General features: G+C 63.5%; 57 protein-coding genes (2 of these 57 only partly in view). 27 read left to right on the forward strand and 30 right to left on the reverse strand.

Annotated features, from left to right (window positions below; all coding sequences use genetic code 11):
• The 10 genes from G3T37_RS05680 to G3T37_RS05725 all read left to right on the forward strand — a co-directional run.
• On the forward strand, positions 1-500 hold the 3' portion of the coding sequence (locus G3T37_RS05680) for a YajG family lipoprotein (protein ID WP_163472445.1). Its footprint begins 73 nt before the window's first position; 500 of the gene's 573 nt are visible here — the last part of the coding sequence; its start codon lies beyond the left edge, outside the window; it ends in the stop codon at positions 498-500.
• A gap of 347 nt (positions 501-847) precedes the next feature.
• Complete coding sequence (locus G3T37_RS05685) at positions 848-1312, forward strand: hypothetical protein (protein WP_163472446.1); 465 nt, start codon at positions 848-850, stop codon at positions 1310-1312.
• On the forward strand, positions 1306-1923 hold the full coding sequence (locus tag G3T37_RS05690) for a hypothetical protein (RefSeq protein ID WP_163472447.1): 618 nt from the start codon (positions 1306-1308) through the stop codon (positions 1921-1923). The genes G3T37_RS05685 and G3T37_RS05690 overlap by 7 nt, the downstream gene beginning before the upstream one ends.
• Positions 1924-2346: 423 nt before the next feature.
• Positions 2347-2934 (forward strand): hypothetical protein, encoded by a 588-nt coding sequence (locus G3T37_RS05695; RefSeq protein ID WP_163472448.1) that lies wholly within the window; start codon positions 2347-2349, stop codon positions 2932-2934.
• Positions 2935-3128: 194 nt separating this feature from the next.
• Positions 3129-3737 (forward strand): PKD domain-containing protein, encoded by a 609-nt coding sequence (locus G3T37_RS05700; RefSeq protein ID WP_163472449.1) that lies wholly within the window; start codon positions 3129-3131, stop codon positions 3735-3737.
• Positions 3731-4354 carry a hypothetical protein gene (locus tag G3T37_RS05705; RefSeq protein ID WP_163472450.1) on the forward strand — a complete coding sequence of 208 codons (624 nt, stop codon included), beginning with the start codon at positions 3731-3733 and terminating at the stop codon, positions 4352-4354. Before G3T37_RS05700 ends, G3T37_RS05705 begins: the two co-directional genes overlap by 7 nt.
• A gap of 260 nt (positions 4355-4614) precedes the next feature.
• Positions 4615-5169 carry a hypothetical protein gene (locus tag G3T37_RS05710; protein WP_163472451.1) on the forward strand — a complete coding sequence of 185 codons (555 nt, stop codon included), beginning with the start codon at positions 4615-4617 and terminating at the stop codon, positions 5167-5169.
• Positions 5170-5345: 176 nt separating this feature from the next.
• On the forward strand, positions 5346-5786 hold the full coding sequence (locus tag G3T37_RS05715; protein ID WP_163472452.1) for a hypothetical protein: 441 nt from the start codon (positions 5346-5348) through the stop codon (positions 5784-5786).
• Between the two features lie 170 nt (positions 5787-5956).
• Complete coding sequence (locus G3T37_RS05720) at positions 5957-6592, forward strand: hypothetical protein (RefSeq protein WP_163472453.1); 636 nt, start codon at positions 5957-5959, stop codon at positions 6590-6592.
• A gap of 871 nt (positions 6593-7463) precedes the next feature.
• A complete protein-coding gene (locus G3T37_RS05725; protein WP_163472454.1) occupies positions 7464-8003 on the forward strand; it encodes a hypothetical protein in 540 nt (179 codons plus the stop codon).
• Here the strand turns inward: G3T37_RS05725 and G3T37_RS15435 are convergent.
• Positions 8000-8116, reverse strand: a complete 117-nt coding sequence (locus tag G3T37_RS15435; protein ID WP_479682637.1) for an SHOCT domain-containing protein — start codon at positions 8114-8116, stop codon at positions 8000-8002. The genes G3T37_RS05725 and G3T37_RS15435 overlap by 4 nt on opposite strands.
• A gap of 333 nt (positions 8117-8449) precedes the next feature.
• Between G3T37_RS15435 and G3T37_RS05735 the strand changes: the two genes are divergently transcribed.
• A complete protein-coding gene (locus G3T37_RS05735) occupies positions 8450-8656 on the forward strand; it encodes a hypothetical protein (RefSeq protein WP_163472456.1) in 207 nt (68 codons plus the stop codon).
• Between the two features lie 307 nt (positions 8657-8963).
• Here the strand turns inward: G3T37_RS05735 and G3T37_RS05740 are convergent, their stop codons facing one another.
• Both G3T37_RS05740 and G3T37_RS05745 read right to left on the reverse strand, forming a co-directional pair.
• Complete coding sequence (locus G3T37_RS05740) at positions 8964-9758, reverse strand: hypothetical protein (RefSeq protein ID WP_163472457.1); 795 nt, start codon at positions 9756-9758, stop codon at positions 8964-8966.
• Positions 9755-10267: a sigma-70 family RNA polymerase sigma factor gene (locus G3T37_RS05745; protein ID WP_163472458.1), complete on the reverse strand. Its 513-nt coding sequence runs from the start codon at positions 10265-10267 to the stop codon at positions 9755-9757. The genes G3T37_RS05740 and G3T37_RS05745 overlap by 4 nt, the downstream gene beginning before the upstream one ends.
• Positions 10268-10519: 252 nt before the next feature.
• On the opposite strand from G3T37_RS05745, the gene G3T37_RS05750 reads away from it, so the two are divergent.
• Genes G3T37_RS05750 through G3T37_RS05760 form a run of 3 tightly spaced genes read left to right on the forward strand, consistent with a single transcriptional unit; the run spans position 10520 to position 12893 of the window.
• Positions 10520-10906 (forward strand): prepilin-type N-terminal cleavage/methylation domain-containing protein, encoded by a 387-nt coding sequence (locus tag G3T37_RS05750; RefSeq protein ID WP_163472459.1) that lies wholly within the window; start codon positions 10520-10522, stop codon positions 10904-10906.
• Between the two features lie 2 nt (positions 10907-10908).
• Positions 10909-11484 (forward strand): type II secretion system protein, encoded by a 576-nt coding sequence (locus G3T37_RS05755; protein WP_163472460.1) that lies wholly within the window; start codon positions 10909-10911, stop codon positions 11482-11484.
• The gene (locus G3T37_RS05760) at positions 11475-12893 is read left to right on the forward strand and encodes a hypothetical protein (protein WP_163472461.1); all 1419 of its coding nucleotides are present in this window, start codon (positions 11475-11477) and stop codon (positions 12891-12893) included. Before G3T37_RS05755 ends, G3T37_RS05760 begins: the two co-directional genes overlap by 10 nt.
• A 111-nt stretch (positions 12894-13004) precedes the next feature.
• Here the strand turns inward: G3T37_RS05760 and G3T37_RS05765 are convergent, their stop codons facing one another.
• From G3T37_RS05765 to G3T37_RS05805, 9 genes are all read right to left on the reverse strand, one after another.
• Positions 13005-15056, reverse strand: a complete 2052-nt coding sequence (locus G3T37_RS05765) for a UvrD-helicase domain-containing protein (RefSeq protein WP_163472462.1) — start codon at positions 15054-15056, stop codon at positions 13005-13007.
• A gap of 197 nt (positions 15057-15253) precedes the next feature.
• Entirely contained in the window at positions 15254-15445 is a 192-nt protein-coding gene (locus G3T37_RS05770) for a DUF1918 domain-containing protein (protein ID WP_163472463.1), read from the reverse strand.
• Between the two features lie 89 nt (positions 15446-15534).
• Positions 15535-15711 (reverse strand): hypothetical protein, encoded by a 177-nt coding sequence (locus tag G3T37_RS05775; protein WP_163472464.1) that lies wholly within the window; start codon positions 15709-15711, stop codon positions 15535-15537.
• On the reverse strand, positions 15699-16256 hold the full coding sequence (locus G3T37_RS15090; RefSeq protein ID WP_163472465.1) for an isoprenylcysteine carboxylmethyltransferase family protein: 558 nt from the start codon (positions 16254-16256) through the stop codon (positions 15699-15701). The genes G3T37_RS05775 and G3T37_RS15090 overlap by 13 nt, the downstream gene beginning before the upstream one ends.
• Positions 16246-16563: a transcriptional regulator gene (locus G3T37_RS05785; protein ID WP_163472466.1), complete on the reverse strand. Its 318-nt coding sequence runs from the start codon at positions 16561-16563 to the stop codon at positions 16246-16248. Before G3T37_RS05785 ends, G3T37_RS15090 begins: the two co-directional genes overlap by 11 nt.
• Positions 16560-18035 (reverse strand): hypothetical protein, encoded by a 1476-nt coding sequence (locus G3T37_RS05790; protein ID WP_163472467.1) that lies wholly within the window; start codon positions 18033-18035, stop codon positions 16560-16562. The genes G3T37_RS05785 and G3T37_RS05790 overlap by 4 nt, the downstream gene beginning before the upstream one ends.
• The gene (locus G3T37_RS05795; RefSeq protein ID WP_163472468.1) at positions 18032-18766 is read right to left on the reverse strand and encodes an ATP-binding cassette domain-containing protein; all 735 of its coding nucleotides are present in this window, start codon (positions 18764-18766) and stop codon (positions 18032-18034) included. The genes G3T37_RS05790 and G3T37_RS05795 overlap by 4 nt, the downstream gene beginning before the upstream one ends.
• On the reverse strand, positions 18750-19709 hold the full coding sequence (locus G3T37_RS05800; RefSeq protein ID WP_163472469.1) for an MDR/zinc-dependent alcohol dehydrogenase-like family protein: 960 nt from the start codon (positions 19707-19709) through the stop codon (positions 18750-18752). The genes G3T37_RS05795 and G3T37_RS05800 overlap by 17 nt, the downstream gene beginning before the upstream one ends.
• Positions 19706-19951, reverse strand: a complete 246-nt coding sequence (locus tag G3T37_RS05805) for a hypothetical protein (protein WP_163472470.1) — start codon at positions 19949-19951, stop codon at positions 19706-19708. Before G3T37_RS05805 ends, G3T37_RS05800 begins: the two co-directional genes overlap by 4 nt.
• 263 nt (positions 19952-20214) lie before the next feature.
• On the opposite strand from G3T37_RS05805, the gene G3T37_RS05810 reads away from it, so the two are divergent.
• Together G3T37_RS05810 and G3T37_RS05815 are read left to right on the forward strand one after the other, a co-directional pair.
• Positions 20215-20691, forward strand: coding sequence for an SRPBCC family protein (locus G3T37_RS05810; protein WP_163472471.1), 477 nt, complete (start codon positions 20215-20217; stop codon positions 20689-20691).
• The gene (locus G3T37_RS05815) at positions 20688-21005 is read left to right on the forward strand and encodes a metalloregulator ArsR/SmtB family transcription factor (RefSeq protein WP_163472472.1); all 318 of its coding nucleotides are present in this window, start codon (positions 20688-20690) and stop codon (positions 21003-21005) included. The genes G3T37_RS05810 and G3T37_RS05815 overlap by 4 nt, the downstream gene beginning before the upstream one ends.
• A gap of 11 nt (positions 21006-21016) precedes the next feature.
• Here G3T37_RS05815 and G3T37_RS05820 read toward each other — a convergent pair whose 3' ends face one another.
• On the reverse strand, positions 21017-21211 hold the full coding sequence (locus G3T37_RS05820) for a hypothetical protein (protein ID WP_163472473.1): 195 nt from the start codon (positions 21209-21211) through the stop codon (positions 21017-21019).
• Positions 21212-21441: 230 nt separating this feature from the next.
• Between G3T37_RS05820 and G3T37_RS05825 the strand changes: the two genes are divergently transcribed.
• Positions 21442-21897: a GyrI-like domain-containing protein gene (locus tag G3T37_RS05825; RefSeq protein WP_163472474.1), complete on the forward strand. Its 456-nt coding sequence runs from the start codon at positions 21442-21444 to the stop codon at positions 21895-21897.
• Between the two features lie 21 nt (positions 21898-21918).
• Here the strand turns inward: G3T37_RS05825 and G3T37_RS05830 are convergent, their stop codons facing one another.
• The 6 genes from G3T37_RS05830 to G3T37_RS05855 form a co-directional block, all read right to left on the reverse strand.
• On the reverse strand, positions 21919-22848 hold the full coding sequence (locus G3T37_RS05830) for an ROK family protein (protein ID WP_163472475.1): 930 nt from the start codon (positions 22846-22848) through the stop codon (positions 21919-21921).
• Positions 22845-23882 (reverse strand): SIS domain-containing protein, encoded by a 1038-nt coding sequence (locus G3T37_RS05835; protein WP_163472476.1) that lies wholly within the window; start codon positions 23880-23882, stop codon positions 22845-22847. The genes G3T37_RS05830 and G3T37_RS05835 overlap by 4 nt, the downstream gene beginning before the upstream one ends.
• A gap of 17 nt (positions 23883-23899) precedes the next feature.
• Complete coding sequence (locus tag G3T37_RS05840) at positions 23900-25441, reverse strand: GMC family oxidoreductase (RefSeq protein ID WP_163472477.1); 1542 nt, start codon at positions 25439-25441, stop codon at positions 23900-23902.
• 22 nt (positions 25442-25463) lie between these two features.
• On the reverse strand, positions 25464-26222 hold the full coding sequence (locus G3T37_RS05845) for a DeoR/GlpR family DNA-binding transcription regulator (RefSeq protein WP_163472478.1): 759 nt from the start codon (positions 26220-26222) through the stop codon (positions 25464-25466).
• A gap of 51 nt (positions 26223-26273) precedes the next feature.
• Positions 26274-27716 (reverse strand): amino acid permease, encoded by a 1443-nt coding sequence (locus tag G3T37_RS05850; RefSeq protein ID WP_163472479.1) that lies wholly within the window; start codon positions 27714-27716, stop codon positions 26274-26276.
• Between the two features lie 248 nt (positions 27717-27964).
• The gene (locus G3T37_RS05855) at positions 27965-29236 is read right to left on the reverse strand and encodes a hypothetical protein (protein ID WP_163472480.1); all 1272 of its coding nucleotides are present in this window, start codon (positions 29234-29236) and stop codon (positions 27965-27967) included.
• A 343-nt stretch (positions 29237-29579) separates the two neighbouring features.
• Here G3T37_RS05855 and G3T37_RS05860 point away from each other — a divergent pair, with 343 nt between their 5' ends.
• The 4 genes from G3T37_RS05860 to G3T37_RS05875 all read left to right on the forward strand — a co-directional run bounded on the left by G3T37_RS05860 (position 29580) and on the right by G3T37_RS05875 (position 34823).
• The gene (locus G3T37_RS05860; protein WP_163472481.1) at positions 29580-30467 is read left to right on the forward strand and encodes a hypothetical protein; all 888 of its coding nucleotides are present in this window, start codon (positions 29580-29582) and stop codon (positions 30465-30467) included.
• A gap of 253 nt (positions 30468-30720) precedes the next feature.
• Complete coding sequence (locus G3T37_RS05865; RefSeq protein ID WP_163472482.1) at positions 30721-31419, forward strand: hypothetical protein; 699 nt, start codon at positions 30721-30723, stop codon at positions 31417-31419.
• A 108-nt stretch (positions 31420-31527) separates the two neighbouring features.
• Positions 31528-31926: a (deoxy)nucleoside triphosphate pyrophosphohydrolase gene (locus tag G3T37_RS05870; protein WP_338401194.1), complete on the forward strand. Its 399-nt coding sequence runs from the start codon at positions 31528-31530 to the stop codon at positions 31924-31926.
• Positions 31923-34823, forward strand: coding sequence for a DUF3427 domain-containing protein (locus tag G3T37_RS05875; protein WP_163472483.1), 2901 nt, complete (start codon positions 31923-31925; stop codon positions 34821-34823). Before G3T37_RS05870 ends, G3T37_RS05875 begins: the two co-directional genes overlap by 4 nt.
• A 164-nt stretch (positions 34824-34987) precedes the next feature.
• Here G3T37_RS05875 and G3T37_RS05880 read toward each other — a convergent pair whose 3' ends face one another.
• A complete protein-coding gene (locus G3T37_RS05880) occupies positions 34988-35617 on the reverse strand; it encodes a uracil-DNA glycosylase (protein WP_206673788.1) in 630 nt (209 codons plus the stop codon).
• A gap of 755 nt (positions 35618-36372) precedes the next feature.
• On the opposite strand from G3T37_RS05880, the gene G3T37_RS05885 reads away from it, so the two are divergent.
• Positions 36373-36534, forward strand: coding sequence for a hypothetical protein (locus tag G3T37_RS05885; protein ID WP_163472484.1), 162 nt, complete (start codon positions 36373-36375; stop codon positions 36532-36534).
• On the opposite strand, the gene istB is transcribed toward G3T37_RS05885, so the two are convergent.
• From istB to G3T37_RS05905, 4 genes are read right to left on the reverse strand one after another with little or no spacing between them, the layout of a single operon-like run.
• The gene (gene istB, locus G3T37_RS05890) at positions 36509-37300 is read right to left on the reverse strand and encodes an IS21-like element helper ATPase IstB (RefSeq protein WP_163472485.1); all 792 of its coding nucleotides are present in this window, start codon (positions 37298-37300) and stop codon (positions 36509-36511) included. The two genes, G3T37_RS05885 and istB, sit on opposite strands and share 26 nt — an antisense overlap.
• Entirely contained in the window at positions 37300-38505 is a 1206-nt protein-coding gene (gene istA / locus G3T37_RS05895) for an IS21 family transposase (protein WP_163472486.1), read from the reverse strand. Before istA ends, istB begins: the two co-directional genes overlap by 1 nt.
• Positions 38506-38559: 54 nt before the next feature.
• On the reverse strand, positions 38560-38877 hold the full coding sequence (locus G3T37_RS05900) for a hypothetical protein (RefSeq protein ID WP_163472487.1): 318 nt from the start codon (positions 38875-38877) through the stop codon (positions 38560-38562).
• 47 nt (positions 38878-38924) lie between these two features.
• On the reverse strand, positions 38925-41039 hold the full coding sequence (locus tag G3T37_RS05905) for a KAP family P-loop NTPase fold protein (RefSeq protein WP_163472488.1): 2115 nt from the start codon (positions 41037-41039) through the stop codon (positions 38925-38927).
• A 555-nt stretch (positions 41040-41594) separates the two neighbouring features.
• On the opposite strand from G3T37_RS05905, the gene G3T37_RS15375 reads away from it, so the two are divergent.
• Positions 41595-41723 (forward strand): hypothetical protein, encoded by a 129-nt coding sequence (locus tag G3T37_RS15375; RefSeq protein ID WP_163472489.1) that lies wholly within the window; start codon positions 41595-41597, stop codon positions 41721-41723.
• Here G3T37_RS15375 and G3T37_RS05915 read toward each other — a convergent pair.
• The 3 genes from G3T37_RS05915 to G3T37_RS05925 form a co-directional block, all read right to left on the reverse strand.
• Positions 41676-42440: a hypothetical protein gene (locus G3T37_RS05915; protein WP_163472490.1), complete on the reverse strand. Its 765-nt coding sequence runs from the start codon at positions 42438-42440 to the stop codon at positions 41676-41678. The genes G3T37_RS15375 and G3T37_RS05915 overlap by 48 nt on opposite strands.
• Positions 42441-42722: 282 nt before the next feature.
• Positions 42723-43175, reverse strand: coding sequence for a hypothetical protein (locus G3T37_RS05920; protein ID WP_163472491.1), 453 nt, complete (start codon positions 43173-43175; stop codon positions 42723-42725).
• Between the two features lie 91 nt (positions 43176-43266).
• The gene (locus G3T37_RS05925) at positions 43267-50133 is read right to left on the reverse strand and encodes an RHS repeat-associated core domain-containing protein (protein WP_163472492.1); all 6867 of its coding nucleotides are present in this window, start codon (positions 50131-50133) and stop codon (positions 43267-43269) included.
• A gap of 534 nt (positions 50134-50667) precedes the next feature.
• Here G3T37_RS05925 and G3T37_RS05930 point away from each other — a divergent pair.
• The 4 genes from G3T37_RS05930 (at position 50668) to G3T37_RS05945 (ending at position 55603) form a co-directional block, all read left to right on the forward strand.
• Complete coding sequence (locus G3T37_RS05930; protein WP_163472493.1) at positions 50668-51129, forward strand: hypothetical protein; 462 nt, start codon at positions 50668-50670, stop codon at positions 51127-51129.
• A gap of 615 nt (positions 51130-51744) precedes the next feature.
• Complete coding sequence (locus tag G3T37_RS05935) at positions 51745-52050, forward strand: PadR family transcriptional regulator (protein WP_163472494.1); 306 nt, start codon at positions 51745-51747, stop codon at positions 52048-52050.
• Between the two features lie 1327 nt (positions 52051-53377).
• Positions 53378-53665, forward strand: a complete 288-nt coding sequence (locus G3T37_RS05940; RefSeq protein WP_163472495.1) for a hypothetical protein — start codon at positions 53378-53380, stop codon at positions 53663-53665.
• Positions 53666-54523: 858 nt separating this feature from the next.
• Positions 54524-55603 carry a hypothetical protein gene (locus tag G3T37_RS05945; protein WP_163472496.1) on the forward strand — a complete coding sequence of 360 codons (1080 nt, stop codon included), beginning with the start codon at positions 54524-54526 and terminating at the stop codon, positions 55601-55603.
• An 8-nt stretch (positions 55604-55611) separates the two neighbouring features.
• On the opposite strand, the gene G3T37_RS14805 is transcribed toward G3T37_RS05945, so the two are convergent.
• The 3 genes in view from G3T37_RS14805 to G3T37_RS05960 are tightly spaced (at most 13 nt apart) and all read right to left on the reverse strand, a layout consistent with a single transcriptional unit that may run on beyond the window.
• Positions 55612-56604 (reverse strand): sigma-70 family RNA polymerase sigma factor, encoded by a 993-nt coding sequence (locus G3T37_RS14805; protein ID WP_163472497.1) that lies wholly within the window; start codon positions 56602-56604, stop codon positions 55612-55614.
• Between the two features lie 13 nt (positions 56605-56617).
• Positions 56618-57001 (reverse strand): hypothetical protein, encoded by a 384-nt coding sequence (locus G3T37_RS05955; RefSeq protein ID WP_163472498.1) that lies wholly within the window; start codon positions 56999-57001, stop codon positions 56618-56620.
• A 2-nt stretch (positions 57002-57003) separates the two neighbouring features.
• Positions 57004-57671, reverse strand: the 3' portion of a protein-coding gene (locus G3T37_RS05960) for an AAA family ATPase (protein ID WP_163472499.1). It continues 1297 nt past the right edge of the window; the window shows 668 of its 1965 coding nt (coding positions 1298-1965); its start codon lies beyond the right edge, outside the window — the gene reads right to left on this strand; its stop codon occupies positions 57004-57006.

The following is a 57671-nucleotide window of genomic DNA, read 5'->3' on the forward strand; positions in this document are numbered from 1 at the left end:
CCGCGCCAACCCACACTGCCGAGCAGCAAGTCCCGCCAGCGCCGCGCGAAATATCGCTCAGGAGCACGGACTCCGAAGTGCTCGCTTCAGCAACGGCGGCATTCTCGGGATACGTTGCGGCGAGCGATCAGCTTTCAGCGAATCCCCACTTGGGCCTGCGCACATTGGCGCCTTGGGTTACCCACGACATGTACCTCGCAGAGAGCGCCGACTTCGACCGGTCGGTTAAATCCGGAGAGCGACTCGTCGGCGCGACAAGACTCAGCCAGTTCGTTGTGCAGGGAAAGCCCCGCCAGATGGGAACAGAGCTACTCGTAAACCTCTTTGTTTGCATGGATATCTCTGACGTGGCCCATGTCGGGGCATCGGGAGAGAAACTCCCGCGGACGGGCCCGCTCGTGACATTTGTGGTGCGCGTCGTACTCGCTCAGAGCCCTGCGACGGCGCATCGTCTCGCGGTCAAGGAGGTGGACGGATGGGCACGGGCCGATCATTGTTAGTCGCAGTACTCCTAGCAATATCGACTCACTTTATTAGCGCGCCGTCGCGCGCGGACGCGAGTAGCGCAATCAGCCCCTGCAACAGGACCGAATGGCAGTCTGGATCCTGTTCCGTCAAGGGAACGCTGACGGGCGACCATGTCGCGCTCGACGCAGCGATGCATTCGAATGCAACGTCTTACGGTCCGCGAGCGCAGCCAGCGCACCCAGCCCCGAGCGCCCCACTCGCCGATGAAATGGTGCCCTATAAATGGGGGCTCTGTCTGCCCAAGCAATACTCGGGACACGCGATTCCAGTGAAGTGCCCGGCCAAAAAACCGAAGGCCCGCACCGTCACACTGCACGACTTGGCGACCTTCAAACCCGAGGCGGGCATCGCGATGTCCGAACCCGGGTGGTCGGCAGCGCTCAACCTGCCCGCCAACTTTTACGCCCTCACCCCCTCCGAGATCGAGAAGGGCACGCTTCTCAGGAAAACCGCCGAGGTCCACTTCTACCCGGTCGCCTGGCATTGGAACTACGGCGACGGCACCACCACGACGTATTCCAGTCCCGGCGCGAGCTGGGCCGCCCAGGGTCTCCCCGATCTGACTACCACCCCCACCAGCCACCGCTATCAACACCGGGGAAGCGTCACCGCCACGCTCACCGTCGACATGGCCGCCGAATACCGATTCGACAACGGCGAGTGGATCCGTGTCTCAGGAACAATCGCAGTGCATCCCGCGCCGATTCACCTTCGGATCTACAGCGTGCACACCGTGCTCGTGAACCCCGACTGCCCACCCGACCCGCGAGGAACCGGATGCTGAGCCGATCCAACGCGACCGCGGCCGCCTTGCTACTCACGCTCGCCCTGCTATTGCAGGGATGCACCGACGCACCACCTCGCCCTCTGCATTTGACACCCGCGGCGACGCACACCATTGCATCCGCGACGACCGCGGCTGAGCCGCCTTTGCCTCGCCAGCTCCCGGTGTCGGTGGCGAGTACCGATGCCGAGGTGCTCGCGGCGGCGACGAATGCGTACACGGGGTATGTGCTGGCCGCGGAGAGACTGATGCACGGTAGCGACACAGACCTGCAGATTCTGCGCGACTGGACCACAACGAAGTTCGGCGACTCCGAGATCGAGGGAACGCGGGCGTGGCTCGCGAAGGGGAAGCGGCTTGTCGGCGCCTCCGTCGTGTCCGACTTCCACTTGCTGGATCGGCAAAGCAAGGGAGGTGTCGTCATTGCCGTCGTCTTCAGTTGCGTCGACCTCAGCCACACTCGCGTCGTCACTAAGACTGTCCAGCCAACGGCGAGACCCAGCGACACAACCAAGTTGACAATGCAGGTCAGCGTCCGCCAGTCGCAGCCGGGCGTTGCGCGACTTGCGGTCGATGGCGTCGTCGCTCTGGCAAAGGTAGACCGGTGCTAGGCCTCGCAATCGGTGTCGCTCTGCTTCTCGGCCATCAATCGATCAGTGCTGGCGCGCAACCCGACCGAGGTTCATCCTGCGGCGTTCGTGCGTCCATAGAACGGGAATGCAAGGTAACGGCGCGAAAGCAATCCGCAGCGGTCAGTCTGAGCCTGACGGTCCTCGAGCGGCGACGAGCGCATCCAACACCCCTGCCAGTCCCGGCGCGAGCTGGGCCGCCCAGGGTCTCCCCGAAGTGACCACTACGCCCACCAGCCACCGCTATCGACACCGCGGAGCCGTCAGCGGAACGCTCACAGTGCATCCACCATCCGTCCGCCTCCGGATCTACAGCGTGCACACCGTTCTCGTAAACCGTGACTGCCCACCCGACCCGAGAGGACCCAGATGCTGAACCCTCACCGCAAACACATTCGCGCCATCGTGTGCGGCATCCTCGCGAGCATCCTCATCGCCGGCTGCTCCGACGCACCTCCCCGGCCCCTGCACCTGTCTCCCCCGCCGACGCACAGCAGCGCGCCCACGACAACTGCGGCTGAGCCGCCACTTCCCCGTCAGATCCCGGTCTCGGTGGCGAGTACTGATGCCGAGGTGCTGGCCGCGGCGACGAATGCGTACACGGGGTATGTCATGCTCGTCGATCGCCTCATGCACCGCACGGAGACGAACCTGGCGCTGGTGCTCGACAGAACGACGCCGGCATTTGGGGCGAGCGACGTGCGAGATGGGAGGGCATGGCTCGCCAAGCCTCAACGACTCATCGGCAACACACTCGTGTCGCACTTCTACCTCATCGACCGGGCCAACAGTCACGGGAGAGTCACTGCCACGCTCATCGCGTGCGTCGACACTACGCAGTCCAAAGTCGTTGACCGCAAAGGCATCACGATCGTCGGAGAATCCGTACAAGACCGGAAGACCTTCCTCATCGAACTGCGTGAGAGAACGACAGGAGTGTCGGAACTCCTCATCGACTCGAACACCGCTGATGCCGTGGTGGATCGTTGCTAGTCGCCGCGCTCGCGCTCGCAGCGGCACTCGGAGCGCACACAATAGTTCCCGTCGCGGTAGACAGAGGAGCCCCGTGCGAGGCATGGGCCTTCCGAACTACATCATGCGACTCAACTGCGCGCGCGACAAAAACTGATGTCCGCATCGAGGTCACCGTTCACAAGTATCGGAAGACCCCGCGTAAAGGGGCACCGGTGCATGTCGCTGTCGTTGAGGATGCACCCCTCGCGTCGTGGCGAACCACTGAGTTCAGCGACAAGCCGCGATGCCTTCCCACCAAGGGCAGCACAAGTCGTAAGCCGCTGAAGTGCCCCTACCCCACCTTGACCCTCAAGGATCTCGCCATATTCAAACCTGAAGCCGGAATCGCAATGTCCGAACCCGGCTGGTGGGCGGCCCTCAACTTACCCGCGAACTTCTACGCCCTCACACCTTCCGAAATCCAGAAGGGAGTGCTGAAGAAATTCGACGTCGAAGTCCACTTCTATCCGGTCGCCTGGCATTGGGATTATGGCGACGGCACCACCACGACCTCTTCCAGTCCCGGCGCGAGCTGGGCCACCCAAGGTCTCCCGGAGCTGACCACCACACCCACCAGCCACCGCTACCGACACCGGGGAGCCGTCACCGCCACGCTCACCGTCGACATGGCCGCCGAATACCGGTTCGACAACGGCGATTGGATACCCGTCAGCGGAACGATCGCGGTGCACCCACCACCCATCCACCTTCGGATCTACAGCGTGCACACCGTGCTTGTAAACCCCGACTTCCCACCCGACGCGAGAGGAACCGGATGCTGAACACTCACCGCAAACACATTCCCGCCATCGTGTGCGGCATCCTCGCGAGCATCCTCATCGCCGGCTGCTCCGACGCACCACCCCGGCCCCTGCACCTGTCGCCCCCGCCGACGCACAGCATCACACCCACGACGAACCCCGCTGAGCCGCCACTCCCCCGCCAGATCCCGGTGTCGGTGGCGAGCACCGACGCAGACGTTTTCGCGGCCGCCGCCGCGGCGTACACCGGGTATGTCAAGGTGGATGAAGAGCTGCTGAAAGACAGCAAACTGCCAGCATCAGCCATGCTCGGGTGGACCACTCCGCAATTTGGCGCGAGCGAGATTCGCGAGGTGTCGAAGAGTCGAGATGCAGGTCGACGCTTGGTCGGCAACTTGTCCGTGTCGGAGTTTCACCTCCTTTCCCGGAAGAACGTGGACGGGAGAGTTCGTGCTGTTCTTTTCGCGTGCGCGGATGCCTCGCATTCGAAGTACCTGGAATCGAATGGGCGAAACGCGAGACCAGCAGATGCGGCCCTCCGAATCGCGGTCAAAGTGGATCTGAGGCAACTCAACGCGGGCTCGGCGAATCTACTCGTGAACGATGTCATTGGCGTGGCGCGGGTGGGCAAGTGTTGACGACCTGGCACGCTTTGGCGGTCGCTGTGATGACAATCCTGCCGACCGCGACGCCCGGACACGAAATGAGCTCGCATTGCGGCTCGTCATGGGTTTATGGGCAGACGTGCGAGATGTCCGCCGTCACGAGAGACAGTGACGTAGCGCTCGATGCAACCGTTCGGAGCGACGAAGCGAAACGACGGTCAACTCGATCCCCTGTGTCCACGTTTGTGAGTGCCACGCCGAAGGCGAAGTCTCCATACGGCGGGAATCGCTGCATGCCCGTCTACCTCCACGGATACACCGGGCCACTGAAGTGCCCTACCCCGACGAAGACGCCGAAGGCTCGCACCGTCACCCTGCACGACTTGGCGACCTTCAAACCCGAGGCGGGCATCGCGATCAGCGAACCCGGGTGGTGGGCAGCGCTCAACCTACCCGCCAACTTCTACGCCCTCACCCCCTCCGAGATCGAGAAGGGCACACTCCTCAAGAAAACCGCCGAGGTTCACTTCTACCCCGTCGCCTGGCATTGGAACTACGGCGACGGCACCACCGCGACCTCTTCCAGTCCTGGCGCGAGCTGGGCCACCCAAGGTCTCCCCGAGCTGACCACCACACCCACCAGTCACCGCTACCGAGAACGCGGCACGGTGACTGCGACGCTCACCGTCGACATGGCCGCCGAATACCGATTCGACAACGGCGACTGGATACCCGTCTCAGGCACCATCGCCGTGCACCCGCCACCCATCCACCTTCGGATCTACCGCGTGCACACCGTGCTCGTGAACCCCGACTGCCCACCCGACCCGAGCGGAACCGGATGCTGAACCCTCACCCCAAACACACTCGCGCCATCCTGTGCGGCATCCTCGCGAGCATCCTCCTCGCCGGCTGCTCCGACGCACCACCCCGGCCCCTACACCTCTCACCCCCGCCGACGCACAGCATCACACGCACGACGAACACCGGTCAGCCGCCACTTCCCCGTCAGATCCGCGTCTCGGTGGCGAGCACTGATGCGGAGGTGCTCGCGGCAGCGACGAATGCGTACACGGGATTCGTCATGATTGAAGACAGATTGCTGCAGAACAGTCGTGAGCCCGCCGGCTCCCTGATGGCGTGGGCCACCCCACAATTCGGCGCGAGTGAACAGCGCGAGTTGCAGAAGGCGCGAAACGCAGGCGAACACCTCGTGGGCAGACTGTATGTCTCAGGGTTCGACCTACTTTCTCGCAAGAATGTGGCGGGAGCGGTTCGAGCAAAGCTGTTCGCTTGCGCGGATGCGACGCACTCGCAGTATCTCGACTCAAACGGTCGAAACGCGCGCAACCCGAAGTCCGCGCTGCGGGTCGCCGTCGAAGTGGACCTTCGACAACTTGTCGTGGGCGCCTCACCCCTTCTCGTGAACGGAGTCGACGGCGTCGCACGGGTGGGCAGATGTTGATGAGATGGCATGCGGTCGTGCTCGCCGCGTTAACACTGGCCCCGATCGCCCTACACACGATCGAGACGAGCCGAACGCGCGCATTCCAGATGACCCGCGGGACCGACTGCCGACCTCACGCCGTGGTCCGAGACCGAGACGTCGCATTGGAGATCTCTGCTCACCGCAAGGTGGGCAAGCAGAACATCCCACGATCATCTGCCCCCAGCATCGTCTCGCCAACACCGATGGCGATCTCGCCCCACCAAAGCACGCTCTGCTTGCCCAAGCACATTGACGTGCCAGCCGATTGCGCGAATAACCCGAAGAAGCCGCAGGCCCGCACTGTCACCCTGCACGACTTGGCGACCTTCAAACCCGAGGCGGGCATCGCGGTCAGCGAACCCGGGTGGTGGGCAGCGCTTAACCTGCCCGCCAACTTTTACGCCCTCACCCCCTCCGAGATCGAGAAGGGCACGCTCCTCAAGAAGCCGGCCGAGGTCCACTTCTATCCGGTCGCTTGGCATTGGAACTACGGCGACGGAACGACCACGACAACCTCGGAACCCGGCGCGAGCTGGGCCGCCCAAGGTCTCCCCGATCTGACCACCACACCCACCAGTCACCGCTACCGAGCACGCGGCACGATCACCGCCACGCTCACAGTCGATATGGCCGCCGAATACCGATTCGACAACGGCGACTGGATACCCGTCTCAGGCACCATCGCCGTGCACCCACCACCCATCCGCCTTCGGATCTACAGCGTGCACACCGTGCTCGTAAACCCCGACTGCCCACCCGACCCGCGAGGACCCGGATGCTGAACCGATCCAACACGACTGCGGCCGCCTTGCTGTTCGCGGTCGCACTGCTTTTGCAAGGATGCACCGACGCACCACCCCGACCCCTGCACCTGACACCCGCGCCAACGCACAGCAACCCACCCGCGACGAACACGGCCGAGCCGCCTCTGCCCCGCCAGATCCCCGTCTCGATTGTGAGCACCGATGCTGAAGTGTTTGCGGCTGCTACTGCTGCTTACTCGGGATATATCAGGCTGGACGAGGAACTCCTGAAAGACCGCAATCTACCCCCGGAAGCAATGCTGCGGTGGACGACTCCCGATTTTGGTGCAAGTGAAATGCGAGAGCTCAGGAGAAGTCGAGCTGCCGGCGGACACTTGGTCGGCAAACTGTTCGTGTCGGGGTTCTACCTGCTCTCTCGACAAAACGCGGGCGGGAAGGTTCGAGCCTTACTGTTCGCGTGCGCGGACGCCTCCCAGTCGCGGTTTCTTGACTCGAATGGACGAAATGCACGCGATCCCAAATCCGCCCTCCGAGTTGCTGTCGAGGTGGACCTTCGACAAATGGCCGCGGGCACCTCGCCCCTCGTGGTGAACGGCGTGGACGGTGTGGCCCGGGTGGGGAAGTGTTGAAAAGGTGGCGCTCAGCCGCGCTGGCGGTGATCACGGTCTTGCCCATCGCAGCTCATCCAGTAGTTGCGGGCGAAGGCTGTGGAACGAATTGGTCTGACGGGGCAGAGTGCGCACCGAAGGCCGTGGCCCGAGACCGAGACGTCGCGCTGGAGATCTCTGTTCATCGCAAGGTGGGCAAACAGACCATCCCACGATCCATTGCCCCCAGCATCGTGAGTGCCACGCCGAAGGCGAAGTCTACATACGGTGGAAATCGGTGCATGCCCGTCTACCTCCACGGATACACCGGTCCACTGAAGTGCCCCGCCCCCACGAAGACGCCGCAGGCCCACACGGTCACCCTGCACGACTTGGCGACCTTCAAACCCGAGGCCGGCATCGCGATGTCCGAACCCGGGTGGTGGGCTGCCCTCAACCTGCCCGCCAACTTTTACGCCCTCACCCCCTCCGAAATCGAGAAGGGCACGCTTCTCAAGAAACCCGCCGAGGTCCACTTTTATCCGGTCGCCTGGCATTGGGACTACGGCGACGGCACAATCACTACCACCTCCGCCCCCGGCGCGAGCTGGGCCGCCCAAGGTCTCCCCGATCTGACCACCACACCCACCAGCCACCGCTACCAACACCGCGGAACCGTCACCGCCACGCTGACCGTCGACATGGCCGCCGAATACCGATTCGACAACGGCGACTGGATACCCGTCTCAGGCACCATCGCCGTGCATCCCTCGCCGATTCACCTCCGGATCTACAGCGTGCACACCGTGCTCGTGAACCCCGATGGCGGGAGCTCCGGCTAGCGGGATCCCGAGCGGTCGAGGGCATCGACGCGCTCGCGGTACTCCTCAGTGGAGAGCTCGCCCGCGGCGTAGCGGCGGTCAAGGACTCCCCGCGGGGAGTCAGGGGCCGGCACCGCGGGAGGCGGGGGAACAGGGCGGACCGGTGAACCCAGACCGAATCCGCGCGCGAGAACGACCACCAGCGCCACCGCCCCGAAAACGAGCAGCGCCAATGCGCTGAGTGCCCAACCGGCACCCCAGCCCATACCGTAGTTGCCCCACATCATGGCGCGTCCTCAACAATCCGGGCGCCACCCGCGGCGCCTCGACAATCGAGAATACGAACGCGAGAAAGACCCGATAAGGGCCTTAAGACCCGCGAGCCTGGTCATCCGGGCCCCCCGAAAACGGGATTCCCGCGCAGCGGCCCCGCGCGTAACGTGGGAGCCGGATGGGGGTCCAGGGGGATGTTCGAAACACTCATGGTGATCGCAGCAGTGGTCATGTTCTTCGCGGTCTGCGCGTTCGGCAACTGGTACACGGCCCGAGAGGATGCCCGGCGCCAGTTCATCAGCGACGACGGCCTGCAGATCGGCTGGATCCCGTCGAAACGCGACCGCGCAATCCTGCGCCGCACCGAGCGCGAGATGCGCGCCGCCGTCCCCAGCAAATAGCCGCACCCACGGGCGACAGCCACTCGGGCACGCTCCCCTCGCGCCGCGTGCGCATCGCGCGCGGTTCACAATGCAGGATGTCGACGCGCTCGTCGCGCGGCGGCCGCCTCGCAGCCGCGAAATAGCTGCGCGCGGCGCGAGCTAGAGCGCGAGATCAAGCCCGAGTAGTCGGGAGCTCCTGCAATGTGAACCGGGAGTGGAACCGGGAGGCGCGGGTTGGGATACGTGAACCGGGAGTGGACCCGAGAGACGCGGGCTGGAATACGTGAACCGGGAGTGGACCCGGGAGAGCGGAGCCGCGCGGGTGCTAGTCAGACCCGGTGGAGGTGGCCGTCGCGGTCGGGGTCGCCGACGGCGTGACGGCGGTGGTCGACGCGCCCGACGAGGTCGACTTGCCCGACTTGCCGGGCGACGCGGGCTTGCCCGTGGTCGTCGGCTTCCCCGTGGTGGTCGGCTTCCCCGTGGTGGTCGGCTTCCCCGTCGTCGCGGGCTTACCGGTCGTCGCCGGCTTGCCCGTCGTGGCGGGCTTGCCCGTCGTCGCCGGCTTGCCCGTGGCTCCGCGCCCGGAGTCCTTGCCCGGCGCACCCGTGCTCGCGCCGGTGGGTGTGTCCGTGGGTGTGTCAGTGGCCGTGTCAGTGGGCGTGCCCGTCGCGGCGCCCCCGATGCCGGACGCACCCGCACCCGTGCCGTCGCCCGCGGCACCCGTCGGTGACGAACTCGGCGTCGTGCCGGCCGTGCCGGTGCCGTTCAGGTGAATCGTCGAGTGGGCCGGCGATCCCGGCCCGGTCGCGACGGCGGGGGCGAACCCCGGAAGCACCGCGGCGATCGCCTGCTGGGCCGCGTGACGAAACTCGGGGCTGGCCGCGGCGGCCGCCGTCGCGCCGAAGCCGACCGTCGCACCCACGATGAGCACCACGACGCCGAACTGACGACCGCTTCGGCGGCGGCGCTCCGGGCGCAGGAGGAGGCGCGCGACATCGAGCGATGGCGTCGGCACCTCGCGCGGCGTCATCGACGAGAGATCGGTGAGGAAGTGCCGCAACTCCTCATCGTGTGACAGCTCGGACTCGCGAAGGATCCGGTCCACGGGCGACATCGTCATAGCTCTCCTCCTCCGCTCGCCGCGACTGAGACGCGCAGCGCGTCGAGCGCGCGACGTTGAAGTTGCTTGATGGCGCCGTGCGACTTGCCGAGCATCCGTGCCGTCTCGTCGATGCTGAGCTCGCCGAAGATGCGGAGCGAGAGCACGTCGCGGTAGTCGGGCGGCAGGGCCAGCAGCCGCGCGCGCACGTCGGAGAGGCGCGTCGACACGATGTCTTCGGGTGAGGGTGCGGTGCGGTCATCCAATTCCGGGTCGAACTCGGAGAGCCGCGGGTTGGTCGAACGTCGGCGATGGTGGTCGACCGCGCGGGCGTGGGCGATGCTGAAAATGAGCGAGCGGATGCCCGCGGAGCCGCCGTCGGACCCCTCGAGGGAGCGGTAGAGGGCCAGGAAGACGTCCTGTGTGACGGCCTCGGGGTCGTCCACCCCCTGCGAACGGAGGTAACCGAGCACCGAGCGGGAGTGCTCCTGATAGGCAGACGTGAAGATGCTGGCTGTCGCTATCGCCACCGCATCCCCCGATCCGTCGCCCGCTGGTCATCGGGCGAAAATCCGAACGGATGCGCCCCACAACCACCTCCTCTATGCTCTCGCACAAGGCACCACGACGACTTGCCCCCGAACTGGGGCCGCGAATCCGGCCGATTGCGCGTAACCCCGTAACCCCGACTGCGATTACGGGGGTGTACATGTATGTCTGTTAGCACCCAAATCCCGTGGGGGTGAATCACAATGTGGCTGCCTCGTCGACTGCGCACCGCATTGACGCGCGCCCTCGATGACCGCGGCTTCACGCTCGTCGAGTCCATCGTCGCGATGTTCCTCCTCCTTCTCCTGGCCGTCTCGCTGCTGCCGGTGCTGATCCAGGGCTTGCGACAGTCGTCGTCCAACGCGGCGCTCGTGAGCGCCACATCGCTCGCCTCGCAGTCGATCGAGGATGCCCGCGCCCAGAAGAGCTGCGCCGCACTCCCGGCCACCAACACCACCACCACGGCGGGTACGGGCACCCAGCTCCAGACGGTGCGCACCGTCGGCTCCTGCCCCGCGAGCTACCCGGGAACGATCGCCGTCACCGTGACCGTCACCCGACTCGACACCAACGTGACCGAGGTGTCCGCGAACACGCTCGTCTACCTGACGGGACCCTGAGCATGAACATCTTCCGACGCCAGCCCGGCGGCGACCGCGGCTTCACCCTGATCGAGCTGCTCGTCGCGACGGCACTGATGCTGATCATCCTGCCCCTCATCGGCGGCCTCGTCGTGACGCTCACCCGCACCTCGAGCACGGTCACCGCGCTGCAGTCCACCACCGGCGCGGCCCAGCTGGTGCTCAAGTCGGTGCAGACGGGCATTCGCAACTCCTCCGACTTCCGGCTGACCAACCCCACCGGCAACGACCAGCTTCTCGTGGGCCGCACCGCGCAGAACGGGCCCACGATCACCTGGGTGTGCACGGCGTGGTACTACTCGGCAACCGACAACTCCTTGCGATACACGGTCTCGCCGACCGCGATCTCGGTGGCCCCTACGGCGACCGAGCTGCAGGGGTGGACTCTCCTCGACTCCGTCGTGAGCCCGGCGAGCGGCACCGGCATCTTCTCCATCACCGGCGGGAAGCTCAACCTCGCCTTCACCAGTTCGCCGGGCGGCAGCCACCCGCCGCAGATGATCAACACCTCGGTCTACAACCGAGCCGGAAGCACCGGGAGCCCGCAGTGTTATTGAGAATCAGGCGTCACCTCGACCGCAGCGATGATCGTGGCGCGGCGCTCGTCGGCGTGATCGCCGTCATGGCCGTCGGCCTCATCGTCTGCGCCCTCGTGCTCTCGTCGGTGGTCGCGGGCTTCTCGTTCAGCCGCACGACGCGCGCGAGCATCCAGTCGCAGGCCGCCGCCGATGCCGGCGTGGCCGCCGCTCGCGTGGGCCTCTTCACCTTCGGCAACTGTGTGCTGCAGCCGACCCCCGGTGTGTACGCCTCGAGCGGGACGCCCAATTATTCGGCGGTCATCCAGGTGCTCTCCGGCGGGGCCTGGGTGAACGGATGCCCGGCGGTGGCCAACATGACGCCTCAGGTGCGCATCCTCTCCACCGGCACCGCACCCGGCCCGAGCGGCAACGGGACGACCGCGAAGGTCGAGGCGATCTACAACTACCTCTGGCCGGGCGTCACGCCCAGCGGTGTCGCGGTCTACCTCTATGCGGGCGGTATCGTGCAGGCCAACTCCTCGATGGACATGTCGGAGAGCCCCGGCGCCGGACTCGTCGTGAAGAAGGGCAACCTGGTCTGCGGCAAGAACAACACCGTGATCAACGGCGACATCGTCGTCGACGGCAACCTCGACCTCGGCAGCAACAGCTGTGCCATCAACGGCAACGCGTGGGTCTCCGGTGCGGTGACCCTCGGGTCGAAGGGCAACGTGAGCGAGAACCTCTCCTCGTCGAGCGTCACGCCGAACCCTCCGGGCAAGCAGGTCGGTGGCACCTACACGCAGAGCGGCGTGCTGCCGAGCACGCCGAACTGGGTCGACATTCCCTACACGCCCTCCGACTGGGTGGACTCGCTGGGGACGCCGTACGAGGTCAAGACGCTCAGCGGGTCGAGCTGCACGCAGTACGGCGGGTCGACCGGAGGCACGATCCCCGGCAACCCCATCATCATCAACGCTCTCGCGTGCACCAACGGAATCCAGGTCACCAACAACACCACCTTCAAGCTCACCAGCGACGTCGTGTTCTTCGCCCCCATGTTCAGCTGGGGCTCCATCAACCAGCTCAACTTCGCCTCCGCCGACGGCGCCGGTCACCACGTCTGGTTCGTCACCCCCGACAACACGGCCGACGGCAAGCCGACCTGCGCATCCGGCGAGGGCGACTTCGCGGTCAACAACAGCTTCCAGATCCAGGCGCCCATCGACGCCATGCTCTACACGCCGTGCTCCTTCAGCGGCAAGAACGGGTACACCTGGCGCGGCCAGCTGTACGCCGGCGGCTACAGCGACCTGGAGAACAACCCCACCTACAGCTTCACCTCGGTGGGCATCGCGGGATACGACCTGACGGCCGGGCAGAAGAGCACCACGATTCTGACGCCCCAGATCGGCACGGTGATCTCCAACCGCAACGTCGCCGGGTAGCGGGCGCTCCAGCGGGCGCGGGCACCGGCGCGGGCGGGCGGGCGCGCGCGGTGGCTCACGCGGGCCGAGGGGCGCGCGCGGTGGTCGGTGTGCCGCGCGGGCGCAGGAGCGCTAGGGGCAGACGCCGACCCAGAGCGTGTCACGGGCGCGGGTCATCCCCACATAGAGCTCGCGACGACGGATGGCCAGCGCCTCGTCATCGCCCGGCTCGGTGCCGACCAGTCGCGGGTCGACCCGCGCGACGAGCACATGGCGGAACTCGAGGCCCTTCGCCCGCTTGATCGTGCCCACTTTGACCACATTGGTGGGGAGGCCGGCGTACTCGGCGAGGTCCATCACGGCGATCCCGGAGCTGATGAGCGCCGCCTTCACGTCGCGCACCTGCCAGTTGGTCGCGCAGAGCACACCGATGTCTCCCCAGCGTCCGTCGAGGCCGCGCACCACACTCCCGAGCGCGGCGTCGTGGGCCCGCGGTGAGCTGAACCGGGCGGTGCGCGGCCCGGGACCGGTGCGCGGAACCTCCTGGATGCCGTCGATCGTCTGGATCGCGCCCTCGATGTCGGTGAACTGGTCGCCCTCGATCACGTGCGCCGCGAACTCGACAATCTCGCGCGTGTTGCGGTAGTTGGTCGACATGACCACGCCGCGCCCCGCGATGTTGATCCCCGCCTCCGCGAGCGTGAACCCGCCCGGGTAGATGGACTGCTGACCGTCGCCGATGAGGGTGAGGCCGTCGGGCGCATCGCCCACCAGGAGGTGGAGCATCCGCACCATCGCACACGACAGGTCTTGAGCCTCGTCGATGATCACGGCCGAGTAGTCGGTGCAGGGGGTGGCCCGCAGGGAGGCCTCGGCGAGCAGGATCTGGTCGTCGAAGTCGTGGATGCCCCGCGCCCGCAACCCCTTCTCGTACGCGGTGAACATGCGCCAGACCGCGCGCCGCTGGTCGATTCCGAGCGCACGGCGCCGGCCGGTGCGGGCCAGGTTCGCGTACTGCTCGAAGGTGCTGAGGCCGCGCCCCTTGATGACCTTGCTGAGCTCGTCGCGCCAGTAGTCGGGGTCGGGGTCGGTCTGCTCGAGCGTTCCGCCGATGCCGAACTCGCGCCAGACCGCCTTGAACAGCAGGTCGGCCTCATTCGGCTTCAGGTTGACGGCGATTCCGCGGGTCTTCAGCAGCCGGTTGGCGAAGGCGTGCACCCCCGCGAACTCCACGCGTCGCCCCACCTCGGGCGCCATCCGGGCCATGAGCGCCGAGAGCACGGTCGGGAGGGTCTTCACATAGCTCGTGACGAGCACGCGCCCGGGCCGCGCGCGGGCGAGGTAGGCGGCGCGATGCAGCCCCACCACGGTCTTGCCGGTGCCCGCGGCCCCGCGGATGCGCGACGGCCCGTTGAACTCTCGCCGCACGAGACGGGCCTGACTCGGGTGCAGAAACGCCATCCACGCCTCGATGGGCTCCGCGCGCAACCCCGCCAGCAGAATCTCGGTGATGTCCTCGACCTCGAAGAGCGGCTCCGGCTCGGCGGCCGCGAGCACCGGCTCCCGCACGCTCGCGTCGACCGACTGCGAACACTCCGCCACCACGGGAAAGTGGTCCATCGTCGCGCGCACCACGGTGTCGATCTGCGCCTCGGTCAATCGGAACCCGTGCGCGTGGATGAACGCCGCAGCGTTCCTCTCCCCCACCACGGTGACCGTTCCGATCGGCGTCGGCCGCAAGTCCCGCCCCGCGAGCACGATCACGACGTGCACCTCGCCGGGGGCGAGCCCCAGCTCAGCGAGGACCGCCTCGGTGCCGTAGGCCACGTCGGCGAGACCGTCGAAGTCGTCGGTCACGTCGAGCTGGCCGCGAAAGACGCGGCCGCCCGCGATCGTGACCTCGGCCCAGGCCTTCGTGTCGAGGATGAAGACGCCGCCGGGACCGATGAGGACGTGGTCGATCTGGGCGCGCGAGCGGGACCCGGGCCAGGCGCGGTCGTGCAGGAACGTGTAGCCGGCGGCAGCGAGCGGAGCGAGGCTGCCCGCCACGTGGCGCTCGGTGCGGGAGGCGATCATCCACCGCTCTGCGGCGGTGCGGGCCTCGGCGGCCAGTCGGTCGTGCTCGCGCGAGAGGGCGATGAGTCGGCGCCCCTCAGTGCTCGCCGATTGCCCTGCAGACCCCACGGTTCGTCCCCCAACGAGCCGACGCGCCAGGGCCGGCCACCCCGGCTTCCAGTCTGCGCGTGCGCGCGGCGCGTGAGAAGCCGAGGAATGCACCCAATTGTGGGGGCGCAGGTGGGGGCTGGCGGGCGTGGGTGGTGGCGCTGGCGGCGGCGCAGGCGGGCGCGCGGATGGGGGCAGCCGGGCGCTGGGCTCAGCGGCTACGCGCTCGCGCGGTGCTCCACGACGACGTCGGGGCCGGGGAACACGAGGGTCTCGTGCCCGTCGTCGAACCGCACGAGGTAGGGTGGCGCGCCGTCCGCTCCGCGCACCTCCACGATCTGCCCGTGCCGGTCTGACGACTCGACCGTCTTCCCGTGGATCACGATCCGTTCACCAACCGAAGCCTGCATGGCCCATCATCTCCTTCGACGATGGATCTAGGCTACGCCCGCGCGGGGTCGGGTGGGCGGGTGGATTCGGGCCGGTCGGGCGGGCGGGCTCACGTCAGCGATCGCAGAAGCACCGAGACGAGCAGCGTCGCGATGATCAGGCAGGGCGCGAGCGCGGCGACGGCGAGGCGTCGCCCAAGGATGCGTCGGGCATCCCGGTGGGCAATCACCTCGGCGAGCTCCTCCTCGGGATCCCGCTCGCTGGTCGGTTCGGCTAGTAGATCCACGGCACCAGCTTCCATCTGACCGACTGCCGGTACGTCTCGTGCGTAGGGCCGAACTCACGAGTCAGGAGCTGTTCCTCCGCGCGGATGCGGATGACGGTCCCCGCGATGGTCGGCGCGCAGAACAGCAGTGCCAGGGGGTCGGAGAGGATGAGGGCGAGGCCCGCGAACTGGGCGAGCAGCGCGACGTACCCCGGGTGCCTCACGACGCCGTACGGCCCCCGCACAATCAGCGTCGGCACATCGGGCTGCTCGACGGGCGTGAGCTGAAACCTCTGGCCGAGTACAACCATCGCCCACGCACGAAGTGCACTACCCGCCAGCACAAGGAAGGACCCCGACACGAGACAGCCGACGGTCGCCTGCCTGGGCACGATGATCGCCAGCAGGAGGGGGCCCGCCAATGCCACGGCGAGGGTGAGCTGGAGCACGGCGTCGGTGAGAAAAGCCGGCGTTGGGGTACCTCGGCGCTGCACTGGGCGCGCCATCCGTTCAACCACGATGGTGGCGGTGGCGCCCAGGAACCAGATGAGCAGACTAGGGAGCACTGCGCCTCATTCCGCGAAGCGCCAGAGCCGCGACAGCCAAGGCGACGATGAGTGGCACGACCAGGAACACCAGCACGCCCCAGTGCAGGTGAACGCCGAAGTGAGCCCCTATTCGGAACCCTTCGAGGATGGGCAGGCCGAGGGCCATCCGGGGGAACGTGGCATCCGACGTTGCGCTTCGCGCGTCCTGGGTCGCACCGACGAACTGTGTTCCCAGAATGACGATGGCGATGCACCACAAACCGATCGCCGTGATGGTTGGAGCAGCGACGAGAAGGCGGAGGCGGCGTGCCGGTGTCACAGTCATAATTCACTCTTTCTCTGGTGTGCGTGCGTCGGCGGAGGAGCGACCCTGTCACCCCAGCGCCGAGCTTCCGTTCGGTGTATGAGTGCCCCGCTGAGCAGCAGTGCGGCGAGGCCGATGAGCGCCTGCAGCGGTGCACCCGCGTGACTCGATCGGAGCATCCCCAGTAGCAGCGCGGTGACGCTGGACGTGAGCACGGTCGCGATCACCTGACCCAGCGCGTTGTCGAGTTGGACCGGGGCGACCCACCCGGCGACGAGCGCGCAGGCCGTGCTGAGCGAGATCGCACTCACGAAGGTGAGGATGCTCTCCGGGCGGTTCGGCTGAGGGAGGACGATGGCGGCGATTGCCGGCACTGCGGCTAGCGCGACCAGGAGGAGCGCGGCGCTCCACTGCGTGCGAGTCCACGAGCGAGCGGACATCCCGATCAGTTGTTGGGGCGGGTGCCTGCGCGGAAACACACCCCGGAGCACCCGCACCGGGGCCGCCGCAAACAATGCGATTCCGTAGAGCGCAGGCACGAGGAGTTGTGTGGCGAGTCTCGGCGGCAGGAGCCACATGACGACGGCGACGCTCACCCCCACGAGGAAGGCGGAAATGACATTCGCCGCGGTCGTCGGCTCGCGGAGGTAGTACAGGGTCTCGGCGACAACGCGCGACAGCTGGTCGCCCGCCCTCCACCGGAGGCGGACGCGTCCCGCTCGTCCAGACGCACCCGCCCCACTGAGCGACGTCGCGAGTAGTGCGAGCGCGCCGAGCGCGAGAACCACACAGAGCATTGTGAGAGGGATGCTGAACGACGTTCCGCGGGCGAGCTCCGTGATGAGCAGGGGCATGACGAGCAGGCCAACGCCTGATGGGTCCGAATCCGCCAGCGCGCCCAGGGAGTATCCGATGTCGACCACACCGAGCACGATCCACAGCATCATGGCGACCGGATACCGCACACCGTTCCACCGGCCGCTCCGCAGCAGAAAATGCGAGACGGCGAGACTCACTCCCCCGAGGAAGATCCCAAATGAAAGGCTCGCCACCACACCACGAATAGCGCTGCCGAGCGGCTGCCCCAGCGCGACGAGCGCCGAGATGGCGGGAGGGATCATGAGCATCCCCACGCCTGCCAGAAGAGTCACGACGGGCGCCCACACCACAATCGCGATGTGCCGGCGACCCAGCGGAAGTGCGCTGAGGGCGCCTTCGAGCCTGCCGGACTTGTCGCGGACGGCCTCAGCGAGAATGACCAGTAGCCCTGCAGCGAGAGCCAGCACGATCGCCATCGCCGGCGGCAGCAGGTAGGAATCGACTCCCCGATGACCTCCGTAGTGCTGGGTCGCTGCCACGCTGCTCCCGAGCGAAATCCCCGATCCGCACAGAACGGCGACAACCAGGATCGAGTAGCGACGAGTGCGGCGGAGCGGCGAGCCGGTCACTCTGCGCAGCAGCAGGTCTGCCGCACCGGCGAGGAGTCGGATCACCGCAATGCCCTCGCCTGATCGAGACTGCGCCGGACAGCGCCCTCCAGCTTCCCACTGCCACCGAGGTCGCTGACGGACGAATTCAGCGCGACACGTCCGTCGTGCAAGACCAGAACCTGGTCGGCGACTCGACCCGCGAGATCCAGGTCGTGGCTGGACGCGATGATCGTTCGACCCTCAGCGCGGAGCGTCACGAGCAGTTCTTCGACCGCGCGGGCGGCGATGAAGTCCAGTCCGATGAAGGATTCGTCGAGGAAGAGCAGGTCAGGATCCCCGATCAGCGCGCCGATCAGCTGCGCCTTGCGCGAATTGCCGAGGCTGAGTGCCGAGAGCGGCCGGTCATCGTAGATCGGGAGGCCGATCAACGACGCGTATCTCTCGGCGTGAGTCAGGGCATCCGGAAGGCGATCGCCCCTCGCTCGTTCACTGGCGAGTCGGCAGTAGTTCCAGAACTCGCGCGCCGTGAACTCCGCAAGCAGATCCTTGTTGGAATCGGTCATGTAGCCGATCGTCGAGAGCACCTCGGGGCGCCGTTCGGGAACCGAGTGACCATGCCAGGTCGCGGTGCCGCCCGACCGGGGCAGCAAGCCGAGTACGGATCGGATGAGGGTGCTCTTTCCCGATCCGTTCGTGCCGATCAGCGACAGTACAGCGCCGTGCTCGACATCGACATCGACCGGGCCGAGCTCGAAAGCGCCGAGTCGCACGTGCAGGTCACGGATCTGAAGCATCGTTGGCCACCCCTCCTCTACTCGTGCGGCGTACGGCGCCGACGGCTCCACGCAGGATGTGGCGACCGTCGCGCGAAATCGGAGTCAGGAGCAGAAGCTGACCAAGCGCGAATGCCAGAGTGGTGCCCGCGAGTGCCACCCGACTGCCATCCGTTCGGATCATGACCCAGTTGCTGTTCGGCACCAGGACGACGACTGCGCACGCCAGAACCATGCTCGCCGCCCCGCACAGCGGGCCGGCTGCCGAGATCGCCACTGCGGCGAGTCGACGCGACGTCTCGAAGCTGAGGCCCATGGAGCCGGCGCAGGAGTAGACGTGATGGACGCGCACGTGAAGGATGCGGACCGCGACCAGATGCCCCAGTTCGTGCGAAATCACCGCAGTCATGAGCGCCACGATGACGCCGCTCCCGATGAACGCAATGGGGAGCAGGCCGCCCACGCCGAGCGACGGCAGCGCCCGCGACGCGATCAACCCGACAGTGAGCGCGACAGCGAGGGCAAGGCATCCGCCCCACCACGTTGTTCTGTACGCGAGAACGACTGCTTCGAGGAGCCCACCGACATGTGGCGAGTGGAGCCGTCGGAGCTGCTGTCGCGGGGAGGGCAGGCGGCGGGTGATCAACGCCTCGAGCACGAATCGCGGCGCGGCTCGCACACTCTCGGCCACCTCGTCCCACCCGGATCGGTCGACGGAGACGAGGCCCCATCGTGCGAGCTCGAGGACGAAGTCTCGCCCCGCAGCTCCGAGGTCTTTCCCCAGAGTGCGCACTTCCACGGGTTCGCTCAGGTGCGCGACCAGCTCGCGCCCGTCCTCATTGAGCTCGCAGATGACCCCGTCCGCGTCTCTCAGCGAGTGCCCCACGAGCCGCACCCCCGGAGCCATCGATACGACGGCACCGGCGAGTGCGGTCTCGGCGGCGAGGCGACCCTCCGAGCTCAACAGCCTCCGATCCAGAAGCGCTGCACGGCACGAAGGCACGCGCTGAACGAGCGGGCGTTGCACACCGAGCAGATGTAGATGACGACCGCCAGGGCGAGGCCGGCGACCGCAGCGACGAGCGCGAAGACGGCGACATTCGCCTCCTGCCGCTGACGTGCTACCCCGCCCGTGATGGCCGGCGCGAAGCCGGACGGGTGACGTGATTCGCTGGTTCGGTGATCGACCGCGAGGGCAAGGGACATGACGTGCTCCGTTCCGGGGAGGGTAATCGAATTCTTCTCAACTCGAGAATTCCCATTAAGGTATGGGATTTATCGTCTCTAGTCAAACACTCTTCGCAATTCGATTCAGGAACTATCCACAGGGCACATGACGCAGGAACTTCGCTGCATCCCGCCCGCGCAGCTCGAGGGCGTGCCGATCCAAAACTGCAACTATGCGGTTGCATTCGCTCGGCTTTAATGCAACTCTATGGTTGCAATATCCGAGCGAAAGGATCACACTCATGACCATGACCGAGAACCAGCCCTCCGTCGTCGACGCCGACGACTTCACCGTGCGCCGCACCGTCACGATCGCCGCCCCGGCGAGCAAAGTCTGGGCGGCCGTTACCGAGCCCGAGCACATCGTCAAGTGGTTCGGGCAGGGCGCGCAGCTCGACGGTCTCTCCGTGGGCTCGCGCGGCTCGCTCCGCTTCGACGGCTACGGCGAGTTCCCGATGCGCATCGAGGCCATCGACCCCGAACGGATGATCGCCTACCGCTGGGGCAACGACAACGCCTCCCCGGTCGACCCGCTCGACGACGCCCACTCGACCGTGTTCCGCTTCACCCTCGAACCCGTCGATGGCGGTACCCGACTCACGGTCGTGGAGACCGGCTTCGGCACCCTCAGCGACCCGGCGGCCAGCATGGAGAGCAACCGGGGCGGCTGGGACTGGGAGCTCGACGAACTCGTCGCCTACCTCGAGGGCAGCGCGTGAGCATCGCCGCCCTCGTGCCGGTGTTCGCCGCGCTGGGCGATGAGACGCGGTGGAGCATCCTGACCGCGCTGGGCGAGGGCGAGGCCTCAGCGTCGGCCCTCGCCGAGCGGCTGCCCGTCACCCGCCAGGCGATCGCCAAGCACCTCGCCGTGCTTCAGCAGGCCGGGCTCGTCGAGCCGGTGCGCGCCGGTCGTGAGCTGCGCTTCCGCGTGCTCGGTGCCCAGCTGAGCGACACCGCACGCCGCCTCGACCGCATCGGCGCGGAGTGGGATCGTCGGCTTGCCGCGATCAAGGAGATCGCGGAGTCGCTGTAGGGGTACCGCGGCTACGCGCCGAGCAGCGCCAGGCCGTGGTAGACGGCGTAGACCGGCCAGACGATCGCCTGAAGCAGCCCCAGCACCACCCCGAGGAAGGAGTGGTCGGAGCGCGAGATGAAGTAGATCGCCGCCCCGATGTAGGCGAGGAGGAAGACGAACCCCCAGGGTCCGGCACGTTCCACGACACGAGCACGTTGGGTCATCAGGGCCTCCAGCATCGACGGCGATCACGGCGGCGCACGCCGCGCCGCGCACGCGACCATGCTGCCGCGCGGCCCGGGGCCCGAGACAGGGCCATTGGTCCCGGCGGGTGAGTTCGGGCGCGCCGCACCGCCTCGCCCGCGCATCCGCCGCACCCGGCGGGACCTTCGCCCCTCCTCCCCGCCAGCCCCGCGGCCTACGCTGCGAGTGCCTGGCACTAAGGAGGCACCCGATGACCATCCACCGCACCACCCTCGAACCCCGCCGCATCCTCGCCGTGCGGGAACGCGTGGCGATGACCGCCCTGACCGACTTCTTCGCCCGGGCGTTCGGCGCCTCGGCCGCCGCCCTCGAATCCTCGGGCCTCCACCCCGCCGGCCCGCCCGTCGCCGTCTACGTCGGCACCCCCGGCACGACCGTGGACGTTGCGGCGGGCTTCCCCTTCACCGGCCCGCTGACGGCACCCGAGGGCACGGTCATCGTGGACCTGCCCTCGGGTGACGCCGTCGAGGCCATCCACGTCGGCCCCTACGACGAGCTCTCCGTCACCTACGAGGCGGTGGGCCGCGAGCTCGTCGACGCGGGCCTCACCCACACCGACACCATGTTCGAGGAGTACCTCACCGACCCCGACACGAGCCCCGACCCCGGCACCTGGCGCACCCGCATCGTCTTCCCGTTGCAGTAGGGGGCGGATGCCCGGCCGGGGCTACGCCGAGCGGGCGATCGCCAGCACCGCCGCGCCGATCGCCCCGCCATATTCCCCGAACTCCGCCACCGCGATGCGCGGGGTCGGATAGGCGCCCGTCACCTCGGCGAGCGCGTCATGAAGCGCCCGCTCGAAGTGCGGGAAGTAGGTCGATCCGCTGCCCCCGAGGATGAGGATCTGCGGTCGAAACACCGTCAATAGCGTGGCGGCGCCTGCCGCCAGCCGCCGTCCGTAGTCGTCGAAGACGGCCCGTGCGACGGGGTCACCGCTGGTCGCGCGATCGGCGACCAGGTCGATGTCGGCGGAGCTGTTCCTCGGGTCTTCAACGAGTACCGTGCAGCTCCTCTGGAGCGCTTGGCGGGAGGCCAGTTGCTCCCAGCAACAGCGTCTGCCGCAGTAGCACGGGGCGGGCGGGCCGTCGACGCCCAGGTGGCCCGCCTCCGGATGCTGTCCGTCCGCCCCTCGCACGGGCTCGCCGACGTTCAGCATGCTGACGCCGACGCCCGTGCCGAGCGTGACCATCAGCACGTGGTCGTATCCCCTGCCCGCGCCGACGGTCGCCTCGCCGAGTGCGGCCGTGACGGCATCGTTGTCGATGTACGCGGGAACCCCGACGCTGTGGCGAAGGAGCGCCGGGACATTCACCCCGGTGAGCGCCGGCAGGGTGTCCGGATTCTGGATGATCCCCTCAGCTGAGATCGGCCCGCTCACCCCCACGCCGATCGCCGCGATCTCAGATCCGACCACCAGCTCAGCGACGGATTCGGCGAAGAAGGTCTCCAACTCGGCGGGTGTCGCGCGTGCCGGCGTCGAGGCGATGGCTGACTGCAGCACAGTCAATTCCTCATCCACCGCCACGAACCGTGTTGCCGTGCCGCCCACGTCGATGCCGACGAACGTTCGTGCCGGAGCGACGCCCGACCACGTCATAGCGCGGTGGTGACTTTGCTGCCGAATGCGAAGGCGCCGGGGGTCACACCGTTGGCCTTGGCCAACTCGATCGCGATGAGCTCCGCGATGACGGCTCCCCCGACGAGCCCCTCCAGCGGTGACGCGTGCGAGTGCGTGAGGGTCGTCGCGCCGTCGACGCGCAGGTCGCCGATGAGCACGACGGAGGAATCCACCGCGACGAGGTCCTCGGCGAGCCGCCGCACCGAGGGGTCGGCGTCGTCCTCGTAAGCGCCATAGAGGAACACCGTGAGCCCCGGGCCGGCGAGTTCGAAGGGGCCATGCCGAAACTGCCCGCCGACGTGTCCCTCAATCGGAACCTTCGCGGCCTCCTTGGTGATGAGACCAGCGAAGAGGGCGGTGGCGGCGTCATCCCGTCGACCGACGGAGGCGAGCCGGGAATCCAGGTGACCCAGGGCGCGCTTCGCGACCCCGGCGACCATCGTCACATCGAGCAGCTCGGTCACCCGATCGGCGGCCGCGGCGATCTCCGCGCGCGCCCGCGTGGGATCCTCTCCCCTGAACGCGCCGACGATGCGCCGATGGGCCGCGAGCGTGTTGAGGTAGCTCTTGGTGCTGACGGTGGCCTCGTCGCCGCTGAGCAGCGGGAGGTAGAGTTCGGCCGCCGTGGCCAGCGGGCTCTCGGGGTCGGCGGTGATGCCGACGAGCTGGCCACCGGCAATGCGTCCGTCACCGAAACGATCGACGAGTTCGACGATCTCGCCACTCGCGCCCGACTGCGAGGTGGCGAACACGAGCGTGTCGGCCGTGATGAGGCCGGGTGTGTCGAGCAACTGCCCGGTGTCCACCGACCAGGTCGGGCGACCCGCTGCCGTGAGGGAGCGCCAGGTGGGCAGACCCGCGAAGTGCGAGCTTCCCATCCCCGTGAACAGGATGCGCTCCCAGTCACGCGAGGCCAGCTCGAGCAGCCCCGGCTCCAGCCCCGCGTCGGCGGCCGTCCGGAGTGCGGCGGGCTGGCCGAGCACGTCGAGTTCGAAGGGGGTGAGGTCGGTCATGGTCGTGGTTCCTTGCATCAGGCGATCTGAGTGGAGCGGGTGGATGCGATGTCGAGGGGGCTGAGATCGAGCAGCCCCGCGGCGATTCGCGCGCCGATCATCGCGGTCGGGAGGTTGATGTTGCCGCGGGTGATGGCGGGCATGATGGAGGCATCCGCCACGTAGAGCCCGGCGACGCCGTGCACGCTGCCGGTGTTGTCGACGACGGCGAGCGGGTCGGTGGCCGGCCCCATCTTGCAGCTCCCCGCCGGGTGGCAGTAGTTGACGATGTTGGCGAGCGGGTCGGCGGTGCCGGGCACACGCTCCCCGAGAACCTGGGCCAGCTCGGGCTGGGCGACCATGCGCTCGAGCAACTCGAGCGACTCGGCGAGCACCTGCCGGTCGTACCCTTCCGGATCGGTGCCGTAGCGATGGTCGATCACCGGGTTGACCACGTCGAGGTCGGCGGCGAGCGTGACCGACCCCTCCGACCGCGCCCGCATGGCACCTCCGTAGAGCGTGATCGGCGGAAGGCCGGGGTGGCCGCTGTTCGCGCCCGCGACCATGAAGACGTGGATGTCGTACGGCCCGTCATCGCAGAGTGACGACTTCGCCCGCCCGACCGTCTGCTCGTCGGGATTCCACGAAAGCGCCGCGAGCTCCTCCACGAGCCCCGGCCGGCCGGCGAAATCGAGTTGAACGCAGGCGTGATCCACCAGGTGCTTGCCCACGCCGGGCAGATCGACCTCGACCGGGATGCCCAGCGCCTCGAGTTCGTCTGCGGGGCCGACGCCCGAACGCAGCAGCAGCGCGGGCGAGTGATACGCACCGGCCGACACGACAACCCGGCTCGCGGCGATGAAATTCACCCCGCCGGGATGCTGCACGAAGACGCCCGTCGCGACCCCGTCCTCGATGTGGATGCGCGTCACCGTCGAGTCAGCGAGGATGCTGAAGTTCGGGCGCTCCCGCACCGCGTCGATGAAGGCGAACGCGCTGTTGAAGCGCACCCCATCCGCGGTGACGTTCACCGGCATCGGGCCGATCCCCTCGGCAGCGGCAAGGTCGTCGAGGTCGTCGGCGAAGGGCAGCCCGGCGAGGATGCCCGCCTCGACGAATGCGCGCTGGGGTGGCGTGAGGTCATCCATCGTGTAGCGACGCACCTGGAACCGGTCGCGCACCCATTCGAGGAGCGGTTCGACCTCGTCGGCGGTCCAGCCCGGGTTGCCCTGCGTCGCCCACTCGTCGTAGTCGAAGCGGGCACCCAGTGAGGCGGTGCAGCCATTGTGGGCCGAGCAGCCTCCGAGGATCCGCGCCCGCGGGAGGTCGAGTCGGGAGTCGCCGACCGTGCTCGCGGTGTGCAGCTCGTAGTCGTGAGACAGCGGAATCGATCGTGCGTCGAGCATGTCGGCGGGCCAGTTGCCGTCGATGCGAGCTCCGTAGTCCGGTCCCGCTTCGATGAGGAGAACGGTTCCGTCGCTGTGGGCGGCGAACGTCGCTGCGAAGGCCGCGCCGCCGGTTCCGCCGCCGATCACGACGGTGTCGACGGAATCGGGGAGGTGGTGCTCTGGAGTGGTCATGTCGTCCTGGTGTTTCTGCTGGTCATGCGATGAGGAGTTCGAGTCCGCCGAGAGACAACTCGCGACGGTGGTCGACGCCCAGGGCGTCGTCGGTGAGGATCGCGTCGACGTCGTCCACGCCGCAGATCCTCGCGAAGGCCTCGCGGCCGAACTTCGAGGCGTCGCAGGCAACGAGCGTGCGGCGGGCGGCGTTGAGGGCCGCGCGCTTCACGGCCGCGTCGTCGACGTTCCATTCGGTGAAGCCGGTGCTGGTCGAGACGGCCGACGCGGTCATGAGGTAGACGTCGAATCGGTAGCGCGCGAGTGCGGCGTCGACCTCCGGCCCGATGATGCTGGACTCGCCCGTGCGGATGATTCCCCCCGGCACCATCACCTTCGTCGCCTGGTCGGTCGACAGGATCTCGGCGATCCGGAGGTTGAGAGCGCACACCGTGATGTTGCGGCCGACGAGCTCTTCAGCGATCGCCACCCCGGTGCTGCCACCGTCGAGGATGATCGTCTGTCCGTCGATCACCTGGCGGCTGGCCAGCGCAGCGATCTTCCGCTTCGCCTCACTGTTGGTGCGCGTGCGTAGGCTGAACGGCGGCTCGAAGCTCCCGCTCGCGGCGGGCGCCGCGCCGCCGTGCGTTCGCACGAGGAGTCCAGCGGCGGCCAGCTGGTTGAGGTCGCGACGCACCGTCATCTCCGACACCTCGAACCGCACGCTCAGCTCGGTGATCGTCAGCTCTCCGCGGCGGGCGAGCTGCGCGAGGATGTCCTGCTGTCGTGTCTCGGCGTTCATGAGCGTGATCCCTTCGTCGGGCGGGCTGTGGCGAGTGCTACCGCTGCGTGACTAGTCAACATCAGGCAGTTCGCCGGCCCGGGCCATCCAGGCACGATTTCCGGGCCTGAGGTTGCGGCCGATCAGGATAGCGAGACCGAACACCACGTAGGCGACCGCGATGAAGGGCGCGAGCACGACGGGGAAGGCGGGCAGCGGCACAAGGCTGTTGTAGGCAATCAGAATCAGGGCGACCGTCGACACGATGGGAGCCACGATGTACGACAGCACGCTGAACTCTTCGGGGTGCTTGGTGCGGAAGTAGAGGTACGCACCGATGTTCATCATGATGAAGATCGGGATGTACACGAAGGTTCCCGTGGTGCCGAGCACGTTGAACAGGTTGTAGGGGCCCAGCGGCAGACCGGCACCCAGGCAGATCACGAGGGCGACGATCGACTGCACGATGACGGCGGTGATCGGGGTGTGGTGAGTCTTCTGCACTCGGGCGAAGAACTCGGGCAGAGCACCCGTGCGCGCGATTCCGTAGATCGTGCGCGTTGCACTCGTGGTGCAGGCGATGCACACGCCGAGTCCGGAGTTGACGAGCGCGATGAGCACGAGGATGGACGCTCCGTGCCAGAGGCGATCGGCGAGAACGAAGGCGGGCGCGGTCGGTGAGGATGCGAGCGCGGCGAGCTTGTCAGTGCCCCAGCCGATCTGCAGTCCCCAGGCCGTGACGACGTAGAAGAGGCCGATGAGCACGAGCGAGCCGATGATCGCCTTGGGCACGATTCGCTTGGGATCGCGGGACTCCTCTCCCACGGCGGCTGCGCTCTCGAACCCGGTGAACGCGAAGATCGACAGCACGATCGCGAGGAAGAAGCCGGATCCGTTGCTGATGTTGGCCGGGTTGAAGCCGTCGAGGTTGACACCACCAACGCCGGGGTGAAGCACGCCAGACAGCGCGAGTCCGAGGCCCACGATCATCTCGAAGCAGGTCATGACGACGAGGAACTTGATCGAGATCACGATGCCCCGGTAGGCGCAGGCGAAGCAGATGAGCAGGATGACCGTGGCATAGACCCACCACGGAACGCCGAAGCCGTACTTGCTGGTGAGCTCGTCTTGCAGGACGGCACCGGTGAAGGCGGCAAGGGCGGCCGGCACGATGGTGACCATGATCGCGTAGAGCCAGCCCGTCATGAACCCGGCTTTCGGACCAATGCCCGCGGAGACGTAGGTGTAGAAGCCGCCGGCGGAGGGAAGATGGCGAGCGAGTCCGCGCATGGGCACCGCGATCACCAGGCACACGAGGAAGGCCGCGAGGTAGGTGAGCGGCGCGGCGACACCCGCCTGACCGGTGGTGAAGGCGATCGTGTAGAAGATTCCGAGAGTCGGGGAGATCTGGGCGATGGACTGCATGAGGGTTCCACCGAGCCCGATCGATCCCTTGCTCAGGCCCGAGCGGAGGGTGACGTCGTCTTCGGTGGCAGTGCGGGGGATGGTTGACACGAAGCTCTCCTTTGAACTGAACCGTCGCGGTAGACCGGATATCTAACACGTTTGATGTTCAGTATGACATCAATTGCGTCAATTTGAGCATTAAATGTCAGGTGATCTGTTATCACCGTGTTTCGACCGCGTGACAATCTGGCGCGAGGCGCGCGGGGTCGCCGGTTCATCGAACAGTGTCGTCCGAGGCGTCGCTGACTCCACATCGCCAGGCGGCGCCTGCTGAAGACTGAAAAAGAGAACCGGTGTCAGCTCTCGCCCGTGGGGGCGCTGTCATCGGGCTCATCGTCGGCCTCTCGCCACTTTTCGGTCCGCTCCGCAAATCGCTCGGCCAGCGCCGCGGTAGCGGACTGGGCCCGGTCTATGGAGGCGCCACCGAATCGCGCGGCGGCCTCGATGCTGTCCTGACCCACATCCACGATCTTGTCCCGTGCCTCGATCACGGCGGTGGTCCACCGCTTCGATTCGACATCGCTTCGCCCGCCCTCAATGCCGAGACGGGACCGAAACTCCACGACGTCTCCCGCGACGTGATTGCTTGACCGCACAACCGACCGCGACGAGCTGGGGTGGAGTAGCACCTGCCCATTTGCCGCCGCGGCCGCGGCGTCCATGCGATCCAGAAGTCGACGGGTGCTGCGCTCGATCAACTCCACCCTGTTCTCGCGAGCCGCCTTCAGCGCGAGGCGGTGAAGATCCAACTCCCCAGGCGACGCATCCAAAACTCGGTCGAGCTCCAGAACCGCGATTCCGTCCTGCAGTTGAAAGCATCCGGCGAGTATCGCCAACCACTCTCGCACCTTGGGCTCCGCCTCCTTTGACGCCCGCGCGACGTCGCCGATGGCCGACTTCTTCTCGAGCTTCTCCGCGAGCGCATCGAGTTGGCGCAGCGCATAGGCCTGCGTGCGGGCGATCGTGACCGCTGTGCCTTGAACCTTCGACCAGGTCGTCTCCGACACGTGGCCCACCTGGCTTCGGATCGTCATCGCCTCTTCGATGAGGAAGTCCACGCCAATCATGTCGGCGACCACGGCATCCTTCTGTGCGCGCAGTAGATCGTCGACCTTCTCGTCGATGATGGCGAGGTAGTCGGTGATCTCATCCATGGCTTGCTCCATGGCGATCTGCGACATGATTGCCGCGGCACCAGCGAGAAAGGCAGGGCTGGCCAGTAGAGCAGCGGGACCCGTCGCGAATTGGACGATCGCCTTGATCTGTCCGCCGCTCGCCTGGACGACGCCTCGGCTCAGGCCGGGGCTGGACCCCTTCATGAGCCCGAATTTGTTGATCTTCTCCGCAGTCTCCTTGGTGAGCTTCACCCATCTGCCCGAGCCCGCGGCGATCTCTGCCGCCGCCTGCAACCCACCGGCGGCGCCGAACAGCGCACGATCGAGGCGCGGGAGCCCGAGTTCTTTGGACTCCGATAGGCCCTCCCCCATCAGGAATCTCTCGACGGACGCGGGGTCCCCGATAACCGCCAAGCCGTCCCCGTCGCTGATGAGTTCAATCTCGTCACTCATGTTCGGCTCCTGAACCGCGGGCGGCGGCGCCCGACATCTCTCCGCCCATCATGGCAGCAACGTGAGTCGTCGTCACGCTACACAATTCGCGATCATGGCTCACGAATGTCGGTGGCTTTCTGCTTTACTGAGCTACTCGCCAGCAAAGGTGGTGGGTGCCGCCAATTCGATAGATGAGCGGCCAACTAACGTCGCCGGGCCAGCTCGCGTCGACGGCATGAGAGGTAACCCGATGCCTGAACTTGATGACCTTCCCGAGAGCTCCCCCGAGTCGGGTGCGATTCCGCCGCAAGCCCCACTCCCTCCTGCAGCGCCAGCCGGTTCAGGAATCGGGCTCGCGGCCATGATCGTCGGCATCGTCGCCGCAGTCTTCGCAATCGTCCCCGGATTTAGCTTCATTGCCTTCATTCCCGCGTTCACAGCAATCGCCTTGGGGATAGTGGGACTGGTTCGACGCCACGCCCGTCGAGGACGACCACTCTCCGGCGTCGTGCTTGGCGGAGTGTCGCTGCTTGTCGCCGTAGTGGTGAGCGTTGCCACGATCGTCGGCACCGCTGCATCCAGCACCCACAGCCTCTCCGCTGCCGCGCCCACTATCTCCGCGGCTCCGAGTGATGCCCCCAGCGATGCGGCCAGCGCCAGTCCCGCCGAGTCGCCTTCGCCATCGCCGAGCCCAGCCCCCGTCGAAACAGTGGCGCCACCGGCTCCCGTCGCGAAGACCTATAGCGGGCGTCACGACTCGGTGATTCGAGTGAAGCTCCCCGACGGTGCCGATCAGGCAGCTATTGCCACGATCTCGTACACGGGCGGCAGTAACTTCAGCATCTTCGCACTCGACAGCAACTTCAAGCGGGGTGACCTGCTCGTGAACACCATCGGTCGCTACCGAGGCACCGTACTCGTCAATCCCAACGGTGACGGAGTTACCGGATTCGAAATCTCGGCCAGTGGGCCGTGGGCCCTCACGCTGAAATCCATTTCTGCAGCGCGACAAATGACCGGCAGCCGCATCACAGGCGCGGGTGACGACGTGCTGATTTACCGCGGTGATGCGAGCGCGGCCGCGATCGTCAACCGTGGCAGCTCGAACTTCGCCGTCTGGCAATACGGCGATTCCACTGACCTCCTCGTCAATGAGATCGGTAACTACACCGGCACGGTCCTCATCTCGGGCGGCCCGTCACTCTTCGCCGTTTCGTCCGATGGGAAGTGGAGCATCACCACCCAGTAGGTCACGCCGCACACGCACTCACCCCTCAAGTGGGGACGCGGCTGCCCGCGCACCGTCGATAAGGTCGAAGAAGTCTCGCTATTCGGGCGGGGCCGCGCGGATCATCCGCGCAGCGTCAGCTCGGTGAGCGAATTCGAAGGACGACCACGTGGCACACGGCTCGGGGCCAAGGGACTGGCGGCAGGGCGGCAGGCACTGGGATGAGATTCCGGTGGCCCGCACGCCGAACCCTCCGCCGGCATCGTCGGTTAAGGTGTTCGGCGCGAACGTCGCCATGCCGCGACCCTGGCTGACGGCGTTGCTCGGCCTCGTCATCGGCATACTCACGCTGGGCGGCGGCATCTTCACTCTGGTGGAGCAGGCGGCACCCCGCCCCGCGTTCTGCTTCTTCGGAGGCGCGGTGGCGCTCGTTCTCGGAATTGCCGCGCGGAGGCGAACCGCACGCTCCTCCAGCGGAGTTCGAGCCTTCACCCTCCTGCCCATCGCCATCGGCGTGGCGGGCGTCATCGTCGCGCTCGCGCTAACCGTCGTGATCGCGACCACCCCGACGAGCGCGCTCCAGGGGCCGGTCACTCAGGGCCAGCCAGTGGCGCCGCCCGTCGCGCAACCGGCGGCGCCCGCCGCTCCGAGCGTCGCGACGCCACTTCCCCGGCCGCCCGTCTCGCGGATGTCGATGGCACAAGCCCTGGGCACGCTGTACACCGCGCTGACCCACCTGCGACGACCGGGCAGTCTTGCGTCCCCGGCGCTAGCGATGGACCACTACGGCAGGGTCTTCGACCCCTACTCCGTGGCGCCCAACTACGTGCTCGCGATCCTGCCCGCTAACACCACCCTCGGTTACATGGTGCACGTCGACCGACGCAACTTCGAGCTCACGCTCACCGACGCACTCGACCCGAGGCTCGTTGCCCGCATCGACACTGTCACTGGCGTGATCACCTTCGATTAAGGCGGGGATGACCGGCCCGATCAATAGCGGACGCCCGCCTCAGACTCGCATCCAGGTGCGGCCGGCGCCCATATGCTGCTATCAGCGACGAGTCGGAAGGGCGGCCTGGTGAAGCGGATCGAAGTAGTCGGGGCCGTCATTGTGCGCGACGGGCTCGTCCTGTGTGCCCAACGGGGCCCGGATGCCAAATTGCCCGGGCTGTGGGAATTCCCGGGCGGAAAAGTGGAGTCGGGAGAGAGTCCGCGAGAGGCCCTGGAGCGCGAGATTCGAGAGGAACTGGGCGCCGAAGTCAAAGCTGGCGACCAGGTGGAAGTCACAGTCCACGAGTACGCCTTTGGCGAGGTGCACCTCACCACGTTTTACTGCGACCTCCTGTCGGACACGGTAACCGCGACAGAGCACGAGGCGGTGACATGGCTGCCGCGCTCGGATCTCCTGCAGCTTGAGTGGGCACCTGCCGACATTCCGGCAGTTCGCGCTGTGATGGAACGGCTATCGGCAGCGTGAGCCTTCCACCGTTCGACGCCTACGGCGTGCTCGGGCGCGATGTTGGCTTCGGCTACCTCGATCAATCGCTCGACGCACCGCGACGACTTCAACCACGACTCGTGCTGAACGACGACAACGGGACGGTCTTGCAGGCCATTCGATCCGAACTTCGTGCCGCAACCTCGTTCACCTTCTCCGTGGCCTTCGTCTCGGCCGGAGCCCTCGCTCTGCTGAAGCAATCCCTCATCGAATTTGAGGGGCGCGGCGAGATCGTCACCTCCGACTATCTCGGCTTCAACTCCCCGTCGGCGTTCCGCGAACTCATGGCGCTGAGAGAGGTCGGAATATCGGCCAGACTGCACGACGCGGGAGCGTTCCATCCGAAGGGATACGTCTTTCGTCGTGCCGACGGCATAACCGCAATACTCGGGAGTTCAAATCTCACCGAGAGTGCACTCGTGTCGAACCACGAGTGGAATATCCGCGTCTCAGCCGCGACAGAAAGTGATCTCGCCGAACAATTCAGCAACCTGCTTGATGCTGAAGGCACGCGTTCGGCGCCACTCACTGAAGAGTGGATTGCTGACTACGAACTCGGATGGGTCGCGCCGCCGCCACCTCGAGGCCGAGCCCGCGGGCAGGCCGTCCTTGACGGCCACACACTCGGCACAATCAGCCCGAATACGATGCAAGAATCGGCGCTCCAATCAATTTCAGCCGTTCGAAATTCCGGCGAACGCCGGGCGCTTGTCATCTCAGCGACGGGCACCGGAAAGACGATCCTCGCTGCCCTTGACGTGCGTGCCGCAGCGCCAGCACGCGTGCTGTTTGTGGCGCACCGCGAGCAGATTCTCGACCGCGCCATTGTCGAATTCCAGCGAGTGCTGGGGTCGCCCCGCGAGCTATTCGGGAAGCTGGTCGGCCAGACGCGGGAGACCGACCGCCGTTATGTGTTCTCGACTATTCAAACGCTGTCCAGCGACGGCGTTCTCGCAGGCCTCGACCCCCACGAATTTGACTACATCCTCGTCGACGAGGTGCACCGCGCCACCGCTCCCAGCTATCGCAAGATCCTTGAGCATTTCAAGCCGCACTTTCTACTTGGCTTGACAGCCACTCCAGAGCGTAGCGATGGCACGAGCGTCTACGAGCTCTTCGACTACAACGTGCCCTATGAAATCCGTCTTGGGGCTGCACTCGAACAGGACATGCTCTCGCCATTCCACTACTACGGGATTGCTGACATCACGTTTGACGACGGAACCTCGACCACAGACGGTACCTCGCTCACTCGACTAGTCGCGCAGGATCGAGTCACGCACATCGTCGACGCACTGAGAAAGTATGGGCACGCCGGTGTTGCTCCCCGCGGCCTCATTTTCTGCAGTCGCAACGACGAAGCCGCCAGGCTGTCTGCAGAGTTGAACCAGCGCGAATTCCAGGGGAATCGACTTCGAACAGTCGCGCTGTCGGGTCAGCACTCCATCGAAGAACGGGAGCGTCACGTGCGCCGGCTTGAGGCCGGCGATCTGGACTACATCCTCACTGTGGACATATTCAATGAGGGCGTCGACATTCCGGCAGTCAATCAAGTCGTCATGCTTCGACAGACCCAGTCGGCGATTGTCTTTGTGCAGCAGCTGGGCCGTGGGCTCCGAAAATATCCGGGCAAGGAGTATTTGGTCGTCATCGACTTCATCGGGAACTACGCGAACAACTACCTCATTCCGGTCGCCCTGTTTGGCGACGATTCACTCAATCGCGAGTCAATCCGTCGATCACTCATCGCCGCCGAAGAGCGTGGCGTGGTCGCGGGCCTCTCCAGTGTCCAGTTCGACCGCATCGCGCAGGCGCGAATTCTCCGATCGCTGCACGGCGCATCTTTGGATAGCTTCCCGAATCTCAAAGTCGCAATCGAGACCATTAGAAATCGAGTGGGCCGCATGCCGCGGCTACTCGACTTTCTCCGATTCGAGTCTGTTGACCCAGTCATCCTCGCCAACAAGGCGGGATGCTATCCAGCGCTGATCCAGAAGTTGTTCACCATCGAGCACGGCTTCACCAACGACCAGATTTCCTTCCTCGTCGTGCTGTCTGCGGAGGTACTGTCCGCGAAGCGACTCCACGAGTCGGTACTCCTCCGGATACTCCTCGAGCAGCGCGAAATCGATCGGGACGATGTTGACCGGGCGCTCGCAGACGCCGGGCTGCCCGTAAACGCGGCCACGGTTCAGAGCGCAATCGACGTCTTGACACTGACGTGGAACACGCTGGCCGAACAGCAGCGGTACGCGGGTGCGGCGCCCGTCTGCGTGTCGGGGCGGCAGGTCAGGCTCACGGACGCGTTCGCCGACGCATACGACCGGTCACCAGACTTCAGAGCCGAAGTCGACGACCTCCTAAGTACAACCCAACGTCTGGTTGTCGACCGCTTCGATGTGACCCAGCCTTTCACGCCCGGGCGGCAGTACTCACGAAAAGATGCAAGCCGACTCCTCGGCTGGCGCAGCAATATGTACTCGACCATCTACGGCTATCGAGTGGACCTGGCCACCGGAACCTGCCCGATCTTTGTCACGCTCCACAAGACCGACGAGGTGTCCGCCAGCACCGCGTATGAAGACACCCTGATCGACCAGACCACTCTCCTCTGGTACACGCGAAGCAACCGAACGCTCAGGAGCAGCGAAGTTCAGGCAATCGTCAATGGCTCCGTCGATCTCCACGTGTTCGTCAAGAAGGATGATGCGGAAGGTTCCGGTCACTATTACCTGGGTCGCGCCACCCCGCACTCCGCCGAGGAAACCGCGATGAAGCAGGGCGAGCCGCTGCCCGTCGTGCGCATGACTCTCCGATTCGAGACGCCCATCGACTCTGGTGTTTTCAGCTACTTTCACCCCGAAGTCACTGCCTAACAAAGCAACGCGCAGGGCAACACCAACAATTGGAGGTTGCCGGTTACGCAGACGCCGGAGCCACGCCCCACTAGTGGGGATAACCCTGTCGACGCCGCTCGCCGTCCGATGGGTGGTGGAACGGCAGCCTCAACCGAGCGACCCTCGAGCCCAGTCGGCGAGCGCTACCCCCGCCCCTGACGAACTAGCTCGCGGACCTCAGCGAACGCCGATTCCTGGTGGGCGACGCGTCGGGCGCGCTCGACACAATCTGGAGTAAATAGCGCCTGACGACCCGGGTGAATTGTCGCCACTACCCGCACGCCCCGCTCCTCAATAGGGGCGGGCAATCGTCGGGCCGCCCGCTTCCATCCGGCCTCTGCGTCGCGGCCTTGGAGGAGAATTACACGCAACTCCGGCAGCAGCTCGAGCAGCTCGACGATGACCTCCGCGCCAGCTTCGAGCTCCGCCGCCGACGGCGCCCGGTTCACATACCAGGGGTACGCATTCCAAGGGAGCACCTGCCTAGGTCTGATCCCGGCAGACTCGAACAGGACCATCTGCCGTTCGGCGGTCGGGTCGTCGTTTTCAACGGCGAGAAACCCGGACCCGACTCCGGCCTGGGTCGCCGGGCCCGGATCGCGGAGGATCGAGAGAACCTGCGCGTCGATCCCGCCGTGCAGTGGGGCTACGTACGGCGCCCACCCTCGGCCGTCCCGGTCGCGGATCGAGTCGACCAAGACGTTGATCGGGGCGATGTGACTAGCGGTAAGAGCGGACACTTCCTGCTCAACGCGGAAGTCCGGGTCCGCCATTTTTCGAGACATATCCCTGACGGTAGTGGACTTTGGCGACGTCAGCTCAGGCTTAGTGTGCCGATAACGATCAAGGTGACCGTGCCCACGACGAGAATCGGGAACGCCATCACCGCGGCGCAGACGCCGACACCTCTTAGCGACCTGAACGAGTTGGGACGCTGAGCAGATCCATTTCTCGGCATCGCAAGTGAACTCGCGGACCCTCTTAGGATGATCCCTGCTCCTGTGGGCAAATATTGGGCAAATCGGCGATCAGGGCTGTTATTTACCGCTCAAATTGAGCCGCCGACCAGCACTTTTACTTCACTCAGAAGGTGCGCCTGCTGGGACGGTACTTGAATTTAAAAACAGAGGTGCAAGCGATATTCGACCTCTGTCAGCGGGCGGTTTCGTCGCGTGTTCAACGCGACTCCCCCACCTCTGTTCGTGGTCCAGCTCGTCTCACCCAGCAGCAAAACGACATAATCGTCAGCCTATATAAGGAAGGACGACGCGCTGTCGCCATAGCCCGGGAGGTCGGAACGACAGAGTGGACGGTGCATCATCGACTCAATCGATTAGGTGTCGAGCGCCGGCCGTCGGGGCTGACACCATCGCAGCTCAAAGAGGCCGTCCGCCTTCACGATGATGGCGTGCCAATCACGGTGTTAGTGAAGCGATACGGCCGGTCGTGGAAGACGATCGACAAGGAGCTTCGGCTTGCGCGAGGTCATTGATCTCGCCGCTTGTAGTTGAGGAGAATCTGCGCCATCTTGGCTGGATTCATCGCCGGGTTGATCTCGCTCACGACGAAGATCCGCTTCTCTGCGTTCTTCGCGATGCGTGTCGACGACGCTCGAAAACTAGGCCATTTCGACGTGCGAGAACTGGGCCACTGGTTTGTGTTGTTTAGTCTGCCGGATCTGGTGTCCTGATGCTGGGGAGGCTGTCGATTCCGCGGCCGCGGAGCCGGTAGCTGGCGCCTTTGAGTGTGAGGACGTCGGCGTGGTGAACGATCCGGTCGATCATCGCGGCGGCGACGGCTTGGTCTCCGAAGACGCCGCCCCAGCCACTGAACGGCAGGTTCGAGGTCAGGATCAGCGAGGCGTGCTCATAGCGGGACGAGACGAGTTGGAAGAACAGGTTCGCGGCGTCTTGCTCGAATGGCAGGTAGCCGACCTCGTCGACGATGATCAGCCCGTAACGTCGTAACCGGGCGAGTTCTTTCGGGAGGTTGCCTTGGCGGTGGGCGTCGGTGAGGCGGGTGACCCAGTCGGTCGCGGTCGCGAACAACACCCGGTGTCCGTGTCGGGCGGCGACGATGCCGAGCGCGGTCGCGAGGTGTGTTTTTCCGGTTCCGGGCGGGCCGAGGAGAACGACGTTCTGCGCTTCCAGGAGGAACCCGCCGGAGGCGAGCTGGGCGATCTGCTGGCGGTCGGTCGGTTGTGCATCCCAATCGAAGTCCTCGAGGGTCTTCCGGGCCGGGAACCCGGCGGCTTTGATCCGCAGTTCCGCGCCGGAGGCGTTGCGGGCGCTCACTTCGCGTTCGAGGACGGCGGCGAGGTAGTCCTCGAACGACCAGCCGGCATCCCTGGCCTGGTCCGCCAGTCGGGCAGCGGCATCCGTGATCCGGGGCGCTTTCAGCGCGGCAGCAAGATAGGTGATCTGCTTGACAGACTCGGTGTTCTTGGCGGGGGCCATCACGCGACCCCCTCGATCCCGAACGCCCGATCGTAGTCCGCAAGGTCCCGAGCCAGATCATCGCCGACCCTGACGGGACGCGGCAGCTGGAACTGCTGCCGCAACCGTTTCGCCGTCTCCAAGTGCGCGGGGTCCGTGATCGTGGATCCGCGCGCCCAGACCCTCTCGTGGTCGGCGACCAATCGCCCATCCATTCGAACCCGAACTCTGTCCAGATCCGCAGTCACATCGACGAACCGGCCGATCGCGGCGGGGTCGACAGAGTAGTCGCTGGCATCGAGGCGGACGTAGTAGTCCCGGCCGAGACGAACCCGCTCCCGCCAACCCAGCTGCAGGGGAATCGGCGGCAACGGCAGCATCCGATCCCGGTCATGGCCGATCAGATCGATCGGGCGCGCCTTGATCGTGCGCACCACCCTCGCGTTTGCTCGCTCCAACCACTCGGCGAGCTGCGCATTGAAGTCCGCGGGCGAGGTGAAGGTCCGGCCGGGCATGAACGAGGTCTCGAACCAGCCGTTGCGGCGCTCCACGATCCCTTTCGATTCCGGATCATAGGGGCGCAACTGCACCACCCTGGTCGCGAGCGTCCCGGCGAACGACGCGACGCCCTGCGCGAGGCGCCCTTTCTGCCCGATCCCGGCCTCGTTGTCCCAGATCAGCCGACGCGGGACCGCTCGAAACTGCTGGATCAGCTCCCACGACCCCAGCAGCAGGTCCTCCGTCTTCCGAGACGGGATCATCCTCGCCGTCACGAACCTCGAGTGCGCCGCGACGATCACCAGCACCGGCAACAGAGCGGTCGTTCCATCCTCCAGCGGGATCCTGAATGGCGGGAACCACAGATCGCACTGCGCCGCATCACCGGCCTCCCAGCTGAGGCGATCCGCCGGGTCGACCGGTCGATGCTCCGGTCTGAGGCGTCTGACGTTGTCACGGAACCACGTGATCGACCCCGACCACTCGACCCGCTCCGCGATCACCGTCGCCGGCATCGACGGATGCTCCGCCAGCAACGCCCGAACCCGCGACTCGAACGGCGAGAACGACGTCGGCCGCGCAGGTCGCTCATACTTCGGCGGCCGGACCGAACTCACCGCTGCAGCCACCGTTGCGCGCGCAATACCGAGATCCCGTGCCACTTGACGCTGCGGAACACCATCCGCAACAAGCCGCCTGATCAACGCCCAATCTTCCAAGGAGATCACCCATCCAATCTGGTCTGGATGGCCTAGTTTTCGAGCGTCGATTTGGCCTAGTTCTCAAGCAACGCCGACAATGCGCGGACGTGGCGTCTCGGCAACCTGAGCTTGATACGTCTCAAGGGCCTTGCTCGCTACCCAAAGCTTCGACAGCGCCCGGCCAGCACGTTGCCGGAGCGACGGGTCATGAGCCGAGATGTCTTCCCGATGAGCGATCAGCTGGGCGTCAGTGAGCTTCTCACTCGGTGCGAAATAGGCGAAGAGTGCCCATTGCTCGGTCGCGGTCAATAGAAGGAACGCACGTTTGGATTCATCGCGCCAATGATCACGGACTTGGTGACACCGCAATAGATAGGACTGGTCGGTGAGTCTCGCCATAGAGACGAGTCAATATGAGCCGTCCAAGATGTTTCGTCAAGCCACGACTAGTCGTCATCGCCATCGCGATCACCATCGCCCCAACTATCGGGACGCCAGCCATCGAGGTACTTGTCCAGCAACGCCAGTATTGGGGCATCAGGTTTTGCCTTGCGCACTATTTCGATGCCACGCTTCAGGGTGGCTTCATCTCCAAATAGCGTCACCAAGATGTCCCAGGGCAACACATCGACGGAACGGACGGGCCCACCATCACCATGCCACGAGCGGTTTGCGCTCTTGCCAGAGCTGAATACCGACTCGAGCAGTGCCGCCTTCTTGATTTTGGCGAGAGGTGCAACGTCTGGTCGGAGTTGATTTACGAAGAGGTAGGCCCTTAACAGGCTGGTTTCTTTCTCGGGATGCTTGGGTGGCGTTGCTAGCAGTCCATCGATGAACGCATTTTCGATCTCCTCCGCAAACTTTTCAGAGACGAGTTTGTGACCAACACCCTGGCGATACCCGACCATGTGGATCAGAGTGAATCGACCGGAAACAGTCTTGACCTTGGCTAAGACCTCTGTCGTTGCCTTCTCCCGGTCGGTCTCATTCTCGAGTCGCCGGAACAGCCGCAACACGACGCGGGTGACCGCGAGGTCGGGCGTCATGATGTCTAGGAATCCAGGATTCGGATTCGGCTCAATCTCTGGAAGCAGATTGAGGAGCGCGACTGATGTGGGTACTACGTCTTCGGGTCGATATTCCGGCTCGTACGCTTCGAGTCCTTGGATGACATCTAGGAGCTCACCTCTTGGCACTCCACGAAGCAGCTTTGTAAGCGCAGTCTCATCGTCGAAAACTTCGGATGCTTCTTCAGCTGTCCGGAACTCTCGTAGTCCACTTGGGATTACACGGTCGAAGTAGAGCGATAGATAGTGGGATGTGGCAAGACGATGATCTCGGCGCCACTTGTTTTCGTCGTGTATTCCATAGCCCCAGTTGCTGATGTGCTGTCGTCCGGCAGGAAATACCTGTTCGATCAATGCAGTGAGTATCGGCTTAAAGTGGTTGTCTGCGAGCTTGAAAAGTTCGTCGTAGCGGGCCTTTATCTCAGTCTTGTTATCTTTCAGACCGGAGTGCCCAATTGAAGTGAGTTCCCCACGCATGTCGGCGAGTTCGAAATAGATCTCCGGTCTAAATACCCGGATCGCTTCCATCGCGATGAGATCCACGACGCTGACCTGCTTGCCAAGCGATCGGATTGTTGTCCGTGCAGAGACGGCGAACCTCGTCACATCGCGAATGTTGTGAAGCAAGGGCTCGATGACTTCGAAGTAGATGTGATTCCAACGCTCTTGGTCGAAATAGCGCGGGTCGTCCAGATCCCCCAGAATGCGATTAAGCTCTGCAAAGATGTGACTCCGGAGGAGCTCGACGGGAATCTGAGGCACGTCGTAGCTCAAGAGAACAATCTTCTCGAGGTAGGACCGTCCGGTCACACCGTCAACGGATAAGGCTTGCTCGACACGGCCGCGGTCGAAAGCCAATAGATAAATTAGGTTCGGAAAGCTTGCCGTCAGGCGAACAAGCTTGAACATGTCGCGAATCTCATCGGATGACAACCGGTCGATGTCGTCGACAACCACGACAATCGGGTGTTCGAGTTGAGATAGCGCGTCGGAGACCTTTTGCCGTTCAGTTCGACTACCCTGCCGGCGGGTTTTTCGCCACGCGACGATCGTTCCAAAAGCTTTTCGAGTGCGATCCCACCAGCCCCCAACCCACGGGATGATGGCAAGCGGCGCGAGCACATCTGCGTACTCGTCGATTTTCTGTGCGACCTCGTCGAAGCCGGGCTCCTTCTTAATGCGCAGCTCAGCGGAGAGTTCAAGGAAGAAGAACTCAGCGAGCTGCTGTGTTCCAGAGAACATCCAAGGATTGAACTCGACAATCGTCAGTGCTGGTTCCTTGGCAAACTCCTCGCCCATCAAGTTGATAAATGAACTCTTGCCATGACCCCACGGCCCTAAGACACCAACCACGAGCCCTTTCCTCGCGTCGAGCTCACGAATAGTCTTGGCAAAGTCCTGGGCGGCATGTGCCCGGCCCAAAACATCCTGAGAAGAGTGCTCGATTGGGACATCGAGCGGAATCTGTTCGTAAGGAGTGTCTTCGTTTGCCATTAGATCGTATATTTCCTCACTTATCTTACTCCTCCGTGCTTCAGCGGTACATCGCACAGAGGTCGCCGTTGGACTAGATCGTCCCAAGATCGTGTACCAGTGCCTAAATACCAGCTAAGACTAGAACCCCGCAGCAGGAGTAGCCGACGCGTCGCTAATGGATGCCATTGGAGCTCGAGAAACGCAAAGAGGCCATGCTCGGTACATCGTGACCTCTGTCGAATAATGTTCCATTACATGGAATAATGCTCATATCTGATGCGCTAGCTGGGACGGTAATCGAATTCAAAACCAGAGGTAGAAGCGATTTCCGACCTCTGTCAGCAGGCGATGAATTCGTGGGTTCAGCGCGACGGCCTCACCTCTCTTCGTGGCCCAGCCCGCCTCACCAAGCAGGAGAACGACGCGATCGTCAGCCTCTAAAAGCAAGGACGACGTGCTGTCGACATAGCTCGAGACGTTGGAGCTACGGAGTGGACAGTTCATCGTCGGCGCAATCGACTAGGGGTTGAGCGCCGCCAATCTGGGTTAACGCCTGATCAGATCAACGAGGCAGTGCGGCTCCACGATGGTGGCGCGCCAATCACGGAGCTGATGAAACAGTACGGACGATCCCGGAAGACTATCAAGAAGCACCTACGTACAGTCGGCCCCCTCCTTGAGACCTCCGTGTTGGATGAATAGAGCAAACGTTCCAGGGTTCTTGACGTTGCAGACCTCGCGCTTTTGAACTTCCCGAGTTTTGACGATCTCCACCTGACGGTCCACGGTCAGTACGGTTGTCCATTCGGTCGTTGATTCGAGCACGTAGACGGTCTGTTGTTTGTGCTGCACGGTCGTTATTTGCTCCAGGGGGAGCCACATATTGCTGGGCGTGATCAAGAAGACCAGAAGGCCCGAGAAGATAGGAATGATCGCGTCGGACTTGTCGACACGGCGTCTGCTGGCGGTGTTGCGATGATTCTTTCGCCAAGCACGGCGAGCGAGGAAGAAGAGAAGCGCGATCAAGCCGAGCGACGCGAGAGTGACAAACACAGTCCAACTGACGGTGTAGCCAATTATCAGGAGAGCTGCTGGCATGAGCAAGTCGAAAACAAGGCGGTGGCCGGCCAGAACTTCGTGGGCCCATCGACGAGCGGCCGGGTTCAGCAGGGCCATGATTGCAACGATCGTGATCAAGCTCGGAATGATCAAGACCATGGTTCCGATAAGCACCGCAGCGATATTGACGGTTTGAAGCAACACCAGGAAGAGTGCCGTGTCTCCGCCCGAGTAGATCCAAATACGCACGGCAGCGGCCGTGATTGGGAAAAGGGCGATAACCAGCGCAGTGCTCGCCCGAAAACGGCCAATTGGGCTGGTCGGCCCTTCTTCTGAGTTGCTTGGCTCTGTCATCACCACCCGTTATCAGCCAGGTCAAAATCGCTTGCGGGCACTAGCCTGATCCCCTCCTCTTGACCTGGATAGATCGGTCCCGCCTCATGTAGTTGAGAAGGATCTCGGCCCCCTCGGCCGGATGCACATCCGAGTTCACCTATCGGCTTACACAAGGTTTCCGAAGAGACGGGTCTGGCTTCGATGATTTCTGAGCCGGTGCGGAGCCGTCGAGAAGTTTCTCGCGCTTCGCGACTCGTCCGCAGCTCTTGCGGTGACGCAGCAAGGGATACGTCCGCGAGCTCAACCTTACTTAGCATCCGACTCGTTCCTAAACGCATCCGGATGAAGCTGCAACCACTGTTGAGTCAACGTCGGTCGTGTCACGAGTAGGTGTGCTTCTGCCTCGGTGCGTTTAGGGTCAATTCGGAGAACAATCTCCGCCTGCTCGGCGAGCATCCTGTTGCGCTTGAAGACTGCGACTCGAAGGAGCGCGTATCCGACTACGACAACGACTGCTCCTGTAATCATTCCCGCCAGAGCGGCATCTAGAGACTGCTCCGCTAATCCCAAAGTGATTGCAAGGCCAAACCCGATGACACACCCGATCCACATCACGAGAGTTGCGATCATCATTCGAACGAGTTGCCGACGCTGTCTGCCCGCATAGTCGGCGCCTATCAAGCCTGACCAGGTTTCATAAAATGTGCGAACTGCGTCCTTGGGATGCAGAAACATGCTAAAGCGTGTCATCTTCGTCATTCGTCAATTGTCGGGTCCTGATGCGTCCGGCCGTGCGATTGCGGCAATAGTGAGGAGGACAGCATATTGTGTCTCCCCCGTGGTGCGGTGCCTAGCGCGTGTCGCAGTAGATGCCGCCAACTTCTCCAGGCACGGCTGCGATGCCCATCCCGATGCCGCCGACGGTGGACACAGCACGGGTCCCAATCGTCACGCGGCGCCCAGCCGTACCCCCAATTACCTCGCCGATGCGTTCCGATTCAGCACCGCCAACATCAAGGAGGGCACCAGCGCATGCTCCTCTGTCGCGGGCAATCGCACACTGAGCCACGTCGATTCCCTTCGACCCCGCATCCGCAATGGCTTTGACTTTCTCGGCCGCGGCTGCAGCGTTGGCTGCGCGCGACGCAGCCGCTGCCGCGTCAGCAGCCTCGGTTGCTCCCGCGGCCGCATCCGCTCCTTCCACCGCCAAGCTCGCGGCTAAGTCAGCACCCAGTGCTGCTTCAGCACCCACCGCGCCCGCATCAAGAATAAGACCGATGCCTGTCGCACCGAGCGCGATCATCGCCAGGCCCAAACCAACTAAGCCGACCACTTTCCATGTATCTTCAGTGCTCCACAGGCCAAGCGGGTCAACGTTGGTCAGCGGATTGTTGTTCGCATAAGTGAATGCAGATAGTGTCTCGCCCACCATGGCATCAACGGAGAGAAAAAGCGCAGTGGCCGGGTCGTAATACCGGGCTCGAAGGTAAATGAACCCCGTCTCATCATCGACATACTGACCATTGAACTGAAGACTGGTTGAGCGGGCTCCGCTGTGGGAGGCGACGGCACCCCATGCGGAGTAAGCGTATCTCCCTACTACAGCTCCTGCCAAGTCAAGAAGTGCCGCGGTAGACCCGTGAGCATCTGCGAAAATCCACGACGGCGACGAGGCCCCGCTTACGGAAGTCTGCTCGATTGGAGCGCCCGACGGTCCGTAGAGGTAGTTTGATGTTCCATCTGTCAATAACTCCGGCACCACCGCCCCCTCACTCCAAGTGAAGTGGGTCGTTGTGCCGCCTGCCGTCTTCGCTGATCGCAGCCCGTCGCCGTTGTACACATAGTTTGCGGTGGTTGCGCCTGAAATGCCCGCTAACTCTCCCGCACCATTCCACGTGTAATTGGTCGCGACTCCGGCCGACGGTGTCATGCTCGTTCGCTCGCCGTCGTAGTTCGAACCGTAGAGATTCGCCCCTGGCGTGGGTGACGAACATGTGGGGTTCGCCGGAGTGCCGGTGCTGGTCCAGCACAGTCGATCAGCGGTGTCGAATACCTGGGTGACGGCTCCAACCTTCGTGGGATTTCCTGCGGAATCGAAGGTGTTTGTGATGGTGGCTCCGCTGACAACTGATGCCGCCAACTGATTGTTCGAATCATAGGTAAAGCTCATGCTGCCTCCGAGCGCCCCGTTCGACGGGGTGACACTTGTCTCGTTGCCGACGTTGTCCCGCCCGTATGCGAAAGCGTCCAGCGCAGTGGAGCCATTTGCGAGTGCTGTCGACGTTTCTTGCGATGCATCGTTGTAGGCGGTCGCGACACTGTCGCCGTTCGGGTAGGTGGTGGTCACCTGTCTTCCGTCCGCGTCATAACCAAACGAGGTGATTCGTGCCGCCGGGTCTTTGACAGCGCTCAGTTGGTTCAAGTTGTTGAAAGTGCGAATGACAGTGTTCCCTGTGCCCGGGTACGTGATCGAGGTCTGGTTCCCATCCGCGTCGTATCCGTAGCCGACGGTTGATCCGTTGCCATTCGTGAAGGATATGAGTTCGCCGAAGCTGTCGTAAGTGTAGGAGCTGGTGCCGCTAGCGTCGGTCATGGAAGTCCGCCTGCCGCCGTTGTCGTAGGTAAAACTGACGCTCGGAGCGACAAGCGTTCCCGAGTAAGTAATCGCAGACTCTTGTCTCGCCGCGTCGAAAGTCGCGTGTGCGATGGTGCCGTTGGGATCAGTGACGGTGGTGCGATTTCCGACCGTGTCGTAGCCATATTGAGTGATCTTGCCGTCTGGGTCGGTGCTGGAGACCAAGCGGCCGAGCGCGTCGTAGGCGTACGACGTGGCGTGAGCACCATAGTCTGTCGTGCTGGCTAGAGTGCCGTCGCCGTTGTAGATGTTGGTGGTTACCCCTGTCGGTTTCGAAGAAGAGACCAGCCGGTCGTCGTTGTCGTAGACGTTCGTCGTCGTGTGAGAATTCGCATCCGTACTCGTCAACACGTTGCCGTCGGCATCGTAAGTGTTGCTCGAACGATGCCCCAGCGGGTCGATTGATTGCGTGAGACGCCCGAGCATGTCGTAAGCGAAGGTGGTGCAGCCCGTCGCCGGCGGCACGCAGGCCGTCGTCGTGCCCGCTGCGACCCCTCGCGGAGAGACGATCGCAATTCGAAGGCCACGGGACGTGTTGTAGCCATATTTTGTGACGTGGCTCGCGGAGTCTGTTTGGGAGGTTAGGTCGCCGCTCGCGTCAAACGAATAGCTCGTCACGTTGCCGTTGAAATCGACCGTCGTGGTGGGGTCGGCGGGGTGCGCGGCATCAGTGTGAGTGATTGAAGCCTTGCGCATCGTCGTAGGGCTGGGGTTGCTCGTGGAGCTTTCCGCGGTTTGCCCTGGCAGTGCGATCGCCTCGGAGGTCTCAGCTCCAGCCGTGTTGTACGTCAAAGTTCGTTGAAGCAGATCTGGAGTGGTTTCCTGCAACAGGTGGCCGGAGCCGTCATATAGCGACTGAGTGGTTCGGCCCAGTTCGTCGCTGGAGGAGATCCGATCACCGTTGTCGTCGTACGAGAACGTACGGATCGAGCCATCCGGGTTCGTTTGACTCGCGACACCCAGGGTTAGCGGGTCGTACGTATAAGACCAAGTCGCTGCGCCGGTGGTTCCGTAGCCCTTGGTTTCGGAAGTCATGAGTCCATTTGCGTATGTTTGCAGGTCCTTATGTCCGGCCGCATCGGTGACCAGGACTTGGCCCGCGGCGATTCCAGTCGCGCTGTCGGGGCCGTACAAAATAGTCATGCGGCTTCCCATGGGGTCAGTCTGCGAAGTTACGCGTTCGGATGCGTCATAAACCATCGTGGTTACCGGCGTGGGAGTGCCAGTCTTGCCATAATTTGCTGGCGTTCGGAACGAGGTCATCAGACCAACATTGGTATATGAGTATTGCGCGTGATCGTCGTCAGAATTGACTCCAGCGACGCGGGTGGTGCCGACCCCATATACATTCGTGAGCTGGCCGAGTGCATTGAAGCTGTAGTCGACCTCTTGCCCACCAGACGTCGTTACTTTAGTAACGCGCCCGCTTGTCCAAGTAAATGTGTAGATCCTGCCGCCAGGATCGGTGACCGTGTGGAGATTTCCTGATCCGTCATACGCGAGCGTCTGGCCATATTTCGGAGAAGCAAAGTAGCCAGGCTGGTCATATTCGGCTAACAAATGTCCAGATGCGGTGTCGAAAGTGAAGACGGACCCTCCGCGGCGGGTATATATATAGGTCGTTCCAGATTTGGTCAATGCCACGGCAAACCTGGGCAATTGCGGCGTATAAGTGGTACCCGAGAGAGTGAATGACACTCGGGAACCATCCTCTTGGAGAACGGTGACGGATCCCGTGCTGGCATTTGTAGTTGTCGACATCCCATAGGAGTACGACCATCCCGGACCAAATGCACCAGAGACCGAATTCGATCCAGACGGCCCGGCTGGATCCGCGACGGCGGAACCATATGAACGAGTGACCGCAAATGGAAGACCACGCCCGGGAGTGGAGAGGTCAGTGGTGCTCTGCGCGAAATAGCCAGTACTCAAGTCGACTGGATCACCCGCCGTGCGAGCGCCACAACCACAATTCACCCATGCGGGGTTTGAACCGAGAGGAGCATCAACAACTGCTTTCGGTCCCCCAATCGGGACACCCGGGGTGCCACCCATGGGGACGAACGCGACCGCATCGAAAGCAACGTCAAAGACGCCAGGAGTCATGTTGCTCGCGTTTGTGAGTGACACCGAACCGCCGGGACCCATTGCGAAGGTGCCGATAGTCACCCATTGCTCTGACCCCCAATCCTGGTTCACGCGCACGTTTGAAACGGCACCGCCGCTACCCGGATACACGGAATAGACCACGTCCGACGCGACCGCGCCAGTCGCAGGCAAGTGAATCTTGACCTTGTAGTACTGGGTGCTGGGAAGACTTGGAGTCCAGGTGCCTTTGTTGATCAGAGACGAACTCGCCGCCGGCTCGGTGTGGGTGAAGTAAGCGTGCCCACCCAGGCCAGCGCCGAGCTGATGGATGTCAATGTTGCCGATTGGGTCGCCCGACGTATTGGTGCCGGGGGTAAGCGTGAAGCTACCGCCGCTGGTCCATGCCGAGCCGGAGCATCCTTGAAGGTTGTCAACTGGGGCAGAGAGGTCATCAACGATGATCGACCCGGAAGGAATCACGGATGTGTCGATCGTGCAAGTCGCCGTTACCGGTCGCGACGCCGGTGGCGTGTACGTCGGTTCGGTACTCCCCGCGACCGCCGTGTAACTACTCGTCGCACAGGTTGTTGCGCAGCTAGCGACCCAAGTTACCGGCAAATGCCACCAGCACTCGTAGTCAACAAGCCCGCAGTTATTTGCATATGTCCCCGTATTCGAGCAAACGTTGGACGAGGTGCAAAACGTTCCGAAAGGAGGCACCTGCAACCAGGAGGACCCACCGTGATAATCGGGCGGGGTGAAGGCGGTGTAGCTGTATCTCACTAGTGGGGAGCCCATCCAGCCCAGAATGCGTTCCTGGTAGGGCCAGCTCGAGGGATGCGCCGCATCGCCATAGCTGTATTCGAGGTAGTTGAGACGCGCGGGGTTGTAGCTCGGGTTGGCCGGGTTATTCGACCAGCCGAGGCCCCATGTGCCGTCAGGTCCGGTGCAGGTCGGGCTCGGAGTGCAGCCCGTCGTGTTCCCATACGCGGCGGTCGGTTGGACTCCGGTGTTATATGCCCACGCTGCGAAATACCAGTTCTCGAGGTATCGGGGGTCGCCGCCGTTCGCAGTGACACCTGCGTCATACAATTGATTCCAGGTCTTCTCGAGAATTTGGAGGCCCGCTGCCACGTTTTCCTGGTAGTCGACGGCGACTTTCATCTGGCCGTGGTAGCTGAGCGAAGTGTCGGTTGCGTGCATGCCGGTCGTTAGCTGCGAAAGCCCATACCCGCAGTCCGCCGACGGATAGTTGATCGAGGTAATGGTGCCCCCAGATCCGTAGTAGTCGGCGATCAGAGGGTCGCCAGCGATACCCGGCAAGGCGTGCCATGAAGCTTGGTTGTAGTTGCTCTCCTGGCTTACGATCGCTTCCATCACGGATCGTGGCACTGATGCCCAAGTGTCCGAGCTCGGGTGGTGCAAGCTGATAGGAGGGAAGTCACCGCTTGGCTGGTAGGACACCAAGCCCATATTGTCGAAGTTTGCGGGACGGGTCGAAGACGCGCCTATTAGTAAGCCTTGCTCCGCCATCTCGATCGCCCAACTCACCTGGGCATTGCCGGGCTGCAGCGCCTGAAGTGTGGGATTCAGTCGGGGAATAGCACACGTTGGGGTTGTTGCCCCGGAGGACAGCGCCGGAGTCGCGTGGAAGGTGGAGGCGAGCTGGAGGGTCGCCGCGGCGGTAGCTGGCCCGGTACGGGTCGTTGACTTTGCCCTTTCATTTGGCGCAATATTCGAATTTTCAACGCCTGGTTGCGGGCCGATGCCCGCGAGCGCGACGTCGGTGTGGTCCGCGAACTCGGGACTGGTCGTGAAGTTGGACTTTGTCATCCGATGAGTCTGAGTAGATTCGGTGAGGCCCACATCAGAGTCCGTGGTGGAAGGCTCGAGAACGACATCGTGCTTCGCGGACTGAATCTTTGACCGGACGGATGGACCGAACGCCGTCGTCCCCTGGAGGGACAGGACCGACGGCCCGAGCGGCAGCTGATCCACAACCAGAGGACGCACGTGCGGGTTTGCGAGCACGTCGTCGTACCCGACTACGAAGTTGCGGCCAGCACCACCTGCGAATAGCTGCATCCGACTCGCTTGGCCCGTCGCGATCAATGCGTTTTTACCGCCGCCGAGGTGCCATAGTGACGACGTTGATTGTCCACTCTTGGTGAGGTAGTCGACGCCACCGTCACTCGACGAACGAAGTCCGTAGGCAAGGCCAGAGGTATGCGCTAAGACAACTCGCACCTTCGCAGGCGATGCGTTCGTCCCGCCGGCCGCTAGTGCAACAAGACTGTTTCCCTCCACACCGACAGTGCGGTTCCCAACTTGTGCCGCCGACGTAATTTGTCCACTCACGATCGAGTCAGACACTTTATTCCCGGAGGACAAATCGAAGCGCAAGACTTCAGTCACTTGTTGCCGTGCGCCCAGGCTGGCGGTGAAATCTGCCGAGCCATCAAGTCCGCAACTGGGAGAGAAGTAGAACGACCCGACGCCGGCCGCGAGCGCGGTCACCCGTCGCTTCGCAACATTGATCGAGTAGGCATATGCACCGGCGAAGCGTTGTTCGGCGACGTTCTCGCCTGACCCTGGCAAGATCGCGACCGCCACATACTTGCCATCCGGCGAGAGACACTGGTAGCCGTACCAGTTCTGTTCATCCAAGTTTGCGGGCTTGATCACCGCTAGATCAGACCAAGCAAATCCGCTGCCCTCAGTCGCGATTCGGACGTGGTAGCCGGCAGCGTCTCCCACCCCGTCGACAGCGATGTCAGGCTCGCCGGAGTGAACTGAAGAACTGGCGTTGGTGCTCCGAGCAGCCACGGTCCTTATCGGCGCGGTCCGCGTGCCTCCAGCCGCGGAAGCCGGCGTCGCCGAAAGTGTCGCGCTGAAGAGGGCCAAGGCCAGAATGATCGATAGGCCCCTACGCACGCCAATGACTGGCGAATCCAGGTGGAGCAGCTTTCTCCTCGCAACGAAGGGATGATCCATCGGCTGTCCTTTCGGGCGTGAGGTTGACTCAAACGTCATCCTCTAGGAAAGCTCACCCTGGCAGCGGAAGTACAGGTTTGTATAGTCCTCATTTGGGTGGACACACACATCTACGAAGCACCTCGCGCTCTCGATGAAGCTCAACCTCCCAGAGCCGCATGGCCCGTGCTCTGAATAACTGTGCCGTGCCGAAAGGATCCGTCCTGGCCAACCGAACGACGGACCGGATGCCCAGCTACTCGTGACCGCCACCTCGCCGGTCCGGGGTAGTCAAAGGCGCCTCCACGGCACTTGCGCTGATGAGACATTTCTTCAGGTCGTCCTAAATGAGGACTAGCCAAGTTTTCGCCAATGGTGCAGATTTACACCACGGGCCCACATCGCCTCACGAATCCTCAGGAAAGGCAACGTAAATGAATGTGAAAGAGTCGATACTCGGGTTACGCAGTGAATAGGCGATCGGCTGTGTTGTCAAGCGCAGCTGTTGTCCTCGCTGTTGGCGCCCTGACTTTCGGTGCGACGTCGGCCAGTGCCGTGACCGGCGGGCAGACGGATAGTGAGCTTGTCACGCCCGCGATCAAGAACGATTCGGGCGAGTTCTTCACCGAGGCGCAGATCGATACCGTCTGGCGCGCTGTCACCGCGCACTATCCCGAACCGCTGCCGGAAGGCGTTTCCTTTCCAGCCGTCGCGCCCAGCTTCTTTCACCCAAACGATGGCAGGAACACATTGTTCCAAGCGGGTCTACCAGATGAGATTGCGGCTTCCTTTTGGGACTGCGCATGGCTCAAGGTATCGATCGAGGCCGCGAATGCCGGCAAGGGCGACATCGCAAAATCCGCAACGGCAGAGCTGGACAATTACGAGTCCCTGCCCTCGATTTCTAGCGAGCATGCGTCGGAATTTCGTGCGGCAATAGCAAAGTACGCCGCCGAATCGCACATCCAAGATCTGCAGGAAGCTCAGCGCCAATTCGAATGTGGAGGCCTCGAATGATCAGTCTCAAAGAAACAGGCTCGAAGCGCTCTGGTCGGCCTCAGCTGATTGCAGTTGCTTCATTTCTTCTCGTGTGCGCAACTGTGTTCGTCAGTGCAGAGTGGGCGTCAGCGACAACCTCTACCGCGATACATGGCTCGCAGACGGGTAACAGTCAGGTTTACTGGACGACCGCGAGATACAACACACAGTCCTCGGGAAACCGCATGTCGATCTCTCCATACAGCAGCGCGAGCTGCGGAGCGCCAACAATACTGTTTGGTGCTCGGAGTACGGCAGCAGCGGGCAGCTCGTTTGCGAAAACGAACACGATGAATGAAACTCAAAGTAGCCCCTTCTTCGCGCCCGCCAACGGGAATCAAGACCTCCCAAGTGGAGTGTTTTATTTAACAACTTACTTGGGCCCAACGAGTGGTTGCGTCAGCCAAACGCCCACCTGGTACGCAACCCTGATCTACGATCAGCCGTTCTAAAACGCCTCGACGCGACAGTGGCGGTGAACATCGCTCGCCGCGAACATTTTCCATGAATATTCCTCTTGCGGATGGGAATATATATTCTTATGATCGCTGTATGGTCTCTCGTCCAGCGAATCGACTCCTTGACATTGAATACATGATCTTGGAGAGCAGCCACTCTTTGCGGAGTCAAGGCGAAGACATCTACGGCTTCGCCTTAGCGAAGGATATTGAAACTGCGCACGGGCATCGCGGGCTCCTCGGTCATGGGACTTTATATAAGGCGTTGAGCAGACTTGTCGCGATGGGGCTGCTCGAATCCAGTTGGGAAGATTCCACCGTCAGCGAAGCCGCAGGCCGTCCACGACGGCGCTTGTACAGCCTGACTGGCGAAGGCGAGCGGGTCATGGCTGAACGCCCCTTGGTGCAACTCGTCTCGTCCACCGGCGCAGCGTTCGCATGACTGACTTTGACTCGCGACAGTTCGCGCGATCCAGCGCCAAGGTTCTTGCGTGGTGTCATGTATACACACGGGGATTGCCCGCAGCAGTTGCGTCCACTCGGCTCGAAGAAATGCTTTCGGAAGTGTATGAGCACGAGGTCGACGCGCAGCGTGCGGGGCTCGATTCCAAGCGAGCAGCACGCGCGCTATTGGTACGAGCGGTAAGGGGCGCGTGGGCCGATGTGCTTTGGAGACTGATGCAGCAACGACAATCTGGCTCATATCGTCAACTGATACGACTCGCGGGCAATGGATTGAACCTTGGAATGTTCTGCCTGGCGGTGATAGTAATCTCAGGCGGATCGCTCGCAGTCGCGCGTAATCTGACGCTTTCTGATATCACCTCCGCCCACACTCCCGCTCCCTCTGTGGCGGTGGTCACCGCAGCCGTCGCCGCAAGCATGTGCGCCGCGATCATGTTCGCGAGACGGCGCTCGCGCTTGGTAGGCGCAATCTGGCTAACGGTGTCTTCTCAGGTCGTCTTATTCCAAGGCCTCCAGCTAATGGCGCGCACGACAACAGTGCTGCTGTCTGCAGAGCAAAACCTTCACATTTGGTCGGTGTGTCTGGCACTGACGTCCGGGGGCGTCGGCTTGTTCTGTCTTGCATACACGCTTTGGTCGTCACCGCTCACTAAGGAGGACAAATGAGACGATGGGTCATCGCGGGTGTCGGGATGGTTGGCCTTCTCGCAATAATCGTCGCTTTGACGAGTGGAGTGGTCGCCTACAGCAGTGCCGCGACTCACACGCGACATCTTGGATCTCCGTCTGCAGCAGCCTCTTTCCAGGGGCCATACATGGCTGCGGTTAGGGATTGGCCATACGCGCTACCGGTGGGTCAGGCTTTCCCTCGGCGACTGCCCGCTGGCCAGGCGACCACCGCAGCGGATGCGAAGCCATTCGTCTCGACCTTTTTCCGGTGTGCTTGGCAGTCGGCCTACTTGAAAGGGGACCGGTTCGCGCAGGAGCTAGCCCTAACGAATTTGAGCCTCTGGCGTCGCATGCCGCATGCGGATGACGACAATGTCTGGCAGTGGGAGGTCATCGCGCCGGCCCTCCGGGGGGACGCAAGTTCGCTACGGAATCTCTATAACGCGGTTGACTGCGCCCCCTACCGGGAGTCTGTCTCGACACCCGCGAATGGACTCACCGTCCACAGATCTCAAGTTCAAGCTCTGCTACCTGCAGCGATCCTGGATCTTTGCGTAGGCGCGTCGAAGTTGGCGCCGTGTGATCCACGCTACGGTCCAAATTCGGTCACGGACGGCGGGAAGGAACCCGGTGCCATGGGCTCCACGACGAGCGACGGCGCCGGCAGGCCGGCCGCCTACATCGTGGCCGCCGGCGACAATCCCGACGCAATCGCCGACCGCTTCGGCGGTCTGAACTTGTGGGCGTTGAACTGTGCGCGCCGGACCGACCTAAGACTGTTTGCAGGTGACGTCGTCAACCTCGACAAGTACACAGTCGCGACAGTCGGAGATGAGGATGGCCGAACCAACCCCGCGAGCGAATCCGAGCGAGTATCGTGCTTGGTCCAGTCCGCGATTCCACAGGCACAGTTGCCTCGCTGAAGCACGGAGATCAAGAGTTTCACTTCGTGGATGAAGGGCAGCACAGAGGCCAGAAGGTTTGAGGCGAGGCGAGCGGATATGGCAGCGATGCAGGTGGACGTGTTCGTGACCTGGGCAAGGAGTTCAAGCGTCTCGCCGACAAACCGGGTCGACAGCTTGGCGTTCATGTCCCGCAGCCGCTCGATCGAATCGTCGCGGTCCTTGATGTGTGTCTCGTACCTTTACTTCAGCGACTTCTCGGCGAGTTGCATCTCCGGGTGGGCCCTCTCGAGCCCACTCTTCAGCTCGGCCCGCTCCTCCTCTGCTATCGCAAGCGCCTCCGCCACGGCGAGCCTTTGCTGAACGCCACCCGCGTCCAGCTTCGCCTGGAGGTCTTGGATCTCGGCATCATCGGCGGCCGCGCCTCCTACAGGTTTACTCGAACCCTCCGCTGAATCGCTTCTCTCCGCAGGCGTTGCTCTTCCGATCGACTGAGTCCGCTCGACGCGCTGAGGCCGATAAGCCCGCTGTTCAATCCGCCCGACAGTTGCGAGAAAAGGAACTGGATCAACTGGTCGAGCGATACCTCGAGGTCCGAAACATGAGGCAGGTTGCCCGCGAGATGCGGGTGTCACGCACCACTGTCGCGAAGGTGCTCAAGGGCAGAGGAATTGATACCTCGTCGGGCATGAAGCCAGCCGATGTTGAGCGGGCCGTCGAACTTTACGTGGAAGGACACTCAAGTGGGGCCATCGGAAGGCGCCTGGGTTTCGACAACCACACTGTGCTCAACGCTCTTCGATCTGAGGGTGTTCAGATCCGGCCACAGCTCACGAGCAACTAATCGCATCGAACGCTCCTCCGCTCTACGCTCAAGCCATGTCTTCGATTCTGACTCTCAACGCTAGGGACGGCGTGGGCCTCACAGTCGCTCGCAAGATGTTCAAGATGTCACCCGAGGAGTTCGGGGGTTTCATTCGCGAGCACCACACGACCCTCCAGAGCGAACTGGCAAAGGTCGGTGTCAATTACGACGCGCTGAGTCCGGCCCTTATCCCTTCGACTTCCCGTCATGAAATGGCCCTGCTCTTCAACATCGATCTCATCGGCTCATCAATGTACGGAAGGGCCATCGCCAAGCGGCTCATTCCCCTACTCGAGCCCCAAGCAACCTTGAGCGTGCTAGTTGGCGATATCTTCCTGCACCCCCAAGCCGTCCGCGAGATGGCACGTTACGCCGGATTCGTGACTAGCGACCTTCAAGGGTGGGGTCAGGACTATCTCTTCTGCGTGTATCTCAACCACCTCACCGAAGGTCAGCGCGACGCTGTGCATAACGGATTCCTCGCGAGCCCTGGCTACCTCGGCTACGTGCGAACGACCTACAACTCTGCGTTTCGCACCATCGCGGGGTCGACGCTGCCCACCGCTTTTGTAAAACACAAGGGGTTCATGCTTGTTGACCACGGCGGGGATGACCCGTGGGTTGGAGATTCGAACGAGATCGGCTACCCCTTCAAGGAGAACGGATACAAGGTCGTTAGCGCCAACAGCGAGCTCTTCTCGCCACTGCTCTCCTACAAGATCCAATCGGAAGTGACTCCTCAATACCAGGAGGACGTGCTCGTCTCGCTCAACGCCATCTCGGATGAACCAATGTCGTTGGACGGTTTCGAGGTACTGCTGCCCGAAGCCAAGTTCGGTTACCTGCAATCTGCCAAGGGTGAGATCTTGAAGATCGCCGGCCTGGACAAGCACTCCCGCGAAGAGCTCGCTTCCGCGATTCGAGCCGAATTGGATCACGACTACATCTACCGGCTGCAACACAACGTCGATGGCACCGTGCAATTCACTATCGCGCTGGAGCTGCCTCGCGACGAGACTCACCCAATGAAGGTGGCAGTCGGGCTCAAATACCTCCCGGCGACTAAGACACTGAGCATGGTCACTCTGACATAGCCGCGGCCCTACATGGAATGTTGGAGCAGCTTTCGTGAGCGCTCAAGAGCCTTCTTCTCGATCTGTCTTATTCGCTCGCGCGTCACCCCAAAGATCTGCCCGATCTCTTCTAGGGTTCTTGGTTCCCCTCCCGCCTGGTAACCAGTGCGTAATCGCAGAACCCTGCGCTCTTGCTCAGGAAGTGCGTTGAGAAGCTGGTCAAGAGCACGCCTCCGGAAGACGCTCTCGAGCACCTCCTCCAGTCCCCCGTCCCAACGGCTTCCTGCTTCTTTCAGATCGAGCAGGTCCAGAGGAACGAGCTGTCTGCTTCGAGTTACTGCCTCTTGGATCTGGGCAGATAGTTCGTGGGACGCGCTTTTCAGTTTGTCCGTCACATGGACCGGCAACCGAATGAGGTCAGTCTCGTTCGCGCGCCATCGCTGAATTGTCTGGCGTATGTGCCACGAAACGTAGGTGCTGAGCGTGAAGCCCTGACGGAAGTCCCATCCCTGAATGCCGCGCATGAGTCCCATGAATCCGACTTGGAACGCGTCCTGAACCCAGTCGGCACCGACCGAATTGGCCATGGGCTTCGCCCAATGGAACACGAGCCTGACGTTCGAAAGAAGCAACTTCTCGTACTCAAGCTCACCACGTTCAGCCAGGCTGTAAAGGTCGATCAAATCCTGTCTCGGTGTCTGGGCCGGATCAAGCTTGGACAGACGCTCGCGAGCGAAAAGGCCTACCTCTATCGACTTGGCGGCCTCTATGGTGCCTTCAACATCCAACAGGGGCACAGCCGCCAACAAGGGCTGATACCAGTCAAACGTGCCCCGCGACTTCTTCGCTCGACGGTACCTGCGCGACATCGGCCCATCAGGGATCACAATCGGGCTCGGATCGCGACCAATAAGCAAGTCGATTTCGCGGCTCGATTGTCGCGCAAGTGCCTCGGGATTACTCGCTTCGATCTGCTCGAGCAGGTCGACCAGCAACCGAGGGTCGCCGCTCTCCGAGTTCACGGTCGACGAGACCTTAGGCGGTTGCGTCTGGCTGAGCGATCTCGAATATCTCGGTAAGCGTGTAGCCGCCGCTTCTCACCTTTTCACCGATGTAGGCCGCGCCCGCGTTGCCGAGCTGCTCAAGCAAACGCGCCGGTGTGGGGGTTGGAACATACCAAGTGAGAAAGTCGATGACCTGCTTGAACGAGCCTTGGTTATAATTCAGACCCCCGGCAGATGGGATGTCGACTGCGGGGAGCTCTTTCCGAAGCGCCAACATCGCGGCCGCTTGGAATGCGCCGAGCTGCGTGACGAAGTGGCCCTGTTTCACGAGGAGCTCAAGGACATCAGCAGTCGCTTCGCTCGTCCTGATGTTGGTCTTGTCATCCACCACTGCTGGCGACGTCACATCACTCATGGTCAGGCCACCTTCACTTCGGAGCGACGTTCCGTGAGGCGATTAATCGTGTACTCGCGACCGATCTTCCCCGCGAGAAGGCCGGCGTCACGATCTGGGTCGTACTCACCGGACTGCACAAACAAGATCACCTGACTCGTAAACGTGCTCACCCACTTGAGCACCCCGCTGCGATGGCCAACGTCGAGCCGTCCCATGGGGGTGTCCATAACAAGAGGAGCTTCCTCTACGGAACACTCGCCTAAAGCACCGATGAACGCCGTCGTCAGAATCTGGTTGACGCCCGCGGAGACCATGTACTGCTGGTGATGATCGTGATCGAGCACGCTTATCAAATAGTCATCAGTAATCGAGATGCCGGTGTAGTCCGGTTCGGTGGTGAGGCGCATGAAAAGATCCGAGGCTGTGGCCTGGATGTTCTCGCGCATGGACTGGCGGAAGCTGTCGTAAGACTTCGCGACGAGTTCCTGGGCCTCAGACACCGTCTTCTGGAGACGGCGTTCGGTTTCGTCTACTTCAGGCTGATTCGCGATCTGCGAGCCCAGATCCTGAACCGACGACTTGAGGCTGGCGCGCTTCTCATCCAATACAGCAAGCGCATTGCTGATTCGACGCTTGGTGTCCTTCTTGTCGAGCAAGTTTCGTTCGAGACTGCCGATGTCGGGAGTAT

This window comes from Galbitalea soli (genome assembly GCF_010686725.1).
GTDB classification, from domain to species: domain Bacteria; phylum Actinomycetota; class Actinomycetes; order Actinomycetales; family Microbacteriaceae; genus Galbitalea; species Galbitalea soli.

Excerpts from the sequence above, each read along its gene's own strand:
- G3T37_RS05935 (WP_163472494.1), top strand. The coding sequence starts at position 51,745 with ATGATCTTGGAGAGCAGCCACTCTTTGCGGAGTCAAGGCGAAGACATC.
- G3T37_RS05900 (WP_163472487.1), bottom strand. The coding sequence starts at position 38,877 with ATGGCGAGACTCACCGACCAGTCCTATCTATTGCGGTGTCACCAAGTC.
- G3T37_RS05785 (WP_163472466.1), bottom strand. The coding sequence starts at position 16,563 with ATGACTGTGACACCGGCACGCCGCCTCCGCCTTCTCGTCGCTGCTCCA.
- istB (WP_163472485.1), bottom strand. The coding sequence starts at position 37,300 with ATGGCCCCCGCCAAGAACACCGAGTCTGTCAAGCAGATCACCTATCTT.
- G3T37_RS05845 (WP_163472478.1), bottom strand. The coding sequence starts at position 26,222 with ATGAACGCCGAGACACGACAGCAGGACATCCTCGCGCAGCTCGCCCGC.
- G3T37_RS05925 (WP_163472492.1), bottom strand. The coding sequence starts at position 50,133 with ATGGATCATCCCTTCGTTGCGAGGAGAAAGCTGCTCCACCTGGATTCG.
- G3T37_RS05860 (WP_163472481.1), top strand. The coding sequence starts at position 29,580 with ATGATCGTCGGCATCGTCGCCGCAGTCTTCGCAATCGTCCCCGGATTT.
- G3T37_RS05755 (WP_163472460.1), top strand. The coding sequence starts at position 10,909 with ATGAACATCTTCCGACGCCAGCCCGGCGGCGACCGCGGCTTCACCCTG.
- G3T37_RS05955 (WP_163472498.1), bottom strand. The coding sequence starts at position 57,001 with ATGAGTGATGTGACGTCGCCAGCAGTGGTGGATGACAAGACCAACATC.
- G3T37_RS05830 (WP_163472475.1), bottom strand. The coding sequence starts at position 22,848 with ATGACGTGGTCGGGCGTCGCTCCGGCACGAACGTTCGTCGGCATCGAC.
- G3T37_RS05725 (WP_163472454.1), top strand. The coding sequence starts at position 7,464 with ATGCCCGTCTACCTCCACGGATACACCGGTCCACTGAAGTGCCCCGCC.
- G3T37_RS05810 (WP_163472471.1), top strand. The coding sequence starts at position 20,215 with ATGACCATGACCGAGAACCAGCCCTCCGTCGTCGACGCCGACGACTTC.
- G3T37_RS05770 (WP_163472463.1), bottom strand. The coding sequence starts at position 15,445 with ATGCAGGCTTCGGTTGGTGAACGGATCGTGATCCACGGGAAGACGGTC.
- G3T37_RS05690 (WP_163472447.1), top strand. The coding sequence starts at position 1,306 with ATGCTGAGCCGATCCAACGCGACCGCGGCCGCCTTGCTACTCACGCTC.
- G3T37_RS05705 (WP_163472450.1), top strand. The coding sequence starts at position 3,731 with ATGCTGAACACTCACCGCAAACACATTCCCGCCATCGTGTGCGGCATC.
- G3T37_RS05740 (WP_163472457.1), bottom strand. The coding sequence starts at position 9,758 with ATGACGATGTCGCCCGTGGACCGGATCCTTCGCGAGTCCGAGCTGTCA.
- G3T37_RS05710 (WP_163472451.1), top strand. The coding sequence starts at position 4,615 with ATGCCCGTCTACCTCCACGGATACACCGGGCCACTGAAGTGCCCTACC.
- G3T37_RS05880 (WP_206673788.1), bottom strand. The coding sequence starts at position 35,617 with ATGGCGGACCCGGACTTCCGCGTTGAGCAGGAAGTGTCCGCTCTTACC.
- G3T37_RS05820 (WP_163472473.1), bottom strand. The coding sequence starts at position 21,211 with ATGACCCAACGTGCTCGTGTCGTGGAACGTGCCGGACCCTGGGGGTTC.
- G3T37_RS05945 (WP_163472496.1), top strand. The coding sequence starts at position 54,524 with ATGTCTTCGATTCTGACTCTCAACGCTAGGGACGGCGTGGGCCTCACA.
- G3T37_RS05735 (WP_163472456.1), top strand. The coding sequence starts at position 8,450 with ATGTTCGAAACACTCATGGTGATCGCAGCAGTGGTCATGTTCTTCGCG.
- G3T37_RS05920 (WP_163472491.1), bottom strand. The coding sequence starts at position 43,175 with ATGACGAAGATGACACGCTTTAGCATGTTTCTGCATCCCAAGGACGCA.
- G3T37_RS05795 (WP_163472468.1), bottom strand. The coding sequence starts at position 18,766 with ATGCTTCAGATCCGTGACCTGCACGTGCGACTCGGCGCTTTCGAGCTC.
- G3T37_RS05855 (WP_163472480.1), bottom strand. The coding sequence starts at position 29,236 with ATGAGTGACGAGATTGAACTCATCAGCGACGGGGACGGCTTGGCGGTT.
- G3T37_RS05905 (WP_163472488.1), bottom strand. The coding sequence starts at position 41,039 with ATGGCAAACGAAGACACTCCTTACGAACAGATTCCGCTCGATGTCCCA.
- G3T37_RS05835 (WP_163472476.1), bottom strand. The coding sequence starts at position 23,882 with ATGACCGACCTCACCCCCTTCGAACTCGACGTGCTCGGCCAGCCCGCC.
- G3T37_RS05840 (WP_163472477.1), bottom strand. The coding sequence starts at position 25,441 with ATGACCACTCCAGAGCACCACCTCCCCGATTCCGTCGACACCGTCGTG.
- G3T37_RS05805 (WP_163472470.1), bottom strand. The coding sequence starts at position 19,951 with ATGTCCCTTGCCCTCGCGGTCGATCACCGAACCAGCGAATCACGTCAC.
- G3T37_RS05825 (WP_163472474.1), top strand. The coding sequence starts at position 21,442 with ATGACCATCCACCGCACCACCCTCGAACCCCGCCGCATCCTCGCCGTG.
- G3T37_RS05940 (WP_163472495.1), top strand. The coding sequence starts at position 53,378 with ATGGGCTCCACGACGAGCGACGGCGCCGGCAGGCCGGCCGCCTACATC.